67 protein-coding genes, 1 pseudogene and 1 riboswitch (1 of these 69 running past the window's edge) are annotated in these 56,978 nt (G+C 34.5%); of the genes and pseudogenes, 9 read left to right on the forward strand and 59 right to left on the reverse strand.

Annotated elements, in window-relative coordinates; genetic code table 11:
- The 12 genes and pseudogenes from HFD15_RS05725 to HFD15_RS05780 all read right to left on the reverse strand — a co-directional run.
- Positions 1–200 (reverse strand): annotated as a pseudogene (locus HFD15_RS05725) (hypothetical protein); the annotation flags it as partial.
- A gap of 10 nt (positions 201–210) precedes the next feature.
- The gene (locus HFD15_RS05730) at positions 211–576 is read right to left on the reverse strand and encodes a DUF658 family protein (RefSeq protein WP_167595241.1); all 366 of its coding nucleotides are present in this window, start codon (positions 574–576) and stop codon (positions 211–213) included.
- A complete protein-coding gene (locus HFD15_RS05735) occupies positions 551–715 on the reverse strand; it encodes a hypothetical protein (RefSeq protein ID WP_058211275.1) in 165 nt (54 codons plus the stop codon). The genes HFD15_RS05730 and HFD15_RS05735 overlap by 26 nt, the downstream gene beginning before the upstream one ends.
- A gap of 110 nt (positions 716–825) precedes the next feature.
- Positions 826–1,065, reverse strand: coding sequence for a DUF1031 family protein (locus tag HFD15_RS05740; RefSeq protein WP_167593419.1), 240 nt, complete (start codon positions 1,063–1,065; stop codon positions 826–828).
- Positions 1,058–1,387 (reverse strand): hypothetical protein, encoded by a 330-nt coding sequence (locus tag HFD15_RS05745; protein WP_167593420.1) that lies wholly within the window; start codon positions 1,385–1,387, stop codon positions 1,058–1,060. The genes HFD15_RS05740 and HFD15_RS05745 overlap by 8 nt, the downstream gene beginning before the upstream one ends.
- Positions 1,384–1,758 (reverse strand): DUF1064 domain-containing protein, encoded by a 375-nt coding sequence (locus HFD15_RS05750; RefSeq protein WP_167593421.1) that lies wholly within the window; start codon positions 1,756–1,758, stop codon positions 1,384–1,386. Before HFD15_RS05750 ends, HFD15_RS05745 begins: the two co-directional genes overlap by 4 nt.
- Positions 1,739–2,020 (reverse strand): hypothetical protein, encoded by a 282-nt coding sequence (locus HFD15_RS05755; protein WP_167593422.1) that lies wholly within the window; start codon positions 2,018–2,020, stop codon positions 1,739–1,741. Before HFD15_RS05755 ends, HFD15_RS05750 begins: the two co-directional genes overlap by 20 nt.
- The gene (locus HFD15_RS05760; protein ID WP_167593423.1) at positions 2,004–2,804 is read right to left on the reverse strand and encodes a helix-turn-helix domain-containing protein; all 801 of its coding nucleotides are present in this window, start codon (positions 2,802–2,804) and stop codon (positions 2,004–2,006) included. Before HFD15_RS05760 ends, HFD15_RS05755 begins: the two co-directional genes overlap by 17 nt.
- A 226-nt stretch (positions 2,805–3,030) precedes the next feature.
- Positions 3,031–3,945 carry an AAA family ATPase gene (locus HFD15_RS05765; RefSeq protein ID WP_238785295.1) on the reverse strand — a complete coding sequence of 305 codons (915 nt, stop codon included), beginning with the start codon at positions 3,943–3,945 and terminating at the stop codon, positions 3,031–3,033.
- Entirely contained in the window at positions 3,945–4,751 is an 807-nt protein-coding gene (locus HFD15_RS05770; RefSeq protein ID WP_167593425.1) for a PD-(D/E)XK nuclease-like domain-containing protein, read from the reverse strand. Before HFD15_RS05770 ends, HFD15_RS05765 begins: the two co-directional genes overlap by 1 nt.
- A 102-nt stretch (positions 4,752–4,853) precedes the next feature.
- Positions 4,854–5,081, reverse strand: coding sequence for a hypothetical protein (locus tag HFD15_RS05775; protein ID WP_167593426.1), 228 nt, complete (start codon positions 5,079–5,081; stop codon positions 4,854–4,856).
- A 2-nt stretch (positions 5,082–5,083) separates the two neighbouring features.
- Positions 5,084–5,284, reverse strand: coding sequence for a helix-turn-helix domain-containing protein (locus tag HFD15_RS05780; RefSeq protein ID WP_167593427.1), 201 nt, complete (start codon positions 5,282–5,284; stop codon positions 5,084–5,086).
- 151 nt (positions 5,285–5,435) lie between these two features.
- Here HFD15_RS05780 and HFD15_RS05785 point away from each other — a divergent pair, with 151 nt between their 5' ends.
- Complete coding sequence (locus HFD15_RS05785; RefSeq protein WP_167593428.1) at positions 5,436–5,648, forward strand: hypothetical protein; 213 nt, start codon at positions 5,436–5,438, stop codon at positions 5,646–5,648.
- On the opposite strand, the gene HFD15_RS05790 is transcribed toward HFD15_RS05785, so the two are convergent.
- The 3 genes from HFD15_RS05790 to HFD15_RS05800 all read right to left on the reverse strand — a co-directional run bounded on the left by HFD15_RS05790 (position 5,626) and on the right by HFD15_RS05800 (position 7,011).
- On the reverse strand, positions 5,626–5,805 hold the full coding sequence (locus HFD15_RS05790) for a hypothetical protein (protein ID WP_167593429.1): 180 nt from the start codon (positions 5,803–5,805) through the stop codon (positions 5,626–5,628). The genes HFD15_RS05785 and HFD15_RS05790 overlap by 23 nt on opposite strands.
- A gap of 156 nt (positions 5,806–5,961) precedes the next feature.
- Positions 5,962–6,216, reverse strand: coding sequence for an AlpA family transcriptional regulator (locus HFD15_RS05795; protein WP_167593430.1), 255 nt, complete (start codon positions 6,214–6,216; stop codon positions 5,962–5,964).
- 12 nt (positions 6,217–6,228) lie between these two features.
- The gene (locus tag HFD15_RS05800) at positions 6,229–7,011 is read right to left on the reverse strand and encodes a phage antirepressor KilAC domain-containing protein (RefSeq protein ID WP_167593431.1); all 783 of its coding nucleotides are present in this window, start codon (positions 7,009–7,011) and stop codon (positions 6,229–6,231) included.
- 98 nt (positions 7,012–7,109) lie between these two features.
- Here HFD15_RS05800 and HFD15_RS05805 point away from each other — a divergent pair, with 98 nt between their 5' ends.
- Positions 7,110–7,439 (forward strand): hypothetical protein, encoded by a 330-nt coding sequence (locus HFD15_RS05805; protein WP_038603270.1) that lies wholly within the window; start codon positions 7,110–7,112, stop codon positions 7,437–7,439.
- Here the strand turns inward: HFD15_RS05805 and HFD15_RS05810 are convergent.
- Both HFD15_RS05810 and HFD15_RS05815 read right to left on the reverse strand, forming a co-directional pair.
- Positions 7,431–7,676 (reverse strand): hypothetical protein, encoded by a 246-nt coding sequence (locus tag HFD15_RS05810; protein WP_038603268.1) that lies wholly within the window; start codon positions 7,674–7,676, stop codon positions 7,431–7,433. The two genes, HFD15_RS05805 and HFD15_RS05810, sit on opposite strands and share 9 nt — an antisense overlap.
- A gap of 16 nt (positions 7,677–7,692) precedes the next feature.
- Entirely contained in the window at positions 7,693–7,884 is a 192-nt protein-coding gene (locus HFD15_RS05815; RefSeq protein WP_029344191.1) for a hypothetical protein, read from the reverse strand.
- A gap of 288 nt (positions 7,885–8,172) precedes the next feature.
- Here HFD15_RS05815 and HFD15_RS05820 point away from each other — a divergent pair, with 288 nt between their 5' ends.
- From HFD15_RS05820 to HFD15_RS05835, 4 genes are all read left to right on the forward strand, one after another.
- Positions 8,173–8,529, forward strand: coding sequence for an XRE family transcriptional regulator (locus HFD15_RS05820; RefSeq protein WP_096817645.1), 357 nt, complete (start codon positions 8,173–8,175; stop codon positions 8,527–8,529).
- A gap of 9 nt (positions 8,530–8,538) precedes the next feature.
- Positions 8,539–8,934 carry a hypothetical protein gene (locus HFD15_RS05825; protein ID WP_153241570.1) on the forward strand — a complete coding sequence of 132 codons (396 nt, stop codon included), beginning with the start codon at positions 8,539–8,541 and terminating at the stop codon, positions 8,932–8,934.
- A gap of 59 nt (positions 8,935–8,993) precedes the next feature.
- Complete coding sequence (locus tag HFD15_RS05830; RefSeq protein ID WP_058204757.1) at positions 8,994–9,617, forward strand: hypothetical protein; 624 nt, start codon at positions 8,994–8,996, stop codon at positions 9,615–9,617.
- Between the two features lie 121 nt (positions 9,618–9,738).
- Complete coding sequence (locus tag HFD15_RS05835; protein WP_167593432.1) at positions 9,739–10,875, forward strand: site-specific integrase; 1,137 nt, start codon at positions 9,739–9,741, stop codon at positions 10,873–10,875.
- Between the two features lie 205 nt (positions 10,876–11,080).
- Here the strand turns inward: HFD15_RS05835 and thrB are convergent, their stop codons facing one another.
- From thrB to HFD15_RS05890, 11 genes are all read right to left on the reverse strand, one after another.
- On the reverse strand, positions 11,081–11,971 hold the full coding sequence (thrB, locus tag HFD15_RS05840) for a homoserine kinase (protein WP_057720245.1): 891 nt from the start codon (positions 11,969–11,971) through the stop codon (positions 11,081–11,083).
- A gap of 4 nt (positions 11,972–11,975) precedes the next feature.
- Positions 11,976–13,262, reverse strand: coding sequence for a homoserine dehydrogenase (locus tag HFD15_RS05845; protein WP_058207961.1), 1,287 nt, complete (start codon positions 13,260–13,262; stop codon positions 11,976–11,978).
- A gap of 176 nt (positions 13,263–13,438) precedes the next feature.
- Complete coding sequence (locus tag HFD15_RS05850) at positions 13,439–14,080, reverse strand: deoxynucleoside kinase (RefSeq protein ID WP_032398530.1); 642 nt, start codon at positions 14,078–14,080, stop codon at positions 13,439–13,441.
- A gap of 126 nt (positions 14,081–14,206) precedes the next feature.
- Entirely contained in the window at positions 14,207–15,490 is a 1,284-nt protein-coding gene (locus HFD15_RS05855; RefSeq protein WP_058207962.1) for a folylpolyglutamate synthase/dihydrofolate synthase family protein, read from the reverse strand.
- A gap of 18 nt (positions 15,491–15,508) precedes the next feature.
- Positions 15,509–16,006: an NUDIX domain-containing protein gene (locus tag HFD15_RS05860; protein WP_058207963.1), complete on the reverse strand. Its 498-nt coding sequence runs from the start codon at positions 16,004–16,006 to the stop codon at positions 15,509–15,511.
- Positions 16,007–16,008: 2 nt separating this feature from the next.
- Entirely contained in the window at positions 16,009–17,082 is a 1,074-nt protein-coding gene (gene folP / locus HFD15_RS05865) for a dihydropteroate synthase (protein WP_058207964.1), read from the reverse strand.
- A complete protein-coding gene (folE, locus tag HFD15_RS05870; protein ID WP_058202841.1) occupies positions 17,079–18,128 on the reverse strand; it encodes a GTP cyclohydrolase I FolE in 1,050 nt (349 codons plus the stop codon). Before folE ends, folP begins: the two co-directional genes overlap by 4 nt.
- A 79-nt stretch (positions 18,129–18,207) precedes the next feature.
- Complete coding sequence (folB, locus tag HFD15_RS05875) at positions 18,208–18,558, reverse strand: dihydroneopterin aldolase (RefSeq protein ID WP_058207965.1); 351 nt, start codon at positions 18,556–18,558, stop codon at positions 18,208–18,210.
- Between the two features lie 53 nt (positions 18,559–18,611).
- Positions 18,612–19,199, reverse strand: a complete 588-nt coding sequence (gene yihA / locus HFD15_RS05880) for a ribosome biogenesis GTP-binding protein YihA/YsxC (protein WP_010905788.1) — start codon at positions 19,197–19,199, stop codon at positions 18,612–18,614.
- The gene (clpX, locus tag HFD15_RS05885; RefSeq protein WP_012897750.1) at positions 19,196–20,431 is read right to left on the reverse strand and encodes an ATP-dependent Clp protease ATP-binding subunit ClpX; all 1,236 of its coding nucleotides are present in this window, start codon (positions 20,429–20,431) and stop codon (positions 19,196–19,198) included. Before clpX ends, yihA begins: the two co-directional genes overlap by 4 nt.
- A gap of 241 nt (positions 20,432–20,672) precedes the next feature.
- Positions 20,673–21,179 (reverse strand): dihydrofolate reductase, encoded by a 507-nt coding sequence (locus HFD15_RS05890; RefSeq protein ID WP_010905786.1) that lies wholly within the window; start codon positions 21,177–21,179, stop codon positions 20,673–20,675.
- A 399-nt stretch (positions 21,180–21,578) separates the two neighbouring features.
- Between HFD15_RS05890 and HFD15_RS05895 the strand changes: the two genes are divergently transcribed.
- Both HFD15_RS05895 and HFD15_RS05900 read left to right on the forward strand, forming a co-directional pair.
- Positions 21,579–22,088, forward strand: a complete 510-nt coding sequence (locus tag HFD15_RS05895) for a tRNA (cytidine(34)-2'-O)-methyltransferase (protein ID WP_010905785.1) — start codon at positions 21,579–21,581, stop codon at positions 22,086–22,088.
- 234 nt (positions 22,089–22,322) lie between these two features.
- Positions 22,323–22,610 carry a hypothetical protein gene (locus HFD15_RS05900; protein ID WP_235586205.1) on the forward strand — a complete coding sequence of 96 codons (288 nt, stop codon included), beginning with the start codon at positions 22,323–22,325 and terminating at the stop codon, positions 22,608–22,610.
- A 28-nt stretch (positions 22,611–22,638) separates the two neighbouring features.
- Here HFD15_RS05900 and HFD15_RS05905 read toward each other — a convergent pair whose 3' ends face one another.
- The 27 genes from HFD15_RS05905 to pcrA all read right to left on the reverse strand — a co-directional run bounded on the left by HFD15_RS05905 (position 22,639) and on the right by pcrA (position 50,509).
- Entirely contained in the window at positions 22,639–23,943 is a 1,305-nt protein-coding gene (locus HFD15_RS05905; protein ID WP_033899494.1) for a nucleobase:cation symporter-2 family protein, read from the reverse strand.
- Positions 23,944–23,991: 48 nt separating this feature from the next.
- Positions 23,992–24,585 (reverse strand): xanthine phosphoribosyltransferase, encoded by a 594-nt coding sequence (locus HFD15_RS05910; protein ID WP_003132093.1) that lies wholly within the window; start codon positions 24,583–24,585, stop codon positions 23,992–23,994.
- 111 nt (positions 24,586–24,696) lie between these two features.
- A riboswitch (purine riboswitch) is annotated at positions 24,697–24,794 on the reverse strand.
- Positions 24,795–24,856: 62 nt separating this feature from the next.
- Positions 24,857–25,846: a GMP reductase gene (guaC, locus tag HFD15_RS05915; protein WP_167593433.1), complete on the reverse strand. Its 990-nt coding sequence runs from the start codon at positions 25,844–25,846 to the stop codon at positions 24,857–24,859.
- Between the two features lie 258 nt (positions 25,847–26,104).
- Positions 26,105–26,722: a TIGR01906 family membrane protein gene (locus tag HFD15_RS05920; protein ID WP_033899491.1), complete on the reverse strand. Its 618-nt coding sequence runs from the start codon at positions 26,720–26,722 to the stop codon at positions 26,105–26,107.
- 102 nt (positions 26,723–26,824) lie between these two features.
- On the reverse strand, positions 26,825–27,598 hold the full coding sequence (locus tag HFD15_RS05925) for a TIGR01457 family HAD-type hydrolase (protein ID WP_012897745.1): 774 nt from the start codon (positions 27,596–27,598) through the stop codon (positions 26,825–26,827).
- 49 nt (positions 27,599–27,647) lie between these two features.
- A complete protein-coding gene (locus tag HFD15_RS05930; protein ID WP_058207967.1) occupies positions 27,648–28,376 on the reverse strand; it encodes an acyl-[acyl-carrier-protein] thioesterase in 729 nt (242 codons plus the stop codon).
- A gap of 96 nt (positions 28,377–28,472) precedes the next feature.
- Complete coding sequence (locus tag HFD15_RS05935; protein WP_021721810.1) at positions 28,473–28,913, reverse strand: cytidine/deoxycytidylate deaminase family protein; 441 nt, start codon at positions 28,911–28,913, stop codon at positions 28,473–28,475.
- A gap of 105 nt (positions 28,914–29,018) precedes the next feature.
- Entirely contained in the window at positions 29,019–29,822 is an 804-nt protein-coding gene (locus HFD15_RS05940; protein ID WP_014570581.1) for a glycoside hydrolase family 25 protein, read from the reverse strand.
- A gap of 58 nt (positions 29,823–29,880) precedes the next feature.
- Entirely contained in the window at positions 29,881–31,020 is a 1,140-nt protein-coding gene (hemW, locus tag HFD15_RS05945) for a radical SAM family heme chaperone HemW (RefSeq protein ID WP_058207968.1), read from the reverse strand.
- A 179-nt stretch (positions 31,021–31,199) separates the two neighbouring features.
- Positions 31,200–31,727, reverse strand: a complete 528-nt coding sequence (locus tag HFD15_RS05950) for a ParB/RepB/Spo0J family partition protein (RefSeq protein ID WP_012897741.1) — start codon at positions 31,725–31,727, stop codon at positions 31,200–31,202.
- Positions 31,709–33,028 carry a phosphoadenosine phosphosulfate reductase gene (locus HFD15_RS05955; RefSeq protein WP_305066139.1) on the reverse strand — a complete coding sequence of 440 codons (1,320 nt, stop codon included), beginning with the start codon at positions 33,026–33,028 and terminating at the stop codon, positions 31,709–31,711. The genes HFD15_RS05950 and HFD15_RS05955 overlap by 19 nt, the downstream gene beginning before the upstream one ends.
- Positions 33,029–33,259: 231 nt before the next feature.
- A complete protein-coding gene (locus HFD15_RS05960) occupies positions 33,260–33,847 on the reverse strand; it encodes a hypothetical protein (RefSeq protein WP_033899482.1) in 588 nt (195 codons plus the stop codon).
- Between the two features lie 48 nt (positions 33,848–33,895).
- Entirely contained in the window at positions 33,896–34,867 is a 972-nt protein-coding gene (locus HFD15_RS05965) for a choloylglycine hydrolase family protein (RefSeq protein ID WP_058208433.1), read from the reverse strand.
- A gap of 162 nt (positions 34,868–35,029) precedes the next feature.
- Positions 35,030–35,788 (reverse strand): triose-phosphate isomerase, encoded by a 759-nt coding sequence (gene tpiA / locus HFD15_RS05970; RefSeq protein WP_003132078.1) that lies wholly within the window; start codon positions 35,786–35,788, stop codon positions 35,030–35,032.
- 130 nt (positions 35,789–35,918) lie between these two features.
- The gene (locus tag HFD15_RS05975; protein WP_058208432.1) at positions 35,919–36,770 is read right to left on the reverse strand and encodes a MurR/RpiR family transcriptional regulator; all 852 of its coding nucleotides are present in this window, start codon (positions 36,768–36,770) and stop codon (positions 35,919–35,921) included.
- A gap of 61 nt (positions 36,771–36,831) precedes the next feature.
- Positions 36,832–38,784 (reverse strand): glucose PTS transporter subunit IIA, encoded by a 1,953-nt coding sequence (locus tag HFD15_RS05980; protein WP_058208431.1) that lies wholly within the window; start codon positions 38,782–38,784, stop codon positions 36,832–36,834.
- Positions 38,785–38,818: 34 nt separating this feature from the next.
- Entirely contained in the window at positions 38,819–39,712 is an 894-nt protein-coding gene (gene murQ / locus HFD15_RS05985; RefSeq protein WP_058204489.1) for an N-acetylmuramic acid 6-phosphate etherase, read from the reverse strand.
- Positions 39,705–40,766 carry a DUF871 domain-containing protein gene (locus HFD15_RS05990; RefSeq protein WP_058208430.1) on the reverse strand — a complete coding sequence of 354 codons (1,062 nt, stop codon included), beginning with the start codon at positions 40,764–40,766 and terminating at the stop codon, positions 39,705–39,707. Before HFD15_RS05990 ends, murQ begins: the two co-directional genes overlap by 8 nt.
- A 158-nt stretch (positions 40,767–40,924) precedes the next feature.
- On the reverse strand, positions 40,925–41,896 hold the full coding sequence (locus HFD15_RS05995) for an L-lactate dehydrogenase (protein ID WP_058208429.1): 972 nt from the start codon (positions 41,894–41,896) through the stop codon (positions 40,925–40,927).
- Between the two features lie 97 nt (positions 41,897–41,993).
- Positions 41,994–42,896, reverse strand: coding sequence for a bifunctional riboflavin kinase/FAD synthetase (locus HFD15_RS06000; RefSeq protein ID WP_012897735.1), 903 nt, complete (start codon positions 42,894–42,896; stop codon positions 41,994–41,996).
- A 30-nt stretch (positions 42,897–42,926) separates the two neighbouring features.
- Positions 42,927–43,916, reverse strand: coding sequence for a tRNA pseudouridine(55) synthase TruB (gene truB / locus HFD15_RS06005; protein WP_058208428.1), 990 nt, complete (start codon positions 43,914–43,916; stop codon positions 42,927–42,929).
- Between the two features lie 139 nt (positions 43,917–44,055).
- On the reverse strand, positions 44,056–44,748 hold the full coding sequence (locus HFD15_RS06010; protein ID WP_033899461.1) for a hypothetical protein: 693 nt from the start codon (positions 44,746–44,748) through the stop codon (positions 44,056–44,058).
- Positions 44,749–44,918: 170 nt separating this feature from the next.
- Positions 44,919–46,427 (reverse strand): flavocytochrome c, encoded by a 1,509-nt coding sequence (locus HFD15_RS06015; RefSeq protein ID WP_025017096.1) that lies wholly within the window; start codon positions 46,425–46,427, stop codon positions 44,919–44,921.
- Positions 46,428–46,591: 164 nt separating this feature from the next.
- Complete coding sequence (locus tag HFD15_RS06020) at positions 46,592–47,050, reverse strand: VOC family protein (RefSeq protein WP_017864437.1); 459 nt, start codon at positions 47,048–47,050, stop codon at positions 46,592–46,594.
- A gap of 77 nt (positions 47,051–47,127) precedes the next feature.
- Positions 47,128–47,700, reverse strand: coding sequence for a DNA-3-methyladenine glycosylase I (locus HFD15_RS06025; RefSeq protein ID WP_014570578.1), 573 nt, complete (start codon positions 47,698–47,700; stop codon positions 47,128–47,130).
- A gap of 45 nt (positions 47,701–47,745) precedes the next feature.
- Positions 47,746–48,213 (reverse strand): 8-oxo-dGTP diphosphatase, encoded by a 468-nt coding sequence (locus HFD15_RS06030; protein WP_058208440.1) that lies wholly within the window; start codon positions 48,211–48,213, stop codon positions 47,746–47,748.
- A 19-nt stretch (positions 48,214–48,232) separates the two neighbouring features.
- Positions 48,233–50,509 (reverse strand): DNA helicase PcrA, encoded by a 2,277-nt coding sequence (pcrA, locus tag HFD15_RS06035; protein WP_003132060.1) that lies wholly within the window; start codon positions 50,507–50,509, stop codon positions 48,233–48,235.
- Positions 50,510–50,665: 156 nt separating this feature from the next.
- On the opposite strand from pcrA, the gene HFD15_RS06040 reads away from it, so the two are divergent.
- Positions 50,666–51,442, forward strand: a complete 777-nt coding sequence (locus HFD15_RS06040; protein WP_010905769.1) for a rhomboid-like protein — start codon at positions 50,666–50,668, stop codon at positions 51,440–51,442.
- Here the strand turns inward: HFD15_RS06040 and HFD15_RS06045 are convergent.
- The 4 genes from HFD15_RS06045 to HFD15_RS06060 all read right to left on the reverse strand — a co-directional run.
- Positions 51,387–52,016 carry a DUF998 domain-containing protein gene (locus tag HFD15_RS06045; protein ID WP_167593434.1) on the reverse strand — a complete coding sequence of 210 codons (630 nt, stop codon included), beginning with the start codon at positions 52,014–52,016 and terminating at the stop codon, positions 51,387–51,389. The two genes, HFD15_RS06040 and HFD15_RS06045, sit on opposite strands and share 56 nt — an antisense overlap.
- Positions 52,003–54,768, reverse strand: coding sequence for a phosphatidylglycerol lysyltransferase domain-containing protein (locus HFD15_RS06050; RefSeq protein ID WP_058225066.1), 2,766 nt, complete (start codon positions 54,766–54,768; stop codon positions 52,003–52,005). The genes HFD15_RS06045 and HFD15_RS06050 overlap by 14 nt, the downstream gene beginning before the upstream one ends.
- Positions 54,769–54,889: 121 nt before the next feature.
- Positions 54,890–56,134 carry an XcbB/CpsF family capsular polysaccharide biosynthesis protein gene (locus HFD15_RS06055; protein ID WP_058208425.1) on the reverse strand — a complete coding sequence of 415 codons (1,245 nt, stop codon included), beginning with the start codon at positions 56,132–56,134 and terminating at the stop codon, positions 54,890–54,892.
- Positions 56,135–56,359: 225 nt separating this feature from the next.
- On the reverse strand, positions 56,360–56,978 hold the 3' portion of the coding sequence (locus tag HFD15_RS06060; protein ID WP_167593435.1) for a class A sortase. The gene runs 128 nt beyond the window's last position; only the last 619 of its 747 coding nucleotides appear in the window; its start codon lies beyond the right edge, outside the window; it ends in the stop codon at positions 56,360–56,362.

Below are 56,978 nucleotides of genomic sequence, written 5' to 3' on the forward strand. Positions count from 1 at the left end.
GCATATTGCTGTGAGCTATTATTTGCCTGTTTAAGCTGTTCGTTTCGGTCTAGCAAGCGTTGTTTCAAGATAGAGATATTCTGTTGCACAGCGACCATATTTTGATGTCCTGCCCATGCATTAGCTGCATAAGCTCCAAAAGTTGCTGAACCAAAGATTCCTGCTGCGACTACTGCTGTTGTAATTAATTTTTTATTCATTGTTTTTCCTTTATTTAAAGACGCTGTCGTCTTTTCTTGAGTTTTCGATTGCCATTTGTGCTCTGATATTTCTTCGCAATCTACGTTCTTCTTTTGTTTCGTGCTTTCTTCGGTCACGATCAGTTATTTCATCAGAAGTCTTAGACTTTGAACCGCCATAAGGTTTCCAACCGGGATATTTTTCCATCATCGCTTTTTCATTTACGACTGCGATTTTGACTGCGTTCTTTTTTGGAGAATTGTCTCTTCCATTTTTAACCCATCCAGCGACTGAATGAGGTGAAACAAGAAGCATTTTCGAAAGTTCTTTTTTTGTACCAGTTCCCGTTTTTATCCCATTGAAATATACATCATAAATTTTTTCTAACCTTGCCATCTCCTGCCTCTTTCAATCCACTTAGTTTATTTTTCCATTGCTCATGAAACCATTCATCGTCTTTGTCAGCGACTTTATGGTTCTTCAAAATATCCTTATCTTTAAATTCCAAAACATTCTTTTCTTTTTGCGTTGTCATATTAACACCTCATATTTTAGCTTCTAAGCGCTTTTAGATTGTTCGTGATAAATTATCCATGAAATGGTTTAAGCGCTCAATGTAACCGTAATTTTCATGAATTAGAGCTATTAAAGTTCAATTGCTAAACCTGAAATTAATTCTTCAAGTATTTTGTATAAATCTTTCCATTTCATTTGCTTTGAATGGTTATATTTATTGCAAATATCCAAATAAAGCTGAGAAAGTTCGTGATTATGCTTAGTTCGACCGCTGATTTTTACAGATAAGTCTTTTTTAGTGGCTTTGAAATTATTATTTCTTGCTAATCCATATAGCTTTTTCAAAGTGACAAAATTTGTTTTAATCATGGTTTTCTCCAATCGCCTCGAGTGCTATTCCGTCAATTCCTTCTAAAAGTAATGCAGTATCTACGCTCAAATCATAAATTTGGTTATGCTCTTCGATATTTTCTCTGATTTCTGTCAGTACTTTAACCTTGCTGTTAAGCTGTTCTTGGAGCTTTTCAATCATTTTTTCGCCAGTATTATTTTCAAGATAATTAATCACTTCTGATAAAAATTTAAAGGTTATTTTTAGTTCATCATCATGATCAGGTTCAACTGGCTCAGGATAAAAATTATCCCTAATTACTTTAGTTTTTCGTAAAAGCTCTTTTGCTGTTTCAGTCATATCTCGCTCTCCTCGAACATATTCATTCTCGCTACTTTCTTAGCAATTGTTATTGGAATTCCATATCTGTTAGCAAATAATTTTGCTTTCATTTTAAATTCAGGTAGGACCATACCTTTTACATCGACAACTTTGATAATCTCGTTAGATTCATTTCTGAAAACAAAGTCCGCTTTATAAGCTATTTCTCTATAAAGTTTTCCGTTCAATCTGAATTTATCCATAAGAACAAACTTCTCTTGCATGGTCATCCGCTCATCATTTTTATGTTGCAAATAGTAGATTGATTCAGCTTTGCTATCGAACACAATACCATCAACCGTTGTTTTCTTTGCTCCATATTTTGACTTTTTAGTTTGCTGGAATTTCACTTGCTTCTCCAAATCTAGCAATTGCAGGAATTACTCCTGAATCTGTCAGTTCTTTATTTTTTTCAAAAAATATTTCGGTTGCTTTTTCATTGTCAATACCTTTAACTATTGCGACAAAAGTGATAGGACTTAATACTATTTCCTCTTCATAAGCTTTTTCAACATATCTGCAGTATTGTTTATGGGTAATCCCAGGAATAAAGCTACGGTAATATTCTGATAGCCCCTCATCAAGAGCACGTTTTTTAAGAGTCCAAGCCATTCATATATTCCTCGAATTCTTCCGCTGTCAGCGTTTCTTCGTCTTTTTCAAATCTTTGATTAGACCAGTTAGGAGCAGATTTGACAACTTTGCTATTTTTAAATCCTTGAATAGGCGTTAAATCATAGTCATCTTCCCAACCTTTGCCGTTAAACCATGTGCTACCATGCTTTATATAGTTCTGTTGGGTATTTTTTATTCGTATTTCTGACAAATAGTTTTCAAGACCCGTTTTAATCTCTTCGTCTGTCGTTCCAGATTTTACAGCTCTTTTATAAGCTAATAGAGCTTTAGGTTTACCTTTTTTGTTAGGATATATTTTCCAAAGATTGTTAAATCTAGTTTCTAAATCAGACTCTTTATCGGACTTGTCCGATATATTATTATTTGATATATTAATTGATTTATTAGTTGATATATTATACTTACGATTCTTCGGTATACCCTCTAATGATTCTTCGGTAGGGGTATGCGGATTCTTCGGTATACCCCCTACCGATTTATCAACATAGGGATAAATATATCTCTTTTTAACTTCTCCATTTTCAAACTCATATTCTAATTTAATGTATCCTTTTTCTTCAAGACGCTTCAGATTAGCTGAAACAGTTCCTTTTGTCTTGCCGTATCTTTTAGCAAGATAAGCATTTGAAGGAAAGATACTTCCAAATGAATTTGCCATCGTGTATATTTCACTAAAAAGAAGTTTTTCAAAATCATTTAAGTCATCAGCTTCCACAATTGGAACTGGGATTTGATTGAAGAATTTTGTACTTTGTTCCAAACTTTCTCCTTTCTTCTATATTTATTTCAATTTTTATTTTTCAATTAAAAGCTGGCGATGAGTGGTTATGTGTAAACACTAAATACTCATTGACTTTACGGCTCGTTCCGCCACCCTCCAGCTTTGACTAAATACGAAACTACCGCCCAAGGTAGTCTTGCTTAAAGTTGAATTATTTCTAATTCTACTGCTCAGGATTAGTGAGGACTGCAGTTTGCTCATAGGTTTAGTTTTGGCCTACTGGAAATAATTCATCCACAATTGGTTCTTCTTCACCAACGACTGACTGAGCGGATTCTTTAATTCGAATCCAATCGGCAATAGACATAATCGCTTCTGATGGTTCCATATTTTTCCAATACTCAATATCTTTATCACTTGCATCATGAGATGCTGCAGCCGCAAAAGCTTTATCATATTGCGCTTTTAATTTATTAGCTTTTTCTTGTACCTCTTTTTGCTCTTTTGGGTCAATTGCAGGTTGAGGGATTTCGAACGGTTTAGAAATAATCTGTTGGAGTGTTTCCTTAGTTTCTTCATAACGCAGATTAGAAATGTCAAATTGTCTATTATGATTTCTATCAAAATAGGCACGGATTTCAACATCTTGGTCTTTTAATATGATGTTTTTCATCGCTCGGCGTAGCGCTGGAGTATATCCAATAATCTCGCCTGATTTTTTATCAAACTCTTCTACGTCGCGACTAAGTAAAATAATCGTTTTTTCTCGAAATTTACTCATTAATAAACTTTGCATATCTTTAAAAAGACTGTTTATTTTCCCCCAAGCTCGTTGTGCTGATTTTTGATTACTAAATTCATTGCGCAATAAACTTTGAGTTCGTTCGTCAAAATCCTCAATTAAATCAATAATGAGAACTTCCCAGCTATCAGAACTTTGTTCTGCTATATTTAATGCTTGAAGAAAATTAGTAACAACTTGTTCTGCTTTTTGAGGGAACTCGAAGTCAATTGCCATATATCCTTGACGATTCGCATTCCCGTCTGTGCTAATGAACAAAGCTCGTTCTGGGCTACTTGCGAACTTGGCTGCTAAAGTCGTCTTACCAGATCCGCCGCAACCTGAAATCAATATGCGATTCAATTTAGGCTTTCTTATTCCTGCAGGTTTAATTTGCATTACCATACTTCTACCTCTAATTCTTCATATTTTTTGTTTTGGATACAGCAGTCACAGTTATGACAAAAGTATCCATCCATTCCCTCATGATCAATACTATGAGCGATATTATCCAACTCTGCTAACACAGTTTGAACAAGAATTTTATCTGAAATATCAGCAAGTTTCCCAAAATCCATCGTAATTGTCTTGATATTTACTGGAAGTTTTTTGGTAAATCCGACAATTTTCCCAACTACTCTATAATCAACTTTTGTATAATCAGAGAATTCTTGAGCAACTAACCATGCGTATAAAGCTAACTGCTCTCTATAATGGCTGTACCATTCCAAATAAGCTCTGATATTTTTATCAAATATATCTTCAAAACTTGCGGCTGTTTTCCAGTCGATGATTTCAATCGTTTTGTTTTCATGGTCAAACCTTAAGACATCAATTCTTCCACTAATCACAAAATCATCATAATCTGCTCTGATGTAAAGTTCTTTGTGAGTATGCAAAGTATCAAAAGACTGATAAGTTTCAGTTTTTTTAACTTCATTAACTGCCATCACAATATCTTTAAAAACTTTTTTAATGGCTTGATTCTTCTTGCCAATATTGCCCATCATATCCACAGAATGCTCTTGTACAAAGTCATCAGTACTTTTATCTCCCTCAAGCATTGCATGAGCATAAAGGCCAACTAGCATAGCTTCCGTAGGAGATTCAGCATATCTTTTTGCTTTTCTTTCCCTTAATCTAAACGGGCATTCCTGAAAAGTTCTAATATCAGAAAAACTAAATCTTGGTTTTTCTTCGGTCATTTAATGTTCTCCGTTTCTGATTTTTGTTGAAACGTGATATAATCTAGGTATTAAAATATAAAGACACATCACGTCTTAGTCCGCATTCCCGTGCGGTCTTTTTTATTTTGCTACTGTTAACTTCTGACGAAATTCATCATTCTTACGACGAATAATTAATTCTGTTTCAACTGCTTCAAGTTTAGCTTCAATGGCTTTAGCGTAATCCATCCACTCATTACGATTTTTTTCCATCGCTTTATCATGAGCTAGCAAATCTTTATTTTCAGCTAAAAGTCTGTCATAATCAGCTAACTTAGCTTTTTCTTCTTCTGTTTTAAATCCGAACATTTTTAATGTCCTTTCTTTTTAAATTGATTTAAGTCAATATCAAGTACTTCAGCTATCTTAATGACTATCTCAAAGCTAGGTTTCTTAGATTGACCAAGTTTGATAGCAGATAAGGACTGCGTACTGACTCCTGACAATTTGGAAAGTCTGTATATTGACATGTTTTTTTCTTTAAGTTTTTCTTCAATGATTAACCACAACATCTTGTGTCTCCTTTGAAATGTAAATACTTTTTGACACAATATATTGTATCTTTAGTTTGTGTAACAAAATGTATTTTGATATAATATAGTAGAATGAAATACCGCGGCTAGCTGTTTTTATTCAAAATTTTATTGAAAGGAGTAAATATTAATGAAACTTATTATTGATTTTAAAACTGGTTCAGATGAAACAATATCTGAATTTGAAAGTGTAAGTTACGTAGCCAACGGAAGTCGTAAAACTCTAACAGATGATTTATCAACTTTTTCCATTGCCGATGGTAGAACATATAACTTTAAAGGGCGTTATCAACTATCAGTTAATGGTTCAGAAATAAAATCTATAGCTTTGATAAACGATTAGAAGTTCTTTCAATTTTCAACAGTTCAGTAATGGCTGCAACCATTTCTGGGCTGTTTTTTGTTTCGTCAAGTTGTAGTACTTCAATTGAAAATTTTGTAATTGCTTCTGCTAATGTCATTTTGTTCTCTTTTCCAACTTTTACATCTTCTGGATTCATAAATTTCTCTTTTCTAGCGGAGCACCGCGTTTAATTTCTTAGCAATGAGCTTGATTGCTCTGATGTTTTGTGTGATTAAGTCGTGGAATAGGTCAAACAAGATTTCGCCCGTTTCTGGGTTGACTATGTATGTGTAGGTCATAAGTACCTCCTAACTCACTTTTTAGATTTAGGAAGCAAACCTTTATTTTCTAAATCTCTTTTTTCAATACGGTATTCCGGTGTGTGGACATATCTAAGAAAATCACATAGTTCTTTATAGCGAATTTTACGACCTCCGAGAAAAATACCTGAACTGAAACCTTTCATAAGTTGCATTTCCTTTTTTCTGGTATAAATTGTTCTGGTTGTAACTCCAAACTCAACTGCAATCTCTTTTGTTGTCAGATAATCATCTGGTTGATAGCTCATTAGATTTCCTTTCTAAGCAACATCTTGTTCAACAACTGGTAAATATCCAGCTTTTTTAAGCTTACGATATAAGAATTCTCTACCTTTTTGAGTCCAGCAAGTATTGATTCGTGTGTGTTGCTTTTTGTCAGATCCGATATAATTAAATGTACGGCTCTTGATATATCCTTTACCTTGAAATTTTGAATAAAGAATCCATTGATTATTTTGCTTATATTGAATTCGTAGTTTATTCAAAATTTGATTAAACTTAACAGCACTGATTCCGTAATCCTGAGCGATTTGTTTTACAATTAATTCATCTGGACTATCAAGAATCAAATCAAGGTATCGAGTCTTTTCAGTTGCTTCAGCAAGTTCAAGACTGAGCTGACTATTTTCTTTTTCAAGTTCAAGACGTGCTTCTTGCTCATCTTTGAGTTTAGTGGCAAGCTGGATAATGAAGTCCGGACTTGTTAAAGTTTTTTCAATGACTTCATTATTCATATACGCTCCGTGCTTGCGGATAGACTTCAAGATTTCTTTTACTTTTTTCTTGAAAACTTTCGCTTGTGGTTTTTTAGATGACATGAGAACTTCATAAAGCCCATCTTCAGTTAAAAACCACATATTACGATTTTGACCTGATGCAAGGATTGGTTGCATCAGCTTTTCATCATCATCAACTGTTTTTAGCATTTCGGATGCTCTTGAGTGTTCAATGAGTTCTGCAATATCTTTTGCGAGGAATAGAGGATTTTCTGCTGTTCCGTAAATTTTTGCATTGAAGCCATCAATATTTTGTAATTCGTTCATTTCGAATCCTTTCTATGTTTTAATTCTCCGAGTGCTATAATATTGTTGTAAATATTTCTCAGATATTTACTTAATATTATGGAAAGGAGAAATAAGTTGTGGATGATATTCAATTAACTAAAGACTCTAAACAATTACTTGCAATAATTTATAAAGAGTATCTTAGTAAAATTAATAATGGTGTTTCAAAAAATTCTGCAAAGCGGATCGGACATATCTCAGATATTTGTGAATTAGTACCTGATTGGTTACCAGATGATGTTCTGGAAACTATGAATGAACTATCTAGGTCTGAGTATGTTTTTAATAGATATGGTAACAACACTATTATTGATTCGTATTTGCTAGATAAGACGATAATATATTTTGAAAACAAAAATATTAATACCGTCAAAGAAATTGCGGATTGGGTTTTTAAATTAATATAATTCCCAATCATCTCTTAAGAGGTCTTCAGCTTTAGGGTTCCAAAACTTACAGGCTGAAGCCCATTTTTCTTTATAAATTCCTTCAACTTTTTCAAGACCAGGGTGTGTTGGTACAATAACGATACCAAGCGGCATTGAATTTGTTGGAACAAAAACAGTACCACGTTCTTTGTCTTCAGGAGTTGTAATTGCCTTGTTTTCTTTCAAAGCTTTTTTTGTCGCTTCAATAATGTTCATGCTGTAATTTCCTTTCTTATCGTAATTTGAAGTCATCAATAATTCTAAGGATGACTTGATGTGCTTTAGGTGATTGAAGGTGTCCTGAAAGGATATCAATCATTACATTTTTAGCTACTCCGTACTTGGCCGCTAAACTCATTTTTTCAATACCTGTCTCTTCAATGAATGAATTAACAAGTTTTAGTCCATTGTCACTTGTTGGCATTTTTAAACCTCCGTATATAATTTTGTATAAGAAAAAGTTAGCGTTTCTGTATTTAATTCTTGATTTATTTTAGCGAAAGTGATACTATTTAAGCATAGTTAAAACACCTAACAAAAGCTTTATAAAACATTCTTGGCGGAGCGTTTAAAGTGCTTTTTATAGGTCTATTTGCTAACCGAAAGGCTAACTAATCTTTACAAATTCAATTATAGCACTTTCGGTAATTTTGTCAATGATAAAGTATCGTTTTCGGTAATTTATTTCAACATTTATTTTGAAAGGCTTGATATGACTACATTTGAAAGAATAAAATCTTTAGCAGATAAACAAAAAATAAGCTTAAAAGAGCTTGCAATAAAGCTTGGATTTAGCGAAAATAATATTTACCGCTGGAAAACATCTAAACCTAAAGGGGAAGATTTAGCTAAAATAGCGGATTATTTCCATGTTTCTGTAGATTATTTGCTAGGTAGAGAAGATATAGAAAAAATTAAAGAGCCTGTTGATTTAAAAGATATTGTCAGCGACCACGTTAACTTTGAAGATGTTAACTGGGACGAATGGCTGTCATTTGGTGGCAAACCATTAACAGAGAAAGATAAAATGCTTTTATTCGCAACTTTTTATAATCGTGATGAAAAATGAGGGTAAAGCATGGAACAAAAAGAACTTATTAACTTTTTTATCAAAGAAATAGAAAATCTTGGATATGATATTCAATTTATTCCTATGTCAAACAAAGTTATAATAAACACTCATACTCTTCAATGCGCTATAAATCCTTCATTAGTTACTCCTTTTTCTTTAGCTCATGATCTTCACCATGCATTGAATAAAGACGATTGTAGGCTTAGACAATGCGATACTGTTAGCCAACATGAATCTAGGGCTAACATTGGGGCTATATTAACTCTTTGGGAATTATGGCTAGATAATGATGGGGATTATGAACACTTTGATTTGTTTTGTGATGTCACAGGATGCCCTTATGAGCAAAGCTGGATAGTCGTTAAATCAAAATACGACGAATATTATAATACTGCAATTTAATTAAAAAAACGAGCAATGTCTTGATTCTCATAAAAAGCTAGATTAGGAACCTAAACATTATGGAAAATGGAAAAACTCCAAAACCACAAAAACCAATCTATAAAAAAGTTTGGTTTTGGCTTTTAGTAATTGTCGTTGTCGCTTTAGGAATGCACTTCACTGGTGGAGCTAAGGGTGGAGATGGCGGAGACTCTTCTGATAGCACTAAGGAAAGTCAATCAACAATGACTTCAAAAGAAAAAGCAAGTTCTGAGGCAGTTGAAGCTTCAAAAGCTAAAGCAGACGCTGACCAAGCTGCTAAAGATAAAGCTGAAGCTGATGCTGCGGCGGCAGCAAAAGCTAAGGAAGAAGCTGATGCTAAAAACCCGGCTACTTATCCAACATTGACATATGATGAAATGGCAAGAAACGGTAATAAACATAAAGGGGAAAAACTTCAAATTACTGGTAAAGTCATTCAAGTAACTGATGGTGATGATGGTACTGCTACGTTAAGAGTTGCAACAAATGGTGATTATGATGATGTTTATTTAGCTCAAATTGACTCTAGTGAATGGGAAAACCATAGACTTTTAGAAGGTGATCAAGTAACGCTATATGGAAAAGTATATGGCTTATATACTTACGAATCTACTATGGGTGGAAATATAACTGTTCCAGCACTCGCTGTAGTTTTCTATTAGAAATAAAAAATCCGCCCAAACTTTGGACGGCAAGGGCGGATTTATCATGAATGTAGTAAAGCACTTCTATCTGGAAGGCTTTTACTATACCATTTTATCAGAAATGAGGTATAAAAAGCAAATGTGGGTAGAAGATTTGCCTAATGGTAAATATAAGTACTGTGAGCGTTATACAGATACTAAAGGTAAGTTAAGGAAAGTATCAGTAACGCTAGATAAGAATAGTTCTAGGGCACAAAATGAAGCTTCTAGGCTACTGTTTAATAAAATAGATGCAAAACTTGAAAAAGAAAAGCAAAAAATTGAAGATGAAAAAAATAAAATAACTTCTATCACTTTCTGGGAAGTCCAAGATGAGTTTCTAACTGTATACAACAATACGGTTAAAGCTCGGACTGTTACAGCTAGAATTTCCGCAAAAAATAAAATTAGGGAAATGATTCCTGAGAAAACTCTTCTAACAGAACTTACTTCGAATTATATCTTGTCTCTTCTTGAAAAGTTATACTATGCAGATAACTACTCATACCCCTATATGATTTTAATCAAGTCTAATATTAGTATGGTTTTAGATTACGCTATTTCTAAAGAGTATATAGAAAATAATCCATCCTCTAAAGTTAAAATAAAAAAGAAAATTGAAACCTTTGAACAGAGACAAGCGAAAAAAGATAAATATCTTGAACTTGATGAGCTGCGGGATATCTTGAATCAACTTAGGATTATAGATAAACCAACTGCACTAATCATTGAATTCATGGCTTTAACAGGTTTGCGCTACGGAGAATGTGCTGCATTACAATATAAAAATGTAAATACTAACACTATAGACATTACTGGCTCTTTTGACCCTACCACACATTCTAAAACAACACCAAAAAACGTTCATTCAGAAAGAACAATCGCATTATCTGAACGAGCAAGGAAAATACTTGATGAACGAATCAATTTGAATAGTGAAATGAATATTAACAACGGGAATCCAGAAGACTTTATATTTGTAAATAGGCACAATTTCCCTGAATATATCGAAACTGTGAATAGTCGTCTAAAAAAAGTTAAAAGTGATAAAAAATTAACGACTCATATATTTCGCCACACTCACATTGCTATGCTTACAGAAATAGGTATTCCTTTAAAAGCCATCATGGAAAGAGTAGGACACACTAATCCTAATACAACACTATCTATTTACTCGCATGTCACAGATAAGATGAGTAAGAACATTGTAGAAAAATTAAACAAAATAAGCCTGTAAAATTGCAGGTTTTTTTATACAAAAAAGGGGCAGAAAAAGGGGCAGAATTTCTTCAAAACTTTTCATATTGCTTCAAAAAAACGAGATACGAGAAAATCAAAAAGCCCTTTATAGAGCCTTTTGTTTCAACGTTTTTCGGATATTTTCGTTGCGCTTCTTGCAATCTGTTATTATATGTAAAATAATCAAGAAAAAAAATCTGTATTTATAATACAGATTCTTCTACTTGTAATCCATTACTGTCAACTTCCAAGGAATAAAGTTGACCAGATAAATTTTGCTCATTAATTTTTTCTGTCAGTAAATTCAGCTTATCATCGGGTAAAAGGAGCATTACTGTTGGCCCCGCCCCAGATAAATAAGTTCCATAAGCACCAAATTCATGACCAATTTCTCGCAAAATTTTCAGTTCAGGAACTAAAGAAGCGCGATAATTTTCATGAAAACGGTCAGACTCTATCATTTGCCCAGCAACTTTTAAATTTTTTGTCAAAAGACTGGCCGTCAGTACATTTGCAATAGAGCTGGCAGCAACGGCCTCTTTGTAAGCCAATTCCTTAGGTAAAACTTTTCGACTTTCAACAGTTTTTAACTCATAGTCTGGAACAAAAGCTAGAAGTTTACATGAAGGAAAGTCTGAGCTAACATAATTCGTTTTGTCAGCAACAGTACTTGCTATAACTAAATTTCCCAAAAGTGCTGGTGCAACATTATCAGGGTGTCCTTCAATTTCACAAGCAAGTTCAAGTTTTTCTTCTGTTGTCAAATTTAGCTTTGCTAGTTGATTAGCTAATTCAATCCCAGCAATAATGACTGAACTTGATGAACCCAAACCTCTTGCTAAAGGAACTTCCGAAGTCATTTTCAAATGATATTTTACTGACAGACTACTATTTTTAGCTTTCAAAACTGCTGACAGCGTGGTCAGTAATAAATTTTTTTCGTCAGTAGGAATATTATTTCCTAAATCATGGTCAATTTTCCAATCATTACTTTCTTCAAGTACTTCCACTGTCAAATACAAGTTGACCGCAATACCAATTGAGTCAAAACCTGCGCCTAAATTTGCTGATGTCGCTGGTACAATAATTTTCATTTTCCTAGTCCTCCAAAACTTTAAAATAATTAAGTAATTTAAAATCTACTTCTTCTTTTAATTTATCTTGAATGGCCAAAAGTTGAACGCGGTTAATCTGATGACTGATAATCACAACAACTGCGCGATGTCCATCACCTTTTTGTTGTAAAACTTGTTCAAAAGAGACATCTTCACTTGTAAATAACTCCACCAAGCGCAATAATTGCCCAGTTGAATCTGGTGTTTCAACGGAAAAATAATATTTATTTACAATATCGTGAGGATTAGCTAAACTCGTTGGACGTGCGTATTCATTAAATGACTTCCCAATTGTTCCATCTTTTACCCGCTTAACAATTCGAACAATATCAGCTAAAACACTCGTAGCGGTTGGCTTTTGACCTGCTCCCGCCCCATAGAACATTGAATCCCCAATTCCCTCTGATTCAATAAAAACAGCATTCATAACACCATTGACACTGGCCAATGGATGACTTTTGGGAAGAAAAGTTGGGCTAACCTCAGCGAAAATTCCTGATTCAACCTCATTAATTTCACCTGTCAATTTTAAAACATAGCCAAATTGTTGAGCAATCTCAACATCAGTTTTTTGAATCGTTCTGAGGCCAGATTTAGAAATTTGATCAGGACTTAGCGTCATTCCAAAAGCAAATTCACTTAAAATCGCTAATTTATAACTGGCATCAATTCCGTCAACATCATTTGTTGGGTCAGATTCAGCATAACCAAGTTCTTGAGCTTTGGCCAAAGATTGGTCGTAAGTCCATGCCTCCTCTGACATTTTCGTCATCATAAAATTACTTGTTCCATTAAGAATTCCTAAAAGATGTGTGATTTTGTCTGATGAAAATGAATTGGCTAAAGTTCTTAAGATTGGAATCCCACCAGCAACAGCCGCTTCATAATAAAGAGCAACATGATGTTTCTCTGCCAAAGCACGCAATTCAGTTCCATGAACAGCCAGTAAATCCTTATTGGCTGTGACAACATTTTTACCCGCTTTAATCACTTTCGTAATGTAGGTCTTAGCCGGTTCAATCCGTCCCATCAACTCAACAACAATTGAAATCTCAGAATCAGCCAAAATTTCTTCTAAAGTTAGAGCAAAATCATATTGATAACCCTGTGCTCTAGCTTTTTCAATTGCTTTTTCATCTCTCATCAAAACTTTTGAAATGACGATTTCTTCATCTAAAATTTTTGATAGTTTTTCTTTATTCTCAGAAATTAAAGTTGGAAGCCCAGTTCCAACTGTTCCAAACCCCAATATTGCTATATTTACTGTCATCACTTCTCCTTTTCAAACAAAAATTAAATTTTAAGATAATTCAAAAAATAACTTTCGCTCAATTTCTTAATATTATACCATTTTTATCGAAAAAAATTTACTGACAGAAAGCTCAGTAAATTTAAAAGAATAAAAATTACTGACAGCCTTGTCAGTAATAATAATTTCACTATTTTTTAAAGCAAATCTAGTTTTTTCAACTCATTATCGATTTGTCCCAAAACTTCATCAAGATGTTCAGGATTATTGACAAAATCAATAGAATCACCATCGATTCTCAATTTTGGCGAAATGTTGTAATTTTTATACCAATCAGGATATTCATCATGCACTTGAGCATAATAATCTTTTAGTCCTTCTTGATTTTCAATTTGTTCAAATGAACGTCCACGTTGTGCAATTCTTGAGAGCATTGTTTCAAATGACACATCAATATAAACCAATAAATCCGGACGTTTTTTGGGCATTCCATCAAGTTCTTCTAACATATTTGCTAATAAATCTTGATAAATTTCCAATTCAGTTTTTGTTACATTTCCATTTTTATAGTTCAAAGTTAGGAAAAGTTCATCCTCAAAAATCGAACGGTCAAGCACGTTATTATCCTGACGATAAGCCATTTTAATTGATTCAAAACGTTTATTCAAAAAATAGATTTGTAGCAAGAAAGCATACTTTTGAGGATCTTGATAATAAAGATCAAGTACAGGATTATTGTCCACCGCTTCATAAAAAACATCCGTTTTCAAATGTTCTCCTAAAGCCTTTGCTAGACTCGACTTCCCTGCACCAATTGTACCTGCTAATACGATCAAAATTGTCTTTTCCTCCTCGTCATTTCTTCAAAAGAAAGAAATGAATTTATAAATCTATTTTATTATAGCCGAATTTTTTAAATTTACAACTATTTATTAATTTTAAAAACTAAAAAATCATTTTAGTTATTACTTCTCTTTTTTCAAAAACTCACGAACTTGAGATGAGAAATAGAGAGAGCCTGTAACTAATAACAAATCATCTTCAGCTAAATTTTTTTTCGCACGAACTAAAGCTAATTCCCAACTTGGAGCCAATTCAACCCCTTCTTCTTCCAATCTTTGAAAATCTCCCAAATTCAAAGCTTTCGGATAATCAAAAGTTGTCAAAATCAGATGCGAATTTTTCACAGTTTGAAGCATTTTTATCATTTGACTAATATCTTTTGTAGTAATGGCTGAAAAAATGATTGTAATCTTTTTATCTGGAAACTCAGAGCTAAGGTTTTCAAGCAAACGATTCATCGCATGAACATTATGAGCACCATCCAGTAAAATGAGTGGTTTTTCACCCAATTTTTCCATACGAGCTGGCCAAAAAGCCTCACGAATTCCAGAGCGAATCACATCCTCAGTCAATTCAATCCCAACCTTACTTGCATAAACCAGAGAAAGTTCAATAGCCATACCAGCATTTTCTATTTGATGTAAGCCAACTAAAGATTTTTCAATATCCAATATTGCTTCTTGACCAGAAAAGAAATTGAAATGTTCGTGTTCTTCTACTTCCGTACGATAATCATATGGAAATTGATAAACACGCGCTGTATTTTTTCTAGCCACTTCCCATATAACCCGAAGTGCTTTTAATTCAATATTTCCAACAACTACTGGAATTCCTGGTTTAATAATTCCAGCCTTTTGAGCTGCGATTTCTTCAATGGTCGAACCAAGAATATCAATATGATCTAAACCAATTGTTGTAATTCCAGAAACAACAGGTTTAATCACATTTGTTGAATCAAGAAGTCCGCCTAAACCAACTTCAATAACCGCTAAATCAACCTGCTCATCAGCGAAATATTTAAACGCCATTGCCGTGATAATTTCAAATTCGGTAATTCCAGTCAGTTCAGCGTCTTTATCAAGTTCAGCAACAAGAGGCTGGATCATTTCTACATAATAAATTAATTTATCATCAGCAATCGGGAGTGCATTAATCGACATCCGCTCACCAAAAGTGGTGATGAAAGGACTTGTGAAAGAAGCAACCTTCAGACCTGCCTGCATAAAGATTGAGCGTGTGAAAGCGACTGTGGAGCCTTTTCCATTTGTTCCAGCAACGTGAATCATTGACAAAGACTCTTCTGGATGACCAAGCAATTCTAAAAGGGCCGAAACACGACTTAGGCCTGGGCGAATATTAAATTTTAAACGTGAATGTATCCATTCCAATGCTTCTTCTATAGACATTTTGTGACCTTTTCTACTTTATCTTTTGTATTGATAATATTTTTTAAATTCATCAGGAGCTTCAGTTCTATCAAGAAGGAAAAAAGGCAATTCAGCAAGGTCTGCTTCTTTTTCTTTTAGTTCCAATAGAAAACGAAAATCAATGTGTTGATGTTCTTTCTCATTCTTAATTTTGTTGTAAGGAATATTAATCAAGTTAACATCTACCACCTTGCCTGATTCTGACGCTGAAAAACCTGTTTCTTCATGGAACTCACGAATCGCAGTTTCCAATGGCTTTTCTCCTAGTTCAACATGACCTGCTGGAAGCAAAAGCTCCTTTTGATAAGGGTGTTCAATAAAAAATAGTTTATGTTTTTTAAAAACTAATGCACTTGCTGACAATTGTAAATCTGGATTCTTTTTCCCCCGAAGCTCTAAAGTCGAATTTTTCAATAATCGAATAATCTCGGAAAATTTTTCTTCACTTCCAATAGCAGATAAAGCTTGAATTTCAGCAATTAGGTCTTCATTCATTTTTAAAATTCCTTATAAATTTCAATTGCATCGAGTAAACGTTTAGTCTCCTTAACATCATGAACACGCAAAATCCGTCCCCCGTCAGCAACCATTTGCGCTTCTAGGACAAGGCTTGAAAAAAGCCGCTCATCTCCTTGGGCATTGAAGAGTTTTCCCATAAATGACTTACGAGAGATTGCAATCATAAGAGGTAAACCTATTCTGCTTAAAATTTCAGTTGATTTAACCCGCTCAAGACTATCTGAACCTGAATCTCCATTAAAAAAACCAACTCCAGGATCAATAACGATTTGTTCAGCTTTTAAACCAAGTTGAAGTAACTCTTCTTTTTTATTTTCAAAAAATAATGGAAGTTCTTCATAAACATTATCAGCATAACTAAAACCAGCTCGCCCATTATTCATAGCAACTAAAGCCGGTTGATACTTTTCTACCACTTTTAATTTATCATTTGTATCAAAACCATCAATATCGTTAATAATATCAACCCCAGCGTCTAAAACTCGTTCCATGACATAAGCTTCATCCGTATCGACAGCAAAAATCGCTTTAGGAAAGTTTTTTTTCAACTCAAGAATAGGTTCTTTCAGTCTGTTCCATTCCTCTTCTGGGCTAATATCGTCATATCCTGGTTTCGATGATTTCCCTCCCAGCTCAAGAACAGAAGCTCCATTTTCTAAATCAGCTTCTACTCTTTTTAAAATATGAGAGAGGTTTAAATTATCTGGATTTCCATCATAAAAAGAGTCTGGTGTAACATTGACGATTGAATAGACAATTGACTTTCTAGTTAAATCAAAATTGAAATTTTTACCTGACCAAATGATTTGATGACGCTTATAAATCACTTCAAGCATTTTTTTATCTTCATCATTTTCAAAAAGATTAATCAATTTTGCTAAGTCATCAATTGTTAAAACTACTAACAAGGAGTCTGGAGTCAGTCTTGTCAAACTACCATTTCGATAAAGTTCTTTTTGAAGAGAAATCATTTCATTGTGATTTAACTCATCAAATTTTAGGATAATATTTTTAAGAGAAAAAGATTCTTGATTAAGTTCTAAGATTTTCATAAAAGACTTTCTAAAAATTCCATTCTTTTTTCGTTATTTTCTTTAAATTCACCTAAAAAATAAGAAGTTTTAGTAATAGAATTTACTTTTTTTACTCCACGCATTTCAACGCACATATGACGTCCTTCAACAAGAACTGCCACTCCTTTAGGATTCAAAATATCAGTCAAAATATCTCCAATATCATGAGTGATATTTTCTTGAACCGAGAGTTTGCGCGAAACATAATCAACTAAACGGGGAATTTTTGACAAGCCAATAATTTTTCCATCAGCTGGAATATAGGCAACATGAGCTTTCCCAAAAAATGGTAACATATGATGCTCACACATTGAATAAAAAGGAATATCTTTAATCAACACGATTGAATCCGTTTTAGAAGAATCAATTTCAAAAAGTTTATACTCATTAAACTTGCTTAAGCGTTGTGACGAAAGAATTTCTTCATACATTTTAGCTACTCTCGCTGGAGTTTCAAGTAATCCTTCTCGATTTGGATTTTCACCTACTGCAAAGAGAATCTCTTTAACGGCATCTTCAATACGATTTCTCGGTGTTTTTTCTTCTTTTATCACATGGAGCTCTTGTTCACTTACTGAAAGTTCGGCTATTGCTTTTTCTATTGACGCATAATATTTAAAGTCTTTATCAATAAGTTCAAAAATAGGTTTCAAGACAAAAAGACGATTAAAAGCTTCTTTATGTGGAATAACCAAGTTTTCTTCTTGCATTTCTAAGTCGTTATAGAAAATAATATCAATATCAATTGTTCTTGGCCCCCAATGAATTTTTCGCTCACGGTTCAAAGATAGCTCAACTTCATGAATAAAAGATAATAATTCCAAAGGTTCAAGTAGCGTTGCCACCTTTAATGCCAAATTAGTAAAATCATCTTGTTTGACGCCGCCGACTGGAGTACTTTCATAAAAATTTGATACTTTTTCAATCATAATTTTAGGGTGTTTTCCCAATAAACGAATGGCTTCATGTAAATAATACTGACGGTCACCAATATTACTTCCCATGCTTAAGTAAGTTGTTTGCATAAGTCCTCCATTTAGACATAATCTTTTATGATTTTGTTTCTCTTCTATCTCTTTAAAATATTTATCTTAAAAACCAGCTTTAGCCTCTCATCTCAATTTCAGCTGAATCAAAAATTCCTTCAATCGGTACGGCTAATTTTCTAAGATGGACTTCAACCGTTGATATACGCTCTGAAGTAGCCTTTACTGCTTGAATAATTTCAAAGGCAACATGTTCAATTAAATCAGCTTTTGAAGATTCTACAACTAATTTTGTTGCCTCATAGAAATCAACATAAGACAAAGTTTCATCTAATTCGTCTTTTCCTGAAAAATCAAAATTTGTTTCCACGATTAAATCAATTTCGAGATTTTGTCCGAGAACTTTTTCTTCTGGCAGAACACCAATATGTGCCCTAAATTTTATATTATTAAGTTTTATTTTGTACATATTTCCTCTTTTTAAGTGTAGAAAAGGCTATGAATCTCTTCATAGCACTATTTTCAGAGATATCTTAAAATCGCTTCCCAAGCTTCTTCAAATCCTGTCTTATCAGTAGAAGAAAAGATAATAAAATCATCTGTACTATCAAATTTCATTGCTTTTTTGATAATAGATTCATGTTTATTCCACTTACCACGTGGAACTTTATCGGCTTTGGTCGCAACTAAAATCACTGGAATATGGTAGTATTTCAAAAACTCATACATCATCAAATCATCTTCTGAGGGTTCATGACGAATATCAACTAAGCTGACAACTGCTTTTAAATTTTCTCTTGTTGTCAAATATTCCTCAATCATTTTACCCCATTTTTCGCGTTCCTTTTTAGAAACGCGAGCGTAGCCGTAACCAGGTACGTCAACGAAATGAAGTTGATCATCAATATTATAAAAATTGAGCAACTGTGTTTTACCAGGTTGACCAGAAGTTCTGGCAAAGTTTTTACGATTAAGTAAAGTATTAATAAAACTTGATTTACCGACATTTGAACGCCCAGCTAAGGCAATTTCTGGCCAATCATTTTCTGGATATTGTTTTTTTGATGCTGCTGAAATTGTTATTGTCAGATTATTTGTATTTATGGTCATTTTTTCTTGGCCTCTCGAATCATTTGTGGCTCAGCTTTTCCGTCAACAACTGCTTCATTAATAATAACTTTTGTAATTTCTTCATGACTTGGAACTTCAAACATGATATCCATCATTACTTCCTCAATAATTGAACGAAGTCCACGCGCTCCTGTTTTGCGCTCAATTGCTTTTCTAGCAATTGCCATGAGGGCTTCATCTTCAAATTCAAGTTCAACATTATCAAATAAAAGGAGTTGTTTATATTGTTTAATCAAAGCGTTTTTAGGTTCTGTCAAAATTTGAATCAAATCCTCTTCGGTCAGACGTTCCAAAGCAGCAACAATTGGCAGACGACCAATAAATTCAGGGATTAATCCGAATTTTTGAATGTCCTCGGCAATAATTTCTTGCATATAAGAATCATCGTCATTTAATTTTTTATTATTGGCACCAAAACCAATAATTTTTTCACCTAAACGTTGTTTGACAATTTCTTCAATCCCGTCAAAAGCTCCACCAACGATAAATAAGATATTTTTGGTATCAATTTGAATCATTTCTTGATTAGGGTGTTTACGTCCACCTTGTGGTGGAACACTAGCTACTGTCCCTTCAATAATTTTCAAAAGGGCTTGTTGAACACCTTCCCCGGAAACGTCACGAGTAATTGATACATTTTCAGATTTTTTAGCAATTTTATCAATTTCATCGATATAGATAATTCCACGTTCAGCACGTTCAATATTGAAATCACTCGCTTGTAAAAGTTTTAAGAGAATATTTTCAACGTCTTCTCCAACATAACCAGCTTCAGTCAAACTTGTCGCATCTGCAATCGCAAACGGAACATTGAGTGATTTCGCTAAAGTTTGAGCGAGAAAAGTCTTACCAGAACCGGTAGGTCCGATTAATAGAATATTTGATTTTTGTAGTTCAATATCTTCAGCAATTTTACTTGCTGTAAAATTAATTCGTTTGTAATGATTATAAACGGCAACTGCAAGTGCACGTTTTGCTTTTTCTTGACCTATCACATATTCATTTAAATGGTCAAACATTTCTTTAGGTGTTTTAACTTCAAGCATTTCTGAATCTTGTTCTTCTCTTAATTCTTCTTCTAAGATTCGAGTTGAAAGTTCAATACATTCATTACAAATATAAACGTCTGAACCGGCAATCATTTTTTTTACATCATCTTGACTCTTTCCACAGAAAGAACAATGTATATTTGGATTTTGTGTATTTGACATAGTTTTTTTTCCTGATTTCACTAACATAAAAAGTAAGTATTATTGGCTTACTTAAAAGGCACTTTTTCTATTTTTTAAAATAAAGTTCCAGAAAAAGCGTGAATTGTATTTACGAGGTTCGTAAAAGCATTGAGTAAAAACAATACTCCCAGACCCCAACGTTTTTTTCTAAAGCATTGAATAGCGATGACAATGCTAATCCAACAAAGGAGAGCTGTGAAAAGCCCAAAAATTGATTTTGTCATGGTTGTTTCACTTTTTCATATTTTTTAATTGTAAAAGTATAAGAATTCCGCTCATCTTTATCGTGAAATTTTTCAGAAACTAGCTTAAATCTTCCAAAGTCAAATGTACTTGGAAAATAAGTATCTCCTTTAAATTTTTCATGAACAACTGTTCGATAGAGCAATTCAAGTTCAGATTCAAAAAGGGCTAAAATTTCAGCTCCTCCTGTGATAAATAAGTCTTTATTTTGCTTATGGTACCAATCTAGAACTTCCTTAGGGCTGTGCATGATGAGCACTTTTTCATTATCTGATTGATAAGTTTCATCGCGAGTTAAAATAATACTTATTCTCCCTGGCAATACACGTTTATTCATTCCTTCAAACGTTTTTCGTCCCATCAAAATCACTTGATTCATGGTTGTTTCTTTAAAATGTTGTTGTTCAGCAGGTAAAGACCAAGGCATTTTATCAGCTTCACCGATAAGACCTGCTTCATCTTCTGCCCATATTCCAATTATCATAGCAACCCCTCTCATTGATTTTTACTTTTACTATTATAGCAAATTTTTGCTGTTTTCGCTTTGACAAGTTTGATATTAGTCACTCATTTTTAAAAAAAAATTTCTTTTTTTTATCAAAAAAATTTAGTTTTCTCTTTACAAAATACAAAAGAAGTGGTATGATATCAATTATATTAATTTGTTTCAATCTTTCCTGTTATGATTAAAGCAAATTAGTCCCCCAACTAGACTTCTTGCTGAGATTGACTCCGAGGGGTCTAGTTTTTTTGTTTTTTACTTTAATTAATTTACTGACAGCTCTTCTGCTTATGGTAAAATGTTCTTAAATAATTACATTTTACTCATAGATTTTTTGATAAGGCTGTCAGTAAAATTTTTGTTATTAAGAAAGTGTATTTCATGAATCATATTGCTCTTTTTGAACCTCGTATTCATTTCAATACAGGAAATATCGCCCGCACTTGTGCGGCTACTAATACCGTTTTACATTTAATTGAACCCTTTGGTTTTGAAATTTCTGATAAGCATCTTAAACGTGCTGGTTTAGACTATTGGGATAAGGTAAATATTGTCTATCATAAAAATTTAGATGATTTTATGAATTCAATTAATGACGGAGGACAACTCTATTTGGTCAGTAAATTTGCTGAACATGTTTATTCTGACGTTGATTACTCCGATGATGAAAAAGATCACTACTTCTTGTTTGGCCGTGAAGATACAGGTTTACCTGAAGAATTTATGCATGAACATCGTGATGAATGCATTCGTATTCCAATGAATGACGAACATGTTCGGTCATTAAATTTATCAAATTGTGCTTGTATGATTGTCTATGAAGCTTTAAAACAACAAGATTTCCGTGGACTAGAACTCGTTCATACTTATGAAAAAGATAAGTTAAAATAATTGTATTTATAAATAGACAAACGCCCTGTTACTGACAGGCGTTTTTTTATTGTTCTTTTATTTAGCGAGTGCTATAATGAAGACAAATAAGAGGGGAGTACAAAAATAAGGAGCATTTTATGAAGGCTAAACTAGGCAACGAAATTGTTGAATATTGGCAAATCAGCCTGACTAACCCCGCAAACGAATCGTGGGTCTTAGAGGGGACAGCTCTCGTGGTCTGGTCAATTTGCAATGAATAAGGAGACCAAAGAAAAATTACTTGCTGACGGAATGTCTACAAAAAATCCAGCTGAGCATGATACCCTTTCTAAAGAAATAAAACATTTGGACTGGCTAGGGCTTTATATTTCGCCAAATAAGCTGAGTAATGCTTATCCGGATAATATTTATCTTGTAGTAAATCAAGTACGTATTCCAGCCTTTGGACGACTTGGAGAGTACCTCCTAGTAGCACCTGATGGTTCTTTTGAAATTTACTCTGAAAAGAAATTTCAGCGAGATTTAGAAAAAATTCAATAAAAAAACCACCTCAACGGTGGTTTTTATTTTATTTTGTTTCGTCAGTAACTAATTCATCTTTTTTTCCATGATTAAATACTAAATTCAGGATAATTGCTGAAACAGTACTCATCACAATCCCATTAGAAACAAAAGGTTGAATAAAGCTTGGAAGTGCTGTAAATAAGTTTGTTGAGTTAAAACCAACACCCATCGCAATAGCAACCGCAGCAATCAGAAGATTTTGATTTCCTTCAAATTCAACTTTTGCCAACATTCTAATTCCTTGTGTGGCAACCATACCAAACATAATCAACATCGCTCCACCCAATACTGGAGTTGGAATAAGTTGTGCAACAGCGGCAAATTTTGGAATAAGTCCTAATACAATTAAAAATCCAGCTGTGAAATAAATAGGTTTACGTGTTTTAATTCCTGATAATTGCACTAAACCAACGTTTTGTGAAAAACCTGTGTAAGGGAAAGTGTTGAAAACACCACCAAGAAATACAGCAAATCCTTCCGCACGATAACCATTACGCAAACGTTTTTCATCAAGATTTTCACCAGTAATATCAGCAAGAGCTAAATAAACTCCTGTTGATTCAACCAATGACACGATAGCAATAATAATCATCATTAATGAATCAGCCAAATAAAATTTAGGTGCTGAGAAATAAAAAGGTTGTGGCAAGTGTGCCCATGGTGCTTGAGAAACAACTGAAAAATCAACTAAGCCCATGCTAGCAGCCAAAATTGTTCCAGCAATAAGCCCAATTAAAATAGCAATAGAACGAATAAATCCAGTAGTAAAGATATTAATTAAAAGAATAATCACTATAGTTGAAATAGCTAAAATTAAACTTTGGATTGTTGGTTTGTCAACATTATTCCCCATATTGCCAATAGCAACAGGAATAAGGCTTAAACCAATTGTTGTAATTACTGAACCAGTAACGATTGGTGGAAATAGTTTTCGGATTTTAGAGAAAATTCCTGAAACCAAAATAACGAAAACCCCTGCAACCATTAATGAACCAAACATTGCTCCAGAGCCATGTCTTTGACCAATAATAATTAATGGAGCAACAGATTGAAAAGCAACACCAAGGACAACTGGTAAGCCAATCCCAAAGTGCTTACGTAGTTGGAGTTGCAAGAAAGTGGCTAAACCACACATGAAAATATCTGCCGAAATTAAATAGGTTAACTGAGTTGCTGAGTAGTTTAAAGCTCCAGCAATCATGATTGGAACAAGAATTGAACCTGAATACATGGCCAGCAGATGTTGTAATCCTAAAACAGCAGATTTTGAGTTACTTTGCTCCTGGCTTTGTTCATTTTTTTGAGACATTTTGATTTTCCTTAAATTTTTCTTTTTTTATTTTCTTATTGCTTAAGCTTAGTCGAAATCTTTATCATCGGCTGGGGCGAAGATGACTTTACCATCTTCAAATTTTTCAATCCGGGCAAGACTGGTAAGTTTCATTCCTTGGTCAAGAAGTTTTTGACGGCCATCTTGGAAAGATTTTTCAATCACCATTCCTAAACCGACAACTTCTGCTTTAGCTTGTTCCATTAAATGAACCAAACCAAGTGCTGCTTGACCATTAGCTAAAAAGTCATCAATAATCAAGACTTTATCGCCTTCTTCAATGAGTTTGCTTGAAATTTGGACAGTTGAAGTTAATTTTTTAGTGAAAGAATAAACTTCTGTAATCAATAAATCATCATTCATAGTTACATTTTTTGCTTTTTTAGCAAAAATCATTGGAACGTTGAGTGATTCAGCAGCATATAAAGCAGGGGCAATCCCACTTGCTTCAATGGTTACGACTTTTGTAACTCCTGCATTTGCATAAACCTGTGCAAAACGTTTCCCGATTTCCTTCATCAATTGATAATCCACTTGGTGTGTCAAAAAGCGGTCAACTTTAAGAATGTCTTGTCCTAATACTTGACCGTCTGTATGAATGCGGTCTTCTAATAACTTCATTATTCTCTCCTTAAAAAAATTTTTTCTCATCTGTGCCCACAGGTGAGAAAAACGTCTCGTTATAAAAAATAACAAGACGTTTCAAATACGCAAAAAAGAAATTAAATTTACTGAAAAATCGAATTTCCTTATTGTCTCGCATTTACGGTACGAGGTAGAAACGCCCAGCCATATTCTAGGTATAAATAAGATTGTTCTATTATAGAATAAATGCTAAAGTTTTTCAAGCATAAGTTTTGGTATTCCCGAACAATGGGAAAGAAAATGCTTACTAAATCGCATCACCATTCCAAATTGAGTTTTTAACAACAACATAATCAACTTTTGTCAGCGCAGACAAATCACGACCGCCAGCATAAGAAATTGAACTTTGGAGATCTTCTTCCATTTCTTTCAATGTATCTTTAAGTGAGCCTTTGTGAGGAAGGAGAATTTTCTTTCCTTCGACATTTTTGTGTTCACCTTTTTGATATTCTGAAGCCGAACCAAAATATTCTTTGAAAAGTTGTCCGTCACGTTCAACAGTTTGTCCTGGTGATTCTTCGTGTGCAGCAAAAAGTGAACCAACCATTACCATTGTTGCTCCCATACGGATTGATTTTGCGATATCGCCATGAGTACGAATTCCGCCGTCAGCAATAACTGGTTTACTTGCTGCTTTAGCACACCATTTTACCGCTGCAAGTTGCCAACCGCCTGTACCAAATCCAGTTTTAACTTTTGTGATACATACTTTCCCTGGACCAATGCCGACTTTAGTCGCATCTGCTCCAGCATTTTCCAATTCACGGACAGCTTCTGGCGTTCCAACATTTCCAGCAATCACAAAAGTTTGTGGCATCAAACGTTTAATCAATTGAATCGTTTTAATAACAGAATCTGCATGTCCATGAGCAATATCAATTGTAATAAATTCGGGAATGAGTGCGTCTGCTGAAATTTCACGAATAAAAGCATGTTCATCTGCTTTAACACCAACAGAAATTGAAGCAATCAGGCCTTGTTGGTGCATTTTTTTAATAAATGTCGCTCTATTTTCTGCTTCAAAACGGTGCATGATATAGAAATAGCCTTCTTTTGCAAGCATTTCAGCAATTTTATCATCAATAATGGTTTGCATATTCGCTGGAACAACAGGGAGCTTGAATGTAAAATTTCCCAGTTTTACGCTTGTGTCTGCTTCTGATCGGCTGTTAATGACACATTTATTCGGGATAAGTTGGATGTCTTCGTAGTCAAATACTGAGTTTAGATTATTCATTGCAATTTCTCCTTGAGAATGAGTAGGCTTTTATGAATTTCTAGCCTGTGAACTCATTTATGATTTGATTTACAGAAAAGACCGACCAAACCCTTCGGGTTTCACTAGTTGAACGATTATAAAATCTCTGTCTGCTCAACCTTCCTTATTCATTTTATCTCAATTAAACGGTTTTTTTAGTTATTTACTTCTATTTCTTCAAAAAACACATAACATCATTCGGAAATAGCAAACAATAAAAAAACACCGACCATTCTGTCAGTATTTTTTCTTTAAAAATAAAGTTCCACGTCTATAAATGACAAAAAAGATTAATTCATAGATGAGTAAAAAGATTAAAAAGCTATGCATGAAAAATTGCTCAGGCAAAACGCTAATAATCGGGTCTGTCGCTGGGTCAAAGAGCCAACTATTATCCCGAAAAAGCACTTCATGAAAAGCTACAAAAAATTGGTCAAAGCCAATTAGCCAAGCAATAACTCCAATTGCTAAAGGAAATAGCATAACAACTCTAAGCGCATTATGGAAAACAAGCGAAAGATTTTCTTTTATAAATCGAATAATGAAAGGAATCAAAATGATTGTCAGAAAGAAAACAAGCATAAACAAATTTTTCACTTCTGCGAAATGGTGAAGACCACTTGCTGACGAGGGGAAATCAGGCATAGATAGTTTCGTTTCCAAAGGATTAATTAAATAATTCATCAGAATTAAAAAATTATGCCATATTTTACCGGCAGTCATTTGAACTAAATCGGTTAATTGATACCAAAAAATTTCACCAAAAAATAAGGGAATCGCCAAAAAAATAGTTAAAGTTACTGACAAGGCAATAATCCATAAAATACTAAATCCAAAAATGACTTTATCTCTCATAGGCGCTCCCAAAGTATTCTAAAATTTACTGACAGAAATTAATTTTTCCGTCAGTAAATTTTTAAAAGCAATCAATTACTGACAGACCTGTCAGTAATATTTTCAAACTTCCCACTCATCTAAACTAGCTACAACATAAGTCGGAGGAACTGGAAGATTTGGTACTTCTTCAGCTCTTGTAAATCCAGTTGTGACAAGCAAGCTATCAATTCCGTTATTAATGCCCGTATGAATATCTGTCAGATAATTGTCGCCAACCATTAATAAATCAGATTTAGGAAGCCCTAATTTTTCGACCGCTTTATTGGCTATAATAGCTTCTGGCTTACCAATAATGGTTGCTTCAACTCGTGTTGCCGCTTCAAGCATTTTTATCAGCGCTCCAGCTCCAGGAGTCAAACCACGTTCGTTTGGCAAATTCAAATCTGGATTTGTTCCGATAAATTTAGCTCCTTTATGAATTGCCAGAGTAGCAAGGACAAGCATTTCATAAGTTAAATCAGTATCTAAAGCGACCACAACGTAAGCTGGATTCTCACGATCTTTTTTGTAACCTGCCTCATAAATCGCTTCTTTAAGACCATCTTCTCCAATGATATAAACTGTTTTTTCTAAGCCTAAATCATTCATATAATCAACAGTAGCAAGACTTGCAGTATAAATCGTTTCCAATGGAGTGTCAATATTAAATTGTTGACTCAAACGGCGTTGTACCACGCGCGGTGTTTTTGTTGTGTTATTTGTGACCAAAAGATAAGGTATTTTAGCCTCTTGTAGCCGATGAATGAAATTCTCGCCTGCAGGAATACGCTTATTTCCCAAGTAAATTGTCCCATCAAGGTCAATTAAGTAACCACCATATTTTTTATTTGTCATTTTATTCTCTTCTACTTTTTATCACTAAAATTTACTGACAGAGCTGTCATTAAATTTTTCCCCAGTGAATTTCAATTTGAGTACTTCCGTCATTAAAATTGTGATGACTCACTTCGTCTTCCCAAGACATTAAGGCATTAATTTCTTCACCATAAAGGACTTCATGATTATATTTTATAAATACATGTTTGGGTTGATGACTTTTACGGAATTCAAAATCCACCATATCAGCTGCCCAATCATAATATTTCGCATTATTAACATGTCCATTCATATCTAATGCTGAAAAACGGACAGGATAAACAATTTTTTGAGCATCACTAAATTCGTCAATTTTACGGAATTTATGAGGACGTGAGATTTTTGATACTTTTTCAGATTCATAAGGATCAACAATTTCATCCAATACACGGTCAATTTTTCTCGTTGCCTTATCCATCAAAACCCAAGTTGAACGAATTTCAACTAAAACTTCTCCATTTTCATCTAAAAACGAGAAATTCCGATAACAAAAAAATTTATTATAACTAGTTGCTTCAGTTTCAATTGTTATTTTTTCATTAAATTCTGGTAAACGATGAATCGTCAATTCATATTCAATAACTGCCCAAAAGAGGCCATATCTCTCAAATACCCAGACATCTGAGCGTCCAAGTGCAGTTGATTGCTCTCCAGAAATCTGTAAAGCCACAGCTAAAAGGCTTGAAATTCGAATTTTTTTAAAAGCATCACTTTCATAGAAAGGAACTTGATAATTTTGTTGATATTTTATACCCATTTTATGATAACCTCGCCTTCTATTTTAGCAAAAAAAAGAGCAATTTTCATAAATTGCTCATCTATTAGCCAGAGTTTTTAAAGTTCTCAAAGCTAATTAAATTTTTTCACAGGCGATTTCTAAAGTATCAATCAATAATTCTTCATAAGGATCTTTAGCATGGTACTCATCAATGTATTTAATTTCTTTCACACCAGCAGCAACAACTAATTTCAGGCAGGCAAGGCAAGGAAATAAAGTTGTATATAAAATCGCACCTTCAGGTGAAACGCCATGTTTAGCAGCTTGAGCAATCGCATTTTGTTCTGCATGAACCGTTGCTACACAGTGTCCATATTTATCTTCAGTACAACCAATATCTGTACAATGTGGCATCCCCGAAACCGCACCATTATATCCCGTAGAGAGAAGTTGACCATTAGGACTGACCAATAAAGCTCCTACTTGAGCATGGTTACAAGTTGATCGTTTTGCAACCACTTGGACAATTTCTTTAAAATATTCATCTTTACTTGGTCTTGTAAATTTCTCTGACATCATGAACTCCTTAATTGCTTTTTGATTTATTATAGCAAATTTATTTATTTCAGGCTTAATAAAAAAACTTCCAAGAGAATCATAAATTAACTTGGAAGAAAAATTTTATTTTTGATTTTTAAACAATTCATTATAGTTGGTTTGGTTATTAACCATATTCAAATCAACATTTCCCGAGTAACCTGGTAAAGTTCCTTGGTCAGTAAATTGTTGCATTTTATAACTTAAAGTCGTTTCTGGTGAAGCATCCCAATAACCTGTATTTCGTCCGTAGGCAGCAATCCAAATCGCTTTAAATTTATCAACTTTTATTTGATTATCTCGCAAGAACCAGTCTTGGGCATAAATACCAATGTTTTTAGCTCCTTGTTTCTCCAACTCAGAGCGAAAAGCCTCAATCCCTTGGTTCATATTTTTCATATTGGTTACCTCGACATCAAGCCAATAATAGGTCGGCTTATAAGGGCTTGCTCGACGATAAAAGTCTCTTGCTTGCTTCCTCATTTCAGAAGTGTTTTCTCCAGTCACAAAAGCATAAACCGCCGTCGGGATTCCCCGCTCTTGGAAAGCTTTAATGTGCTGTTTATAGGCAGTATCTTCTCCATCCTTGCTTGCTGAATTATCAGCATGACCATAAGAACCATTGACACGAATAACCGCACCAATCACATGCTGACTTAAGGTGTTGTAATCAATATCTTCTGGACGTTGCCAACCCGAAAGGTCAACAACTGGTTTATTCAAATCCAAAACCTTCTCATCCAAAATATGATTTACAACAATTTTTTCAGTTGCTGCTTTTTTAGGAGGTTCTACCGGTCGAATTCGTACTAAACCAAGTAAGGCGATCATTGCAATCATGGATGCTGTAAAGATAAAAGCTCCCATTTTTTTAAGTTTACGTCTCATTTTAGGTTTCATTAATTATATTGTAACATAACTTTCACAAAAATTCATCACGATAGCATTAAAAATTAATATCATCGAGCAAAAATTTCTCAAAGACATTATTCCCCAACTCAAAACCTTTGTCTGTCATATGGATTCTTTGTCTATCATTATATAATAATTTTTGATTAATAAGTTCTGTGATTTGTTCACCGTATAATTTTTCAAATGAACACTTGAATTTATTTTCAAACTTCTCAACCAAAACTCCCGATTTTTTCCGAAGACCTAAGAACATTTCTTCTTCTATTTGAGATTTTTTACTTAAAACTTCTTCATTTATCCTTTTTTCAGTTGGAGCAGCTTTAAGGTAATGATGAACTGGACCAAGATTTTTATAACGAATCCCTGCTAAATATCCTGACGCTCCAGCGCCAATTCCATAATATTCCTCATTATCCCAATAAGTTATATTATGTTTGCTCTCAAATCCTGGTAAGCCAAAATTTGAAACTTCATAGTGATCATAACCATTTTTAGCTAAAATATCCATGATATATTCATACATGTCCGCATTTTTATCTTCACTTGGCAGGCGTAAAAGACCACGACGTTGTCGATTCATAAAAACTGTATGGTCCTCTAAAATAAGACTATATAATGCCACATGTGGTAGTTTTAATTCTAAAAATTTTTCAACATCTGACTTAACCATCTCCATCGTTTGCCCAGGTAAAGCATAGATTAAATCAATCGTAATATTTTCAAATCCAGCTTTTTTCAGTCTTTCAACTGAATCATAGACTTGAACTTCTGTATGTGTCCGCCCAATTTTTTTGAGCAAAGCATTATTAAAAGTTTGGACACCTAATGAAATTCGATTGACTGCTGAATCAGCCAAAACTTTAATAACCTCATCTGATAAATCCCCCGGATTTGCTTCAACAGTAAATTCTTCCAAAACTTCTAAATCTAACTGTTCAGCAATCGCTGTCAGTAAACGTTCAAGTTGTTGGGCTGATAAAACGCTGGGCGTTCCACCACCAATATAGATTGTTCTTAATTTTTCTATCTCGAAACTTTGAAATTCTTCTATGAGCGATTCAATATAAGCATCAATCGGCTGTCCTGTCATCAGTACTTTAGCAAAATCGCAATAATAACAAATATGAGAACAAAAAGGAATGTGAAAATAAGCCGAATTAGGTTTTTGCAACATTTATAAATCCCTTCAAAAATTTTTCCTATTCAATGAAAGATAGTGAGAGGATTAACCCTAAAATTAATCTTACCAATAAAAATCACAAATACTTGACCTATTATAACACACCTATGGATAGCAATTGACTTTACAAAACGGAAAATATAGATAAAAAAGAGGGTAGCTTTAACTACACTCTATTCTTCTTTATCCCATTCCCAAGACCGTGAAAACTCCCCTCCTTTAAACAAAGAGGCAAGTCCACTTAATTGTTTGAGCCTTAGTAATTCTTCTTTATCCATTCCAATATTTGTCATAATCCACCGATCACTTAAACCAGATTCAACCAATTGTTGAACAATTTCTGTCATTAATTCTACTGAATGAGTCCCTCTGGCACGATTATGGCGAATAGTGCTGGCTATTCTATCTTCTAATGGGCGATCAATCACAGAAACGGGTAAACAGTTCCCTTCTCTTTGCGCAATCGTTTCAGAATTTTTCATTACAAGATAGCGGTGAAAACCATCCACAATCTCATAAGTATCATTTTCTTTGTCATAATAGCAGACAATTGGCATGGTATAACCATCTTCTAATATCGACCGTTCTAAAAGTTTAAATTCAGTCGGCGCAGTTTTATTAGGATTATAAGAATTTGCTCTAATCTTTTCAATTGGAACCCGTCTCACTTGATAAGCTGGACTTACAAAAAGCTCTCCCATTTTTTCATTGCCTCCTTCTTCTTTTGCAATTCATCTTTCGTTTGACCAAATCCCATATATTGACAGGAAGTATCATTTTTTAAAATGGTGATACACATTCTCTTATAAGAGGGAACTAATCTGAAATTTTTAATTGGTACATCATCAGGGTATTTTTTGAAACGAACTAATTCATATTCCTGTTTGTAATTTCGATTATTTTTTGGAGTACCTAAATTTTCAAATTGCAAATTTGTTTCTTCTAGTTCACTGACAACTTTCTGAGGCAAAGCTCCCCCATTTTTTGTCCAGTAAGTCAGAGAACTCTGGAACTTTTTCAGATAAACTTCTCGAATATCCTCTGGTAATGTCTTGAGTAAAAAGTCAACATAGGTCTCCCAAGTATACCCCTTAGGAAGACTGACTCCACGATAACCAAGAGCAATTGTCCCACCATAAATAGCCGCAAAATTTGCTCCATTGACACGACCAATCAATTTTCCCCAAGTCTCTGGCTCCAATGCTTGATACAATTTCAAAGATGAGACGCCACATTGATGAAAAGGATTGGCAACTCTCATACTTTTAAAGGGTACTCCTGCTTGAAAATATAAATCATATAAATGATTATAATCAAAAGAAAATTTAGCATTTGCTACCCAGACATCCTCAAACAACCAATCATACATCGGATAAAAATTGAAAACATTATGAAAAATTCGATGACTATAATTTGTAGTTCCAAATCTTGAAAAAGTTTCATCACGTGTCACAGCATTAAAGCGATTTAAACTTTCTTGAGCTCTGATTCCGACAAGAACTGCTGTTCTTTCTGCTTTCTTTTCTTGATGAAGCCACTGACAGAATTTGCTTTGAAAATCATAATCAGACATTCCTATTTCAAAAAATGGGAAATTGTGATTTTCAAGATGAATTGCTCCTTCTGGAACTGAATTCAACCAGAGTTCGGGATGTTCAGGGTCCCAAGGAAGCCAAGTCGATTGTGACATCGATATTCCACAAGAAGCAGAGACAGGCATACAAATATGATAATAATCAAAATCAGGATATTTCCCCATTGAGCGTTCTATATAGTCTTTGGTTTCTTGATAATTCCCCTCATAGTCAAGATAATAAACAGAAACTGCTATTTCTTTGTCAGCAAGTTTATTTTCTTCATAGTAACGATGAACAAGTTCTAGCATCAATCCAGAATCTTTCCCGCCAGAAAAGGAGACAATTAAGTGGTCGAAATAATTACAAATATAATCTAGTCGTTTATTGAAAGCTTCGTAAACATTTTCCTTCTGATATTTTCTCACATTCGTTACCTTTCGCATAACTTTTTCAACATTTCACTTATTGAGCTTAAACCATTTAAATCATATTAAAGTTTAGGTCTTCCAATTGAAACCATATTTATTATTTTAAAATACAAAAATTAAATATAAAATACGTTTATATCTTTATATTTTATTATAAATTACTTTATTTTGCAATTTTATATTAGAATTGTACTTTATCTTAAGGCTTAAATTATAAAAAAGTACTTGTCAAAGTACTTTTTTATAATTTAAGTATTTTCTTCTTCCTTCAATAAGGAATAACATTGTCAAACTAAGCAAGATGAGATAAATTGGAAAAGCAACTTCTGCGAAATTCCAATGATGAATCTCTGTAAAACTTGTTGATGCAGAAAAAAGACTACCTAAAAACAAGAAACCATTTTCTGTTTCGGGATACTTCCAACCTTTTAACATGGTAGGTAATGCGGCTAGAGCATCTGATAATATCGCAAGAGATATTGCAACATTAGGATTTTTAGTCAAATACCAAGCTACTAAGGCCAAAATAGAAACAAGGCCACAAATATAATCAAATCTTTCAATTCTCCAATAAGCTGCTTTGTTAAATGACGAAACAATAAAAACTAAAATTGGACCAAAGCCAGCCATAAATACGGGTAAACTTGCCCAAGAAACACCAGTTGATAAGGATGCTGCTGTACTAATCAATGGAGCAATTCCCCAAATTAACCAAGTAATTCTATTCGGTTTAACTCGACCACGCAGACTAGCGATAAGATAAGTAGTTGTAAAAGATATTGAAATAAGTGCGCCTAAAATAACGATGAGATGCATTAAATTCTCCTAAAATAATTTTGTTTTCATTATAACAAAATCTTAAGATTATAATTCATCTGGGAAACGATAGACTTGTATACTTAAATCATCATACGTTTGTAAGTAAAGTCTGCGACTGTTCACTTCCACAGCACTGCGATAAACAGTATAAGTCCCTGAGCGGCCTTCAGACTTTGGAACTGTAACACCATTTAAAATATGCCATGCCTCAACAATATTTTGCTGTTCATCTTTAGGATACACCGCTCTTTCTTTGTAAATAGCTGCTCGAATAAATCGAGCTGTTGGTGTGAATCCTCCAGGAAAAACTGGTTTCCCATTGAAACTTCCTGTCGAAATTTGGTTAGGATTATCATTTTTTACTGACAGATTTTCTAATGATGAATTACTATCCTCATTTTTACTGACAGAAGTATTTTCACTTTCTGTCAGTAAATTGATATCCATATAAGTCCTTAATTTCTGGACTTCATTATCAAATTTAGGAGCATTTGTAACCACACCAATTGGATTATCTGAAATGACCAATCGTCCACCATGTGGTTCAATATTAATCATTTGGCCGCTTGGATCTGTCGCAGAAAAATGTAAATCATTACGTCCAAATTTGTAGATTGCATTTTCATCAGTCATCAACTGTACATTATCAATATTCTGACGAACTTCCTCAATTGAACGGCAATTCCCCAGCAACCAAAGCAAAAACTCAAAAGCAGCAAGTTGAACTTTTCCCTTCTCTGCTTCTTTAGCATAATCTGACTGATTTGAAAAAGTTAATTTTTGCGCCGCCAAGCCATATTCATTTACACCATCTGAAATATCAGCATGTAATCTCATTTCGCTATTTCCGACGCCAAGGATGGCATATGGATTAATCATTTTTTGATTGTTATAAACACTTGTCCATTCATAATTTCTTGGTAGAACAAGGGCAGCGGCATTAAAAGTATGCCAATCCATTGTTCTAGCAAAAACCAATCCACCGTCACTTGACTTTAGTTGAAAACTGGTACACATTTTTCTCCCCTTAATTAATTTGTCATCTCTTTATTTTATCAAAAGTTTTACTGATAAAGATACTAGCAGAACTATAAACTTCAATCCTATAACAAAAACTAAAAAATGTACGAAAAAAGTACTGACAGAATCAGTACTTTCATTCAACCCATAATTATAAAATTATTTGTACATTTCAAGCAATGCAAGGAAGCTATCAGCTTCAAGTGAAGCTCCACCAACGAGGGCACCGTCGATGTTTTCTTTAGCCATCAATCCTTCGATTGTTTCAGGTTTAACTGAACCACCGTATTGGATACGTACAGCTTCTGAAACTTCTTTTCCGTAAAGTTTTTCAACTGTTGAACGAACAACACCACAAGTTTCGTCAGCGATTTCGTTTGTTGCAGTTTTACCAGTTCCGATTGCCCAGATTGGTTCATAAGCAATAACCAAGTTTGAAACTTGTTCAGCACTCAAGCCAGCAAGACCAGCTTCGATTTGACCTGAAACCCACTCAGCTGTTTTTCCAGCTTCAAAAGTTTCTAAAGTTTCACCACAACAAAGGATTGGAGTTGCTCCAGCAGCGAAGATTGCTTTTGCTTTTTTGTTGATGTCTTCGTCAGTTTCGTGGAAATATTCACGACGTTCGCTGTGACCGATGATGATGTATTCAACACCTAAATCAACGATAGCAGCTGGACTATTTTCACCAGTGAACGCTCCAGCATTTTCAAAGTAGCTATTTTCAGCAGCAAGTTTCAATTCTGAACCTTGACGAAGGTAAGCCATAGGAGCGAGGAAAAGTGCAGGTGCACCGATAACTGATTCAACATTATCAGATGAAGGCAAGTTATTTTTTACAGCTTCAACAAAAGCTTGCGCTTCTGACAAAGTTTTGTTCATTTTCCAGTTACCAGCGATAATTGGTTTACGTGACATTCTAATTCTCCTTATAGGGCGTTTAAGCCTCTTAAATTTTGGACTTCAGTCCATCTTTTACATGGTCTATTTTATCACATTGTGAAAAAAATTGCAGAAATCAACTCATCATTAATAAATTTCAATCCTGTCACTTTTTTTCCAATAATTTTATAGCATCACGTGTTTTTTCCAACTTGTCATAACTTTCTGTAAAATGCTCTGATACATACATATAAAAAAGAATGTCAACAACATAAAGCTGAGCCATCAAACTCATTGTTGCAGCAGTCCGCATTTGATAATCTTCACCCGAAACAGAATGAAGAATACAATCAGCCATTTGTCCTAAGCTTGAATTTTCCCGAGAAGTAATTGCAATAATCGGGATTTTCATATTTTTCACCACGCTTGAGAGTTCCAGAACTTCTTTTGTTTCCCCCTTCATTGAAATTCCAATGAAGATTGTTTTTTTATTAGAAACAGAAAGAGAGGAAACAAATAAATGGGCATCTTGAATAAAGATAACTTGCTTGCCAATTCGACTAAACTTTTGAAAAATGTCCTGAGCAACCATTGAAGATGCTCCAATTCCAAAAACAAAGATATTCTCAGCAGCATCAATTGAAGACACAGCTTCCATAATTTCATCATCCAATAGAGCAGAATTTGTCGTCTCTACCATATGATTTACCCGGACTTTGAGTTTATTCTTGATTGAAGTAGGCGTTTCTGAATCATTTACTTCCTTGTAGTATTCTTCATCATCAACGTGAGCGGCATAAGATGCACTCAATTTTTGTTTAAACTGAGAGAATCCATCATAACCTAACTTTCTGGAAAATCTTACTAAAGCCGCAGAGGAGCTCCCAATTTCTCCAGCCGCTTCTTGCGCACTTTTTTCTAGCATTTTCTCTCCGACTTCAAAAATATAGTCAGCTATTTTTTTCTCAACTGTCGTAAAGCTAGAATAATTTTGCCTAATGATAAGTAAAGTATCCATTTAACCTCTCCGTTCTTCTTTAATTATAACAAAGAGGTTGGTATAAACCAACCTCTAACTTTTATGCTTTAACTGTTATAATCTCTTGACCTTTACTTATTTTCCCACAATGGCTGATAATGATTTCTCGATAAGTATCAGAATTTGTGATAACCACAGGTGTAATTATAGATAAACCTGCCGCTTTTATTTTTGAAAGATCTGCTCTTACCAGTAAATCTCCTTTTTTGACACGGTCATTTTGCTTAACGAAACTTTCAAAAGCTTCACCATTTAAGCCAACAGTATCCATTCCAATATGAATTAGAATTTCAACACCGTCATCACTAGTCAAACCAATCGCGTGCTTAGTTGGAAAAACTGTAGTAACAAGTCCATTGACGGGCGAAACGACATCTCCATTATCTGGTTCAATGGCTACTCCTTTACCCAACATTCCGCTTGAGAAAACTTCATCCTCAATTGTAGAAAGTTCTTTCACATTCCCCTCAAGTGGTGATGCAATTGTTGAACTAGAAAATTCTGGAGTTGTCACAACACGTAAAGTAGGTTGAATAGTTTCCATTTGGACTGATTTTCCATAATTATCTGCTTTTTCTTTTGCATCTTTAGGAATACCAAAGAGATAAGTAGCAATAAATCCACCAATATAAGCACCCAATAGTCCAAGAAGATAAACCCACCATTTGCCATTAGCAATAAGTGGAAGGAGGGCAAGGCCTGAAGGGCCAATAGCAATGGCTCCAGCTTGACCTAATGAACCGATGATTGCACCACCAATCCCCCCACCGATACAGGCCGTGATGAATGGACGACCAAGTGGTAGGGTAATCCCATAAATTAAAGGTTCTCCAATTCCTAAAATTCCTACTGGAAGAGCACCTTTAACAAGTTCGACAAATTCTTTATCTTTTCTCAAACGAAGCCAAAGCGCAATCGCAGCACCAACTTGACCAGCTCCAGCCATTGCAAGGATTGGCAATAATTGTGTTGAGCCCGTTTTAGCAATCATTTCTAAATGAATAGGGGTTAAGATTTGGTGTAAACCAAACATAACCATTGGTAAGAAAAGTACACCCAAAACAAAGCCAGAGAAACCACCACCAACTTGAAGAATAAAGTTAATTGCCCCGACTAAACTTGAAGAAATAACTCCCGCTACCGGCATAATGGCAAAAATCTCCGCAAAACCAATGACCAATAAACCAACGGTTGGTGTCACAATAATATCAATTGAGTCAGGAATAATTTTACGTAGTTGTTTTTCTAAAATCGATAGTAACCAAACAGCGAAAATTACGCCAATAATTCCACCTTGTCCTGCCGAAAGTGCACTTCCATTAAAGATATTTTTCAATGGTGCTTCTGGGTTCATTCCTGTGAGCAAGGAAACCGCACCGATAACACCACCAAGCGAAGGTGTCGCTCCAAATTCTTGAGCTGAATTAATTCCGACATAGATGGCTAAGTAAGAAAAAATTCCAGATTGAATAATTTTTAAGACGGTAATAAACTGGGTCCATGTTGCGGCATCTAAGGTACCAGCAGTGACTAAGTTTCCTAAAACAGAGGCCAGCCCACCAATCAAACCGGCACCAACAAAAGCAGGAATCAATGGAACGAATATTTTAGAAATCGTATTAAGAACCGCTTTAAATTTTGAAGGCTTATTATACTTTTCTTTAGCTTCCGATTTTGTTTTTGCCATTAAATCATCAATTGATTGACCTTCAGCACTTGGGAAAGTTTCTCCTAACCTTACCCCAACTGTCTCAACCATTGCTTGAGCAACTTTATTTACAGTTCCAGGTCCGATGACAACTTGTAGTGTTTCATCTTCAACGACACCCATCACTCCATCAATTGCCTTTAAACCAGCTAAGTTAACTTTTGAATCATCAATAATGGTCATCCGAACACGAGTCATGCAATGAATCAATTTTTTTACATTTTGTGTTCCACCAACATTTTCATAAATCTCTCGTGCAATACGAGCTATTTTTTCTTCTGCCATTTTTGCTCCTTCTCCTACCTTATAATGTAAATTCTTAATTCAGAGTATTTTTCACAAAACCATTTGCTCTAACAAGCTTGGTTTTTCCTTCTTCTGCTGCACAATCAGTTAATAACATGACAATTGCAAGTTTAACATCTTGATCGGCTTCAATGAATTTTTCTTCGGCTTCTTCATAAGTACAATCTGTCGCTTGCATAATGATGCGTTTACTACGCTCAACTAATTTTTCATTTGTTGGTTTAACATCCACCATCAAGTTATTATAAACTTTACCAATCCCAATCATTGAAATTGTTGAAATCATATTCAAAATTAATTTTTGAGCTGTTCCCGATTTTAATCTTGTTGAGCCTGTTAAAAATTCTGGTCCACAATCAACTTCAATTGGAAATTCGGCATGTTTTGAAATTTCAGCATTAAGATTACAAGAAAGGCTTGCCGTTTTAGCACCAATTTCTTTAGCGTAATCTAAAGCTCCAATTACATATGGAGTCCGACCACTGGCAGCGATTCCTAAAACAAGGTCGTTCTCATTCAACTTCAAATCAATCAAATCTTGTCTTCCAAGTTCAAGACTATCCTCAGCCCCTTCGACAGCAACCGTCATTGCTTTGTCACCACCGGCAATTAAACCAATCACTTGGGTAGCTGGTACGCCAAAGGTTGGGACACATTCTGCGGCATCAAGTACACCTAAACGACCACTTGTTCCAGCACCCATATAAATCAAACGGCCACCTTTGTTAAAAGCTTCAATCGCTGATGAAATAACTGGTTCAATATTTGGAAGTGCTTCTTCAACTGCAAAAGCAACTTTTTTATCTTCATTATTCATTTTAATAAGCGCTTCTGCGACAGTCATTTGGTCAAGGTTAAAAGTTTCGTCATTTCGTCGTTCTGTTGTTAGTGTTGATAAATCAATCATTATTTTTCTCTTTTTCTATTTTAAATTTTTGTCCTGGGCCAATAAAAGAAATAAGTTCTAAATCTTCTTTAATAATATTTCCCACAACATTTACTTTTTTATCTGCTGGCAAATTCCTTTTAGTAATTTGAATTTCGCCCATATAACGACCATATTCACAATTATCAATAGTAATTGAGCCTTTTTTTCTCTCAATTGTATTTTCTGGATTTATTTCAGAAATTTCATTGAAGCGGGCCTGAGCGCTGCGGATCACATCTCTAGCATCATCTTGTCTATTTTCATGCTCACCGAGAACTTTAGCAAAATCACTTGTTGCTTGGGTTGCTTGCAATACAAGTTCCCTCTTTTGAAGATATTGGTTAATCTGCCAAGCTGTTCTTGCTTTTAATCCTCCATCCCCAACATAAATATGATCTATATTTATAGATTCCATATCAAGTAAGGAAGAGAGTGGATGTTGATAGCGGTGCGCTTCAAGGGTTGGTAATCCTTCATATAAAGGATGGCGTAGAGAATCATCTCCCGGAATAAAGGCCATAACTTTAAATGAATTTCTTTTCAAAAATTCATTTTTTTTAAGAAAGCTCTCCCGAGAAAGGCCTGTTTCTGGTCTTGGGTAATAGTTGTGCCAGGCTTCAAGCTGATTAAAGTTTGCCTTATTTTCTTTTAACTCGTCAATATCTTCTTGCCTAATTGTACTGGCATTTAGACTGACAGTCATTTTTTGACTGACTTTCGCAATTGTCTCATTGCTGATATGATAATCCATTCTGAGACCAGTTACTCCAAGTTCTTGAAGTTCTTCTACTCTATCAATAGAAAATCCAGCTTTTTCTAAAGCTTGACCTGAAATATCAACCATAAGTTTCAAATGATTCTTTTTAGCAGCTGTTCCTAAGTCTCTTAGCCTTTTTTTATATAGACTTGCTTCATCCTCGGGAATATGCATCGATGTGAAAATCCCTTTAAAACCATGATTAGTCATCTTGTCAATATATAAATAGTCCTTTTCATTCAAGTCCCTATTCATAAAAATTGAATAACCGTACATTTTTTATCCTTCCGAAATATTATTTCTTGATAACGTATTCATTATAACCTAAAAGAATTATTATTTCAAGTATCAATTTAATCTTTTTTTATTTTGAAATATTATTTCATTGTTTTGTATAATAAAAAGAATAAATTTCTTTATTCTTTTTATTATATTTACAAAGTACATTTTTCTTTAATTGAATCAAAATTCTCTTTAAGGAGAACCGTTGAAGCTTTAAATTTTTCTTGCTCTTCTTGAGTTAATTCTAACTCTAGGACCGCTCGAACACCTGTTCTATCAATAATTGCAGGACTTCCTGTATATAAATCGGACTGGCCATACTCTCCTGTCAAATAGGCAGAAACTGGTAGAATCACGCTTTCATTTCTAAAAATTGCTCTTGTCAAACAAGCTAATGAAGCAGCGATTCCGTAAGAGGTATTTCCTTTTTGCATAAAGATATCCAAACCTACTTCACGAATTTCTTGATCAATTTCATCGAAGGTTGGAAACTCTGGATTAGGATATTTTTTGAGCCACGTTGTTAATGGAATCGCACCGACTGTCACGTTTGACCAAGCGGCAAAACTTGATTTCCCATGCTCAGCTAAAACATATCCATGAATACTTTTAGGATTAATTTGGAGTTTTTCAGCAACGATTTGGCGCATCCGACTAGTTTCTAAAAGCGTTCCTGTCCCTATCACACGATGTTTAGGCAAGCCAGATACTTCTGCAACAACTTGGGCAAGGACATCAACTGGATTTGATGCGACCAAGAAAATACCATCAAAACCTGCATCCATTGTTTTACGGGTTATATCACGAATCATTTCGACATTATTTTCTAATAACTGTAGGCGATCTGGATTTTTTCCGAAAGTTGCTGATGGAGCATTGGCAGACAAAACAACAATATCTGCATCAGAAACATCTGAATAATCAGCAGCATAAATGTTTTTAGGAGCTGCGTTTAAATAGGGAAGCGCATGAAGCAAGTCTAAACTGTTGGCTGAAGCTTTACTTTTGTTGGTATTTATTATTGCAATTTCATCTGCTAAATCATCAACAACTAAGTTATGAGCATAAGTACTCCCGACGGCTCCAGCTCCAACAATTACAACTTTTTTGTTATTAATTTTCATCTCTTTTCATCATAAAAAAACAGCGGATGTCATTTTGACTCACGTTGTTTTTCTACTCCCTTTCCAAATCTCTTTTCCCAATTTACTTACAGTTTATTTACGCTTTGAAATCACGAGCAATTTGCTCGTCTTCTTTCATTTGTTTAATTAATTGATCTATCCCATCAAATTTAATCATATCACGAATTTTATCTAGCCATAAAACAGTCAATTTCTCACCATAAATTTCTCCATTAAAATCAAAAATATGAACTTCAACTGTTTTTTCAGTCCCGTTAAAAGTATCATTATATCCAATTGAAGCAAAGCCACGATGACGTTCTCCAGCAAAAATGACATCACAGGTATAAACTCCAACAGCTGGCAAATGAACGTAATCTTTAATTACTAGATTTGCTGTTGGATAGCCCAGTTGTCTTCCGCGGGCAAAACCATGAACAACAAGGCCTCTTGTTTCATAAGAATAACCTAAAAGTTCATTTGCTTGTGCAATATCACCTTCTTCAACTGCTTTTCTGATCCGTGTCGATGAAATTTTTCCATGTTCATCCGCTTTTTCCGGCATGATGACCACACGGTAGTCTTCCGTTGACTTGAGATTTTTCATATCAGAGCCTGTCGTATAATCAAATCCTGTAATCACCACTTTGGGATTAAATCTTTTGACGACACTTTCTGCAAATTCAGTTGAAGTTTGATGAGCAAAATTAGAAGTGAAATCTTTAAATACAAGGTAATCTACCCCATTTTCAGCAAAGAGCTCTGCTCGTTTTTCATCTGAAGTTAATTTCAAAAGCATTTCAGGCTCAAATTTGTTGAAGGTTAATGTTGGTTTTTCCGGAAAGGTAAAAACAGCTATTTTTAAATTCAATACCGCCGCAATTTTTTTAGCTTCTGTAAAAAGACTTTGATGTCCTCGGTGTAATCCATCAAAATAACCGAGGACAAGGATAAGTTCTTCATCAAATTTTAGTTCATCATTAAATTCTAATATTTCCATTTTTCTCACTTTGGCTCATATTGCTAAGAATTAAACCAATACTTTATTTGGTTTCCAAATTCCTGCTTTTTCTGGATGTTTCATGTAAACAGCAACTAATTTATCATCATAAAAGGCTGCAAATTTATCTCTTGTCAGTTCTGACAAGTCTGTCAGTAAAAATTCACTTTTATTAGACTTAATGACAGGGCTGTCAGTAGTTTCATCTGTAACCCAATCATCCTCAGCAAATTTTTTTCCAACTCGTGCCATTTCAAACTGATCAGCAGTCAAATTTACCCTTGGCAAATCACTGACAGCATATTCTGCTGGGTACATTAAGCTAGAAAGCTCTCCTGCCTCCATTGCTACTTCAATATCTGAGAGTTTGACGGCATCTTTAATCATCAGTCCATTACTTGCTGTTCTTTGCAATTTTGACATATGTCCTGCGTAACCAAGTTGCTCTGCTAAATCTACTGCTAATGTTCGGACATAGGTTCCTTTACTGCACTCAACTTTGAAAGAAAAGCTTACCAAACCTGCCGCTTCATCAGTCATCACGGGACTTGTTCTGACAAATGATTTGATTGTAATCTCTCTTGCCGGACGGTCAACTGTCTGACCAGCTCTGGCATATTCATACAATTTTTTTCCGTTAATTTTTACGGCTGAATACATTGGAGGAATTTGCTTTATTTTTCCAATAAAATTTTTCATTACTGAGTCAATTTCAGACTCTGTCAGCTCCCGTTCTACTGGCGTTTTACTAACAATTTCCCCGTCAGCATCTTCGGTTTCCGTTGAAAAACCAATAGTAACTTCACCTTCGTAAATTTTACCTGCCGCTTCCATGTATTCTAATAACCGCGTCGATTTTCCAACGGCCACTGGTAAAACGCCTGTCACAGAAGGGTCTAAAGTTCCACCATGTCCAATTTTTTTTGTTTTTAAAATACCACGAAGTTTGGCAACAACATCAAAAGATGTCCAGCCCGCTTCTTTATAGACATTTAAAATGCCATTTAAATTTTCATTCATCCTGAAAATTATAGCATTTTTTGACTAAAAAATCACTTACAGTCTTTATGATTGGTCCTTTCCATAAAAAAATTACTGACAGAATGTCAATAATTTCTCTGACTAAAAAAGACTGACCAAAGTCAATCTTTTATTATACTTAATTTCCTGTTGGAACTTTTGTGGCGTTTATTGATTTGATTTGTGAACTACCACTATTGAGCGAAGCATCCGAACCATATTTAGCTACAAGTTGCGCACCTGTCAGTGTTTCTTTAGTTTGCCATTGAACCATTGGCCATGGATCCTGTGCCATTCTTAAACCTGTCTGCGTTGGATCAGGAACTTGTAAATAATAGGTTCCATCAGCATTTTGTTGAATACGTGCTGTATTTTGTATAACATTGACAGGGTCAGAATACGTGGATACGCCATTTGAACCTACATTAACAAGATAAGTTAAGTAAGATTCTCCAGTATAAATATCAAATTTGCCTTGAGCATTATTAACCCATTGGGCATAAACTGCATCTTGCTGCTTTCCAGTTAGAGTTGACCAGCTTTTTGGAGAGTCATTACTTGAAGATGCCGAAGTCTTTGAACTACTTGAAGCGGAAGTTGATTCTTGAGTTGAATCACTCGTTGTACTAGAGCTTTGTGATTTACTACTTGTGCTCTTACTTACTTTTGTCGAGCTTGTTTGTGCAAAAGAGGCTGACTTATCAGGAGTTTTATGAGGATAAAAAACTTGATAAGCAATGATTCCGAGAGCAACTACTAAAATGACTGCCAAACTGGCAATTGCAATTACTTTTTTGCTGTTTTTTGAACTCGCTTTTGAATGTTTTGCCATAAAAAGCCTCCTTAATAAAGCTTGAAAAATACTTTTTCATAATTAAATTATACTTAATTTTCTTATCTATTTCAAAGAATTTACCTTTAATCAATCTTAATAATACAAAAAGTTACTGACAAATACTCCGTCAGTAACTTTTATTCTTAATAACTACTTATAAGTAAATATTAATTGCTTGTTTTAGCATAGGCCGCAGATTGAGTTCCAGCTTGTCGTCCAAAGATAACAATATCAGCAACAGCGTTACCACCAATGCGGTTACCACCATGGAGACCACCTGTAACTTCTCCGGCAGCATATAATCCTTGAATTGGACTACCATCTTTTTTCAAGACTTGAGTATTTGTATTAATTTTTACCCCAGCCATTGTATGGTGAATTCCTGGAGCCACTTTAATGGCATAATACTTACCTGATATTTCAGTAGTCATTCCTGTTGTACGACCAAAGTCTTCATCTTTTTTAGTTGATACAGCTTTATTCCAACCATCAATTGTTGAAGTCAGTGCTTTTTCATTAATATCGAGCTTGTCAGCAAGTCCCTTGATACTGTCAGCTTCAACAACCATATCTTTAGATATATACTGTTCAACTGCTTTTACTTTATCTTTAGTTCCTTCTCCAAAAATAACATAAGAATATTTTCCTGGTTGTTTAAGTTCAGCAGCAGAAACTTTATCACGAGTATCCATTTCATTAAAGAAACGTTTCCCTTTTTGATTTACAAGAATCGCCCCTTCACCACGAATTGATTCTGAAACAAGATAACCTGTTTTTTGGAATACAGTTGGATGAATTTGAATTTTATCCATATCAACTAATTCCCCACCAAGTTCTGAAATCATAGTAATTCCGTCACCAGTTGAACCAGCCGCATTTGTTGTCACATAATCTTTAAGGTCAGGACGATATTTTGCAATCATTTTCTTATTTGCACCGAATCCACCTGTTGTAACAACGACTGCTTTAGAAGAAATATCTTTAGTTTCACCCTCAATCTTAACTTTAACTCCAGATACTTTACCATCTTTTTCAGTAATTTTGGTAACATCACTATTTACAAATAAGGGAATATTTCGTTTGGTAATATTTTCTTCAAGACCTTTTACTAAATAACCACCAACTGCTGAACCATCATGTGGTCGGTGAGTTCTTGAAACTGACATTCCCCCTGTCGTAGTTAAATTATCTAAAACAATCCCATTTGTATTTAACCAATCAACAGCACCAGCCGAGTGGTCAACAAAATAACGAAGGAGTGCCTTGTCATTCGTACCGCCACCACCTTTGAGCGTTTCTTCATAAAATTTATCATTTGAATCGGCGACACCTTGTGCTTTTTCGACTGATGTTTCTGATGCGTTCAAACCAGCTGAGGCTTTTGAAGTATTTCCACCAGCGATGGGCATTTTTTCTAAAATGACTGGATTCATTCCAGCATCTTTTGCTTCAATTGCTGCAGTCATTCCAGCTCCACCAGAACCAACAATAATCACATCGTATTTATCACTTAAAGTAGAAGGGTCAGCATAGATGTTTGATTTACTTGCACCAGCCGAGGTTTCAACTTTCTGAGACGAACTTGATTGTCCTTTTGTATTCTTTGTATTACTCCCACAAGAAGTCAAAGAGAGGCCTACAAGCGTTAGCAAGCCTAGTTTAGTCCAAATTTTCATAAATTACTCCTTTTGTGTTAAAATTCACATAGTTATTATAACAAATTTTTAGCAACTTTCCAAATATCTATAAAATTTTTAGCTGTCATTAAAAATATTTTCAGAATAAATCACAAAAAGTACTGACAGAATCGTCAGTACTTTCCATTTTTACTTATAAAGATTTATGAGTTTGATTGTAACTTAGAATAAGGCTGAGCATGTAGCATCCAACGCACTCCGTACTTGTCAGTAAAATCACCCATTTTTCCACCCCAGAATTGATTTTCAAAAGGTAAATTAACAGTGACTGTCCCCGATTCAACAGCCTTGTTCCAAAAAGCATCTGCTTGTGAGACCGCTTGTTCGTCTTCCGAATCTAAATCAATTAAAATTGAAATGGAATCATAAACAAGAGGATCAACTTTCATAAAATTGTCTGCAGCCATAATGGTTGAACCTAGAATGTCAAATTGAGAATGCATTGTTAAATCGGAAGCCTTCTCAATTGGAACCCCAAATTGTTCAGCTTGTTCTTCAGCCAGAGGCAGTCGTGAAATATTTGTCGCTCCAAGAACATCTTTATAATAATCTAATGCTTCCTTCGTATTATTAAAAGTAAGATAAGGGTGAATATTAGCCATAATAAGCTCCTTTTCTGATAAAATTTTATAGTAATTACAGCTTTAATACTATAACCAGTTTACCACAAGAAAGCGCTTCAATCCATTAATTCTGCTTGTCTATAACAATAATCTGCGTGGTCATTAATCACTCCTACAGCTTGCAAGAAAGCATAGATAACCGTTGAACCTGTAAATTTAAAACCGCGTTTCTTCATATCTTTACTCATTTTGTCAGAAAGTTCATTTGTTGCTGGAATTTCTGACTCATCATTAACTTGATGCTGTAAAACTTTTCCGTCAGTAAATGACCAGATGTACTTATTAAAGGAGCCAAATTCTTTTTGAATTTCTAAAACTTTTTGAGCATTAACAATCGCCGCTTTAACCTTTAATTTATTTCTGATAATTCCCGCATTTTGTAAAAGTTCTTGTTCTTTATTCTCGTCATATACTGCTATTTTTTCAATTTCAAAATTATCAAAAGCTTCATAAAAATTTTCTTGTTTATTTAATATTGTTGCCCAAGAAAGCCCTGCTTGATTTAAATCAAGGACCAATTTTGCAAAAAGTTCCTGATCATTATGTAAAGGGACTCCCCAATAAGTATCATGATAATGAATCATTTTATCAGTTGACAAACACCAATTACATCTTCTTAATTCAGTCATTTCTACCTCTATCCAATCACTTTACATAATAGTTATTATGCAAAATTAATAAAATTTCTTTTTCCAATGCTCTCCATCAATCTCATAAACAAATTCTGAGTAAGTTGAGTGAAGCATCATGTCTGCCATTTCAAGAAAGCTACTTGCAAGATTCAAATTCGCTAATTGATTAATATCTTGCCAGAAAACTTTTCCTTCATCTGTTTCATTAATTAATTGACCAGAGAATTCTGTTGTTGAATAAAGAAAAACCATATATCTTCTGTTCTTCTCAGGTTCAAACCAATCCTTAACTCCACAAAGTTTTAAATTTGTGATATCAAGTCCAGTTTCTTCTTTAATCTCTCTTATTGTTGACGGAACAAGAGCCTCACCTTTTTCCAGATGTCCTCCGGGAAAAGCAATTCCAGTCCATGATTTTTTACGCTCTTGAACAAGAACTTTATGATTTTTTTCGTCAATAATGGCACACATATTTGTCAATTCGACTTGTTCTAACTCATGATAAGTCATTATTTTTTCACTACTTTTTCTATTTTTTCTCAATTGGAGCCATTGCTGCTAATAAACGTTTCATTCCGACTTCTGGGAAATTAATCTTGAGTTCCATATTTTTACCAGAACCAGAAATCCCTAATACCATACCTTCGCCCCATTTACGGTGAATCGCTGTATCGCCAATTTGCCAATCTTCTGTTTCAGAATTATTAATCGTCGCTTGAGCTGCAGTTGGATTAATGACTGCTTTTCTTTGATGAAGCGCATCTGACATCGATATCCCACTGGCAAAACCACCAGATTTATAAGAAGCATTGAAGCTTGAATTTGCTTTACGAGCAATACCAGCATATTCTAGTAATTCATCATCAATTTCCGAAATAAAACGGCTGGGACGATTATAATTCGTTTTACCATAAAGCACACGTTGATTGGCATTCATTAAGTAGAGCGTTTCTTCTGCCCGTGTAATTCCAACATAAGCCAAACGACGTTCTTCTTCCAACTCATCAATATCTTCATTTACCCGTGATAAAGGAAAAATGTTTTCTTCCATTCCAATTAAGAAAACAATTGGAAATTCCAAACCTTTTGCCGCATGCAGGGTCATCATTGTTACTTGGTCAGATTCTTCCTCATAAGCATCTGTTTCAGAAAGCAAACTAACTTCGTTAAGGAAACGGCTCAACTTATCTAAGCCAGTTTCAACAATTGGCTCTCCCGTTTCTTCATCTAGAGGAATTTCTGATTTTTCATCAAACCCTTTAGTTACTGACAAGAATTCTTCAATATTTTCAATTCGTGCTTGATTTTCGATACTTGGCATCATTTGCAAAGCTTTGACATAGCCAGTACGCTCTAACATTTCTTCAACTAATTCTGTGATTGTTGAACTTTCACTATGGGTTCTCAACAAATCAAAGGCCATTGCCAAATTGTAAATCTCACCAGCCGCTTTTCCACGAATATCGGATAACATAATATCAAAACTTGAATCTGCTAAAGAAAGTCCACGACTGTCAGCAAAACGACGTAATTTTTCTAATGCCCCCGGACCGACTCCTCGTTTAGGTTCATTAACAATTCGTTCAAAACTCATATTATCTGCTGGATTTGCTACTACATTTAAGTAAGCAATAACATCACGAATTTCCTTACGTGAGTAGAATTTAGTTCCCGCAACCATTGTATAGGGAATATTAGATTTAACAAAAGAATCTTCAATTGTCCGAGACTGAGCATTAGTCCGATAAAGCACAGCATAGTCAGCGTAAGAACGTCCGGAACGAATGCCTGATGTGATAATTTCAGAAACCTTATTTGCTTCTTCTTGTTCATTTCCAGCGCGGAAATAAACAATCTTATCTCCAGCATCATTTTGCGTCCAGAGTTCTTTTGGTCGACGTTTTAAATTATTTTTTATAACATTGTTTGCCGCATCAAGAATTGTTTTTGTTGAGCGGTAATTTTCTTCAAGCAAAACAACTTTAGCTTTTGGATAATCTTTTTCAAAGTCTAAGATATTTTGCATATCTGCTCCGCGCCAACCATAGATTGATTGGTCAGCATCCCCAACGACACAGATATTTTGAAAACGACTGGCTAAAAGTTTAACCAACTGATATTGTGCATGGTTGGTATCTTGATACTCATCAACATGAATATATTGAAATTTTCCTTGATAGTAAGAAAGGACATCTGGGTTTTCATCAAAAAGGCGCAACGTCTGCATGATTAAATCGTCAAAATCCATTGATTCTGCTTTTCGTAATTCTTTTTGGTAAATCTTATAAACACGCGCAACAACCATTTCATATGGATGTCTAGCGCTTGTTTGAGCTTCATAAGCTGATTCATCTAATAAATCATTTTTAGCATTTGAAATCGCATTTAAAAGCCCTTTGGGTTCCCATTTTTTAGGATCTAAATTAGCTTCTTTCAAAATTCGTTTCATCAACGATTTTTGGTCCCCTGGATCTATAATTGTAAAATTACGATTATAACCAATATGGTCAGCATCACGCCTTAAAATTCGTACACACATTGAGTGAAAGGTCGCAATTAATGTATCTTGTGCTCTTGGAGTAAGTGATAAAGCACGCTCCCGCATTTCTTTTGCTGCTTTATTTGTAAAGGTAATCGCTAAAATATTCCAAGGATTAACCATTTTTTCATCAATTAAGTAAGCAATTCGATGAGTTAAGACACGAGTCTTACCCGAACCAGCTCCTGCCATAATCAATAAAGGCCCTTCTGTAGTTTGGACCGCTTCTGCTTGTTTTTCGTTCATTCCTTGTAATAGTGGATTCATTTTATTCTCCTAGCTGCAAATCATTATTAATTATATCATAAGTAAATCACTTAATGCGAGCCTCTTATAATCTTCTATTTTTATGGTCTAAGCCTAATAAATATGCTAACCCCTCCATAAGCTTTAATGGTATAATAAAAAGAAAAGGAATAAATTATGATTTTTTTATCAACTGTATTAATTTTATGTTGTACTTGGTATTTTTTAAAATTTTTAGCTCATTTTTCTCGTAAAATACACGATGAGGTTCGAAAATTATCTGTCTATACTCATTTTCTTTCAAAATGGCTTCAGTCAGCCCCTGCAACATTTACCTATACCGCCATTTTTTGCGCTTTTACGCTAGTTCAAAGAACTGCACCGCAACACTTAATTAACATTCTAACGAACCATTCTTCAACAAGTATAGCCAGAGTTTCTGATAAACCAATCTCTACTTTTTTTGATAGTGCTTTTTGGGTTGCGGATAACGGAGCAGGTCTCCTCATTTATGTTGTCCTTTTTTGGACCGTTATTGCTTGGGCAGAACGAAAATATGGTTCACCAAGAATGATCGTCATCACATTGTCTGGTCATATTTTAGCCAGTCTCACTACTATTTTTCTTGAACTTTGGGCAATAAATAGCGGACGTGCTCCCAGTTCTTTAGCAATGGCAACTGATGTTGGTGTTTCATATATTTTAGTTGCTGGTTGCGCTGCTGCCATCCTTATAATGAGAAAACGAATGTTTTATATTGGACTTATAATTTTAGGACTATTTATCTTACTTCCGTTATTCGTTGAACATAGTATTTGGGATATGGGTCATCTATTTGCGGCTTTTTTTGGCTTTATTTCTGCTAGACTACTCCTTAAATTATCACCCGTGCGTACGGTCAGTTCTCCTTACGAACTTCTTTTGAAGTGCCGTTCAGAACTCTCCAACAAATAAAGACTAACCATATACCACCAAGCACCCCATTAATCTGTTGACCGAGAGGACCTACTAACTGAGGAATTGCACCCGCAATGAAAGAAAGCAAAGTTGTAATTACAAAAGCAATGGCCAAAAGGAAAACAAATTTATTTCGATAAACTAAAAGTGAAAAAATCACTCCTGTAAGAATAAATAATAAGGCTAAAACACTTAATCCGTCATGTAAAAAGACTTCAGGTGCTTTAAGAGGATTAGGAATTCCCTCACTGTGAGCAATATCAGCATAAGGAAAAAGTGTAGCTAAGCCTGTTGCTGCACCAAATCCCGCAATCGAAAGAAAAATTATGAGAAGACGTTTGTCTTCTCTTTCATTTTGTTTAAAAAGTCCCCACGCAAGTATCAAAGAAAAACAAGCGAAAAGAATATCTGTTAAGGTGAATAATTGATGATAAGGTTGATCAAGTGCAGAAAGTCCACTCAAAAGACTTGAGTTAACTACAGTTGGATTTAACCAAAATGCAAGAATCCAAGCATTGTACAATAAGGCAGCACAAATAGCAATAATGATTAAGTAATTACTTTTTTTCATTTTCTGAATCTACTCCTAAATCAGCTGCTTCAGTTGGTAAATAGAACTCTGCCATTGCAAAAGCAGGCAAACCATAACTGAGCGCTCTTTTTAACTCTGGCAAAGCATCTTCATTAGCTTCAGGGTCTGGAAAAACTTCTGATAAATCCATTAGAACTTCATCTTCAAGTAGATTACTAAGAAGGTTCTTTAAGGATTCAATTGATTGATAAGCCCATAAAACTGTTACTTTTGAATTCTGAATAGAAAATACCTTATCATATCCCGCAGCCAATGCCAAATAATCCTGCTTATCTACTTCAACAAATCTGTTTGATAGCAAATCTCTTCTAATTCTTGATAAATATTCTGTCCGTTCAATAAATTTTGTATGGTCTATTTTTTCGATATCTGTCAGTTCTCTTAGTGTTTTAGAAAGCATTTTCCATGAGTTAACCCGTAGACTCAATTCACCTGTTTGCGTGCGCATCAGCGTTCCTTTAACAAGTACTCTATCACCAACGGTCACATCTTTTTTCCATATTGCAAAATTTTCTAAACGATTTTCTAATTCAGCATATTCATTAAGAGTGTCACGTTTTATAACCAATTGAATTTTTGCTTGATTATCTGCCAAATCTGCAAATTGCATTGCGCCTCGGCCACGCAAACTAATTAACTTCCCATGAATGCTATATTCTTTTTCATCAAATTCATCAACTGATTCAAATTTATTTCTAAGGGTTTCTACTGATTCAGTTTCGCTATCGGGAAGACTAAATGGTGGAATGCCATTTTCTCTAAGATCCTTTAATTTCTTTAGATAACTGTCATCATGACCAGCTTCATTCAATAATTCCAATCGTTTATTTTCTTCAAGTCGATGAACCTTTTTGATGAAATCTGATTTTTTCCACCAGCGATTTTCTGTTCTAGGGTCATAATCTCGTGAAAAGAAACTTTTGATTTTAGAAAAGATATTCGTCGGAACAAATCCTTCAGCTTGGCCAATTGCAAAAAGAACTGAAGTAAGAGAACCGCCATTATCATAACAAATATAACGAGTTCGCCATTCTGGCAAGTAAATATCATTTGAACGATAAAGTGATTCCAATTGGTACCAACGCGAAAAGAATTTCATTACAGTTCGTGCCGCTTTATCTAAGGCATTGGCTTGCAATGTTTCTCCGTTAATGAAGAATTGCCGTGCTGCTGCAAAGTTTAAACTAATTTCGCTTATCTCTTTTTCTTTAGCTGCTTCTATCAAACTGCTAATCATGAAAGTGACAGCTCCATTCATTGCCTCAGGAGAACGTCTCATCGTATCAAGCGACAGTTTATCTGACCCCACCGGAACAAAGGATAAAATTCCTTGAACTTTTCCAGCAGCATCGGATGCTGTTACAATCATTATTTGTTGGTCTGTTGGATCACCAAATCGACTTGAAGCCATTGAATAACCACGTTCATCACCATTTCGCCATTGTTCTGTTAATTTGGTTAAATCACTAAGTTCTGTAGCAGGAATTTCAGCCTGGCGACGAATCTTGACTTGATAGTTTTCTCTTTTTGCACGACGCATAACTTGTGCAACATCATGCATGGCTGGATTTTCAATAGAAAAGTCACGAACGATAACGACCGCTTCATCCCCGAATACAGTTGCGTTCAGCCCTAATTGAGCATACATTTTTGCTCCTGCTTCAGAGGAGCCAATAACGCCTGGTGTCCAGCCCTGTGCTCGTGCAAGGTTGAGAAATGCTTCTCCCGCACTTTTCCATGATTTTTCATCTCCGATTGGGTCGCCGCTGGCTAACAAAACATCTCCAAAAAGATGATAAGTGATGGCAGCTTTTTTATTTTTAGAAAAGATAGCTTTTTTATCTCTGCGAGTCGCAAAGTAAGCAAGCGAGTCATTATCACCATAATCTAGAATTAGCTGACGGATTGCTAGTTCTTGTTTCGCATTTGCCGAAAGTTCTTTTTGAGTAGAGCGCGTAAAAATGAGAAATGCGCTGATAAAACCAAGAAGCATTATGACTGAAATCGTAGTACTGACCCAAATATTATTTCCAGAGCTGTACGGGAAAATTTCCTGACCAAAAGGAAGAAGGTAACGGAAATCACTGACAGATTCTCTAAAAACGTAAGCAATTCTTTGAGCTAAGGATACAGAACCATGGAAAGTTAAAAATGAAACGATTACTCCGCCAATAATAGAGCAGACAAATCCTACAGCCGCAATAATTATACCTTTCCACCAAGTGCCATTCACAATTTTTGTTGGGAAGGCATTTCGAGATAAAATCATTAATACAGCTGTCGCAAGAGAAACAACTACTCCCAGAATAACAAATAAAAGTGAGAAGATAGAAAATTGTGACATATCAAGTGCTTCTTTGGTCACAAGTCCAAAGAAATAGGCCAATAAGAAAATAAGACCAAATGCAACAAAAGCTAATTGGAAATAGATAATTTCTATCCAAAGTGCCAATCTTCTCCGGTGTCGAATTGAGCTTGCTAAAATAAATAGAACAATTGCATTAAAAATACTAAAATCGGTAGGAAGGGCAAAAAGATAGAGGAAACCAGATAATAGTTTTTGAACAGGAGGCATCAACCAGCCGACAATCCCAACTATTAAAGCATAAATTGAGGCAAATTGTAATAAATGCCCGAGAAGTTTTGCAGACTTATCCTGCCATGGTTTTACTCGTTTTAATCTTTGTTTTACCTTATCTTGCTTAACTTTAGCTGATTTTTTATTTTTCATAACTTCCTTCTATCAAATAACTTTTATCCAAAAATAATTAATATATGTCGTTATCATATCATTTTTTCAATAATTTTTCATCCATTTTTATATTTGGAGGATAATCAAAAACCTTGATTATTTACAAGGTTTTTTCATCTATCGTATTCTCTATTGAATCGCATCCATAAAGAAATTCATTAATTTTCATCAAGAGCAGGGGGATATTACGATTTACAAAATCTCCATGCATTTTCCCACCATAGGGCTGATAATCAAATTGTTCATCTGCCAACTTCATACGATAAGTTTTAAGTGCTAACTTCCAAGTTTTTAATTGAATAATAAATGGATAAGTAATCGGAACTTGAGGGTTTGTTATTACTTGTATTTTTTCAGCTGATAAATTTGTTTTTTCCAATAATTGATTGAGCTTATCTACGAATGAAACAGGAATACAATCAAACATTAATTGAACATCAGCAGATTGCAACCAGGGACTACGATCTACGACAGGATCCATTGATACAAGTGCATAATTTCCAAGTAATCCATGATAAAGTGCACCCATACCCCCGCGGGAAGAACCAGCACATAGTATATTCTCCCTAAGTATCCCTTCTTCTTCGGCTGTTTTTGCGATTAATTCCTGAATATTTTGTTCATAATCTCTAAAATTGGGAGTGTTGAGATAATAAGAACCATTAATTAAATTACTATCGGCAATTCTTAATACCACTGTATTTTTAGCAATAGAGCCTGTAATTCCTTCAAAAGGATTAGGAAAGAAGTTTTCCCGAGCATTCCCGTGATTGTAGCTCAATAGTCCTGGGAACCAAACCAAAAGTTTTTTAGTAAAAAAATCAGGCTGGTTTTGCGAAAGCTCTAAATCATAAAAAACTCCTTTATATTGCTTTAATCCAATTTCTAAATCTTTTCTCTTAACAGCATAAGCCCGACCGGCATAATAACCGTCAATGGTTTTATCTTCTAAAAGAAGCTGACGTAGTTTTTCATTTGCCACTGACCCTGTTTCCATACATGCTGCAACTAAATCATTTTCAATCGGGCAAAGGCTATCAAAATAATCATAACCGATTAAATCAGTAGCAATCAAAGCAACTTGAAAATGTTCCATTCCTGGACGAAGCAAATGACTTTTTTGCATTTTTTCTATCTGACCTTCAAAAATACAAGTGACGTGCCCTTGACTATCTAAAATTAATAGCCGCCCATTTTCAATTTTCCATGTTTGTTCAAAGTCACTATGCATTCCTTTTATCTTACCGTCAGGTTCAAATGACCAGATTCCCCATTTTGTATAGCTTGGCAATTGACAAAAATAAAATATTTTCCCCAGTAAAAAATTATATAATTCTTCATTCATTTTGTTTTTCCCTTTTGTTTAATTTATGATGACTGTTGCATTTGCTTTTACGATTTGAACTATAATTTTGTAAAATATATCTTCATTCACAATATGTTATTTGAATTACTTTTTTTACTTTATTTTACAATAGAATTATACTCCTATTCTCATTTTTAATCAATTACTTTGAAATAAAAAAAGTCCCGTGAGTTTCACGGAACTTTTTGATTTAGATTTCTTAAATCAGAAATTTTTAATTTGATTATATTTGGTTTCAAATGCATTTTTCATGGTATCAGTTGCTTTATCGTAAGATGTCTTATCTACAAAAGTTCCATGTACAATGATTCGATGAGTTGCCTCAGCATCAGCACAGGTTACTAAAGTGATTTCTTTTTTACCTGGACTATCATTGATTACTTCAACATGTTCTGGCGTCACTACATCAATCTTATCAATTTTATACTGATAAATATTATCTTTATCAGTCACATAAATTGTCATTCCTGCTTTTGCTTTCTCTAACGGAGTGAATAAGATAGATAAGTCAGAAGTAAATCCAGTCATATTATGACCAGCCAAACTATAGTTGCCTTCACCCATGACTTCGTCAGCTTTCATTGTTCCCGCTCCATATAAAAGTGAAGTATTTCCAACCCCTTTAAAGATAGGAAGATTGATATTTAATTCGGGAATTGCAATACCACCAATTACAGGTAGAGGTTGACTATTAAACTGGTTGGTAAGGACTGATTGAAAATCTACTGATTTTACCGCAGCAAAATCAAAACTCACATCAGCTTTTTTGTTTTTTTCTATCTTTTCTTGTGAAACATTATGAAGTTGATATTTATTACTATTT

This window comes from Lactococcus sp. EKM203L, assembly GCF_011800585.1.
Classification (GTDB): Bacteria; Bacillota; Bacilli; order Lactobacillales; family Streptococcaceae; genus Lactococcus; species Lactococcus lactis.

Coding starts and splice junctions, on each gene's coding strand:
- HFD15_RS06020 (WP_017864437.1), bottom strand. CDS start 47,050: ATGGCTAATATTCACCCTTATCTTACTTTTAATAATACGAAGGAAGCA.
- HFD15_RS05935 (WP_021721810.1), bottom strand. CDS start 28,913: ATGTCAGAGAAATTTACAAGACCAAGTAAAGATGAATATTTTAAAGAA.
- HFD15_RS05855 (WP_058207962.1), bottom strand. CDS start 15,490: ATGTCTATAGAAGAAGCATTGGAATGGATACATTCACGTTTAAAATTT.
- murQ (WP_058204489.1), bottom strand. CDS start 39,712: ATGATTGATTTATCAACACTAACAACAGAACGACGAAATGACGAAACT.
- hemW (WP_058207968.1), bottom strand. CDS start 31,020: ATGTTGCAAAAACCTAATTCGGCTTATTTTCACATTCCTTTTTGTTCT.
- HFD15_RS05835 (WP_167593432.1), top strand. CDS start 9,739: ATGTGGGTAGAAGATTTGCCTAATGGTAAATATAAGTACTGTGAGCGT.
- tpiA (WP_003132078.1), bottom strand. CDS start 35,788: ATGTCACGTAAACCAATTATCGCTGGTAACTGGAAAATGAACAAAACT.
- HFD15_RS05745 (WP_167593420.1), bottom strand. CDS start 1,387: ATGACTGAAACAGCAAAAGAGCTTTTACGAAAAACTAAAGTAATTAGG.
- HFD15_RS06040 (WP_010905769.1), top strand. CDS start 50,666: ATGATTTTTTTATCAACTGTATTAATTTTATGTTGTACTTGGTATTTT.
- HFD15_RS05940 (WP_014570581.1), bottom strand. CDS start 29,822: ATGAGACGTAAACTTAAAAAAATGGGAGCTTTTATCTTTACAGCATCC.
- HFD15_RS05900 (WP_235586205.1), top strand. CDS start 22,323: ATGAATAAGGAGACCAAAGAAAAATTACTTGCTGACGGAATGTCTACA.
- HFD15_RS05860 (WP_058207963.1), bottom strand. CDS start 16,006: ATGAATGAAGACCTAATTGCTGAAATTCAAGCTTTATCTGCTATTGGA.
- folP (WP_058207964.1), bottom strand. CDS start 17,082: ATGAAAATCTTAGAACTTAATCAAGAATCTTTTTCTCTTAAAAATATT.
- guaC (WP_167593433.1), bottom strand. CDS start 25,846: ATGAATAATCTAAACTCAGTATTTGACTACGAAGACATCCAACTTATC.
- HFD15_RS05780 (WP_167593427.1), bottom strand. CDS start 5,284: ATGTTGTGGTTAATCATTGAAGAAAAACTTAAAGAAAAAAACATGTCA.
- HFD15_RS05920 (WP_033899491.1), bottom strand. CDS start 26,722: ATGAGAGATAAAGTCATTTTTGGATTTAGTATTTTATGGATTATTGCC.
- clpX (WP_012897750.1), bottom strand. CDS start 20,431: ATGTCAAATACACAAAATCCAAATATACATTGTTCTTTCTGTGGAAAG.
- HFD15_RS05980 (WP_058208431.1), bottom strand. CDS start 38,784: ATGGCAGAAGAAAAAATAGCTCGTATTGCACGAGAGATTTATGAAAAT.
- HFD15_RS06015 (WP_025017096.1), bottom strand. CDS start 46,427: ATGAAAATTTGGACTAAACTAGGCTTGCTAACGCTTGTAGGCCTCTCT.
- yihA (WP_010905788.1), bottom strand. CDS start 19,199: ATGACCATAAATACAAATAATCTGACAATAACAATTTCAGCAGCATCA.
- HFD15_RS06050 (WP_058225066.1), bottom strand. CDS start 54,768: ATGAAAAATAAAAAATCAGCTAAAGTTAAGCAAGATAAGGTAAAACAA.
- pcrA (WP_003132060.1), bottom strand. CDS start 50,509: ATGAATCCACTATTACAAGGAATGAACGAAAAACAAGCAGAAGCGGTC.
- HFD15_RS05830 (WP_058204757.1), top strand. CDS start 8,994: ATGGAAAATGGAAAAACTCCAAAACCACAAAAACCAATCTATAAAAAA.
- HFD15_RS06030 (WP_058208440.1), bottom strand. CDS start 48,213: ATGACTTATCATGAGTTAGAACAAGTCGAATTGACAAATATGTGTGCC.
- HFD15_RS05930 (WP_058207967.1), bottom strand. CDS start 28,376: ATGGGTATAAAATATCAACAAAATTATCAAGTTCCTTTCTATGAAAGT.
- HFD15_RS05950 (WP_012897741.1), bottom strand. CDS start 31,727: ATGGGAGAGCTTTTTGTAAGTCCAGCTTATCAAGTGAGACGGGTTCCA.
- HFD15_RS05820 (WP_096817645.1), top strand. CDS start 8,173: ATGACTACATTTGAAAGAATAAAATCTTTAGCAGATAAACAAAAAATA.
- HFD15_RS05905 (WP_033899494.1), bottom strand. CDS start 23,943: ATGTCTCAAAAAAATGAACAAAGCCAGGAGCAAAGTAACTCAAAATCT.
- HFD15_RS05910 (WP_003132093.1), bottom strand. CDS start 24,585: ATGAAGTTATTAGAAGACCGCATTCATACAGACGGTCAAGTATTAGGA.
- folE (WP_058202841.1), bottom strand. CDS start 18,128: ATGCAAACAACTTACTTAAGCATGGGAAGTAATATTGGTGACCGTCAG.
- HFD15_RS05975 (WP_058208432.1), bottom strand. CDS start 36,770: ATGGATACTTTACTTATCATTAGGCAAAATTATTCTAGCTTTACGACA.
- HFD15_RS05735 (WP_058211275.1), bottom strand. CDS start 715: ATGACAACGCAAAAAGAAAAGAATGTTTTGGAATTTAAAGATAAGGAT.
- thrB (WP_057720245.1), bottom strand. CDS start 11,971: ATGAAAATTATTGTACCAGCGACATCAGCAAATTTAGGCGCAGGTTTT.
- HFD15_RS05845 (WP_058207961.1), bottom strand. CDS start 13,262: ATGACAGTAAATATAGCAATATTGGGGTTTGGAACAGTTGGAACTGGG.
- HFD15_RS05730 (WP_167595241.1), bottom strand. CDS start 576: ATGGCAAGGTTAGAAAAAATTTATGATGTATATTTCAATGGGATAAAA.
- HFD15_RS05775 (WP_167593426.1), bottom strand. CDS start 5,081: ATGTTCGGATTTAAAACAGAAGAAGAAAAAGCTAAGTTAGCTGATTAT.
- HFD15_RS05755 (WP_167593422.1), bottom strand. CDS start 2,020: ATGGCTTGGACTCTTAAAAAACGTGCTCTTGATGAGGGGCTATCAGAA.
- HFD15_RS05740 (WP_167593419.1), bottom strand. CDS start 1,065: ATGATTAAAACAAATTTTGTCACTTTGAAAAAGCTATATGGATTAGCA.
- HFD15_RS05765 (WP_238785295.1), bottom strand. CDS start 3,945: ATGCAAATTAAACCTGCAGGAATAAGAAAGCCTAAATTGAATCGCATA.
- HFD15_RS05960 (WP_033899482.1), bottom strand. CDS start 33,847: ATGCATCTCATCGTTATTTTAGGCGCACTTATTTCAATATCTTTTACA.
- HFD15_RS05795 (WP_167593430.1), bottom strand. CDS start 6,216: ATGAGCTATCAACCAGATGATTATCTGACAACAAAAGAGATTGCAGTT.
- HFD15_RS05965 (WP_058208433.1), bottom strand. CDS start 34,867: ATGTGTACCAGTTTTCAACTAAAGTCAAGTGACGGTGGATTGGTTTTT.
- HFD15_RS05800 (WP_167593431.1), bottom strand. CDS start 7,011: ATGAACGAATTACAAAATATTGATGGCTTCAATGCAAAAATTTACGGA.
- HFD15_RS05825 (WP_153241570.1), top strand. CDS start 8,539: ATGGAACAAAAAGAACTTATTAACTTTTTTATCAAAGAAATAGAAAAT.
- HFD15_RS06000 (WP_012897735.1), bottom strand. CDS start 42,896: ATGGAAATATTAGAATTTAATGATGAACTAAAATTTGATGAAGAACTT.
- HFD15_RS06055 (WP_058208425.1), bottom strand. CDS start 56,134: ATGAATGAAGAATTATATAATTTTTTACTGGGGAAAATATTTTATTTT.
- folB (WP_058207965.1), bottom strand. CDS start 18,558: ATGTACAAAATAAAACTTAATAATATAAAATTTAGGGCACATATTGGT.
- HFD15_RS05890 (WP_010905786.1), bottom strand. CDS start 21,179: ATGATAATTGGAATATGGGCAGAAGATGAAGCAGGTCTTATCGGTGAA.
- HFD15_RS05770 (WP_167593425.1), bottom strand. CDS start 4,751: ATGACCGAAGAAAAACCAAGATTTAGTTTTTCTGATATTAGAACTTTT.
- HFD15_RS05785 (WP_167593428.1), top strand. CDS start 5,436: ATGAAACTTATTATTGATTTTAAAACTGGTTCAGATGAAACAATATCT.
- HFD15_RS05895 (WP_010905785.1), top strand. CDS start 21,579: ATGAATCATATTGCTCTTTTTGAACCTCGTATTCATTTCAATACAGGA.
- HFD15_RS06010 (WP_033899461.1), bottom strand. CDS start 44,748: ATGGCAAAACATTCAAAAGCGAGTTCAAAAAACAGCAAAAAAGTAATT.
- HFD15_RS05995 (WP_058208429.1), bottom strand. CDS start 41,896: ATGAAAATTAATAACAAAAAAGTTGTAATTGTTGGAGCTGGAGCCGTC.
- HFD15_RS05815 (WP_029344191.1), bottom strand. CDS start 7,884: ATGCCAACAAGTGACAATGGACTAAAACTTGTTAATTCATTCATTGAA.
- HFD15_RS05990 (WP_058208430.1), bottom strand. CDS start 40,766: ATGTACGGTTATTCAATTTTTATGAATAGGGACTTGAATGAAAAGGAC.
- HFD15_RS05925 (WP_012897745.1), bottom strand. CDS start 27,598: ATGACAAATAAAAAATATGGTGGTTACTTAATTGACCTTGATGGGACA.
- truB (WP_058208428.1), bottom strand. CDS start 43,916: ATGAATGAAAATTTAAATGGCATTTTAAATGTCTATAAAGAAGCGGGC.
- HFD15_RS05790 (WP_167593429.1), bottom strand. CDS start 5,805: ATGAATCCAGAAGATGTAAAAGTTGGAAAAGAGAACAAAATGACATTA.
- HFD15_RS06045 (WP_167593434.1), bottom strand. CDS start 52,016: ATGAAAAAAAGTAATTACTTAATCATTATTGCTATTTGTGCTGCCTTA.
- HFD15_RS06025 (WP_014570578.1), bottom strand. CDS start 47,700: ATGACTGAATTAAGAAGATGTAATTGGTGTTTGTCAACTGATAAAATG.
- HFD15_RS05810 (WP_038603268.1), bottom strand. CDS start 7,676: ATGAACATTATTGAAGCGACAAAAAAAGCTTTGAAAGAAAACAAGGCA.